This is a genomic window from Mucilaginibacter sp. UR6-11 (assembly GCF_020880695.1).
Classification (GTDB): domain Bacteria; phylum Bacteroidota; class Bacteroidia; order Sphingobacteriales; family Sphingobacteriaceae; genus Mucilaginibacter.
In genome coordinates, this window is record NZ_JAJIWO010000001.1 from 575289 (window position 1) to 632959 (window position 57671).

Here is a 57671-nt window from a genome sequence, read left to right on the forward strand (position 1 = left end):
CCCAACTCGCGGGCCAGGTTTTGTTGTGATTTATCTTTGGAGTAATGATAGATGAGCACTTTGGTGAAAAAGTTATTGAGGTTGCCCAGTACCAACACTATCGGGTTAGCTTTCGGATTGGCTTCAAAGTAGTTGATGATCTGGTTAACTTTTAAAGCATCCTTTTTACCCAAAGCGGTTTGCAGCTCAAATACATTATATTCTTTGCTTATGCCAATGTTGTCGTGGATATGCTTTAAGGTTATCTCCTGCCCTGCCGCAACATTCAGCATCAGTTTATCTACCTCGTTTACAATTTTTGATAAATCGTTCCCCAGGTACTCGGCCAGCATCAATGACGCCTGCTGATTAATTTTATAGTTTTTTTCGGTTAAGTAACCCTCTATCCAGGCAGGGATCTTACTATCATACAAAGCAGCCGATTCAAAAACCAGCCCGTTCTTCTCTATCGCTTTATAGGTTTTCTTGCGTTTATCAAACTTGCCGTATTTATAGCAAAACACCAGTATGGTACTGGGCAGCGGGTTTTCTAAATAGCTCAATAACGGGTTAATGCCTTTTTTGTCGTCGCTGTCACTGCCCCATTTCATCTCCTGGGCCTCTTTAACCAGTACTACCTGGTAGTCGGCCATCATAGGGTAACGCTTGGCTGCATTAAGCACGGTCATGATATCGGTATCCTTGCCATATAACACGGTTTGATTAAAGCCCTTTTCGGCATCAGGGAGCAGGTGATGCTCAACATGGCTGCCTACCAGGTCAATAAAATAGGGCTCGTCGCCGTGCAGCAGGTATAGCGGTTTGTATTTACGGTTCTTTAAATCCTTAATTATATCGGCGGCAGTCATTAAGTCAAAAGTAAAAATTCAAAAGGCAAAAAATGCAGTGTTAACAAATAATAATGAATAACGCTTTTGAATTTTTACTTTTGATTTTTCACTTAGAACCCATGCTGCAACCCTTAAATCTCCCGCCTTATCCATTTAAAATAACCGATGAGAACGGGCAGCTGAGTTTATTTGACGAAATAAGAAAAAGGAATATCATCATTACCCCCGAAGAGTGGGTGCGCCAGCATTTTGTACAATACCTTATCCGGCAAAAAAACTATCCCAGGAGTTTACTAAGGCTGGAGGGCGGGCATAAACTGTATGGTAAACAAAAGCGATCGGACATCATCGCGTTTAATTCGGCCGGCGATAAAATTTTACTGGTTGAGTGCAAGGCTCCCGCCGTTGCTATTGACCAAAAGGTTTTTGACCAGGTAGCCCGTTACAACCTGGTGCATAAAATAGGCCTGCTTGCTGTTACCAATGGTTTGCAACACTTTTATTGCCGGATCAACTTCGGGCAAAACAACTACCAGTTTATTGAGGAGCTACCGGCTTACCAGCAACTATAAACTTACTTATTGTTGGATTAGCAACCAGGTTCTGTATCTTCTCAAACAACTCATTAGGTATAAATGGTTTTGATACATAATCATTCATGCCTGATTCCTGCACCCGCTCGCGGATATCAAATAAGGCCGAGGCGGTGAGGGCTATAATAGGGATACTTGATTTTTTTGGATCAGGCATTTTACGGATCTCCTTTGCGGCATCAAAACCGTTCATTACCGGCATTTGCAGATCCATCAAGATAATATCAAAATTGCCATACTGTATCAACTCAACCGCGCGCTCGCCGTTTTCGGCAATAGACGGCACGATATTCCATTTAGACAGCAGCTTTTTCATCAGCATAACATTTACCGGGTTATCTTCGGCAATCAGCATGCGGATGGCGCTTAATGTCTGGCCATTTTCAGTTATCTGCGGCAGGTTACTTGTTGATGGCTCAAACGCTTCTGTCGCTACCGGGAATTCCATATTGAATGAAAACTCAGACCCCACACCGGGCTTGCTGGTTACCTTCATTTTTAAGCCCTGTAACTCCAGCAGGCGCTTAACAATGGCCAAACCCAAGCCCGTCCCGCCGTATTGACGGGTGGTGCTGGTAGACTCCTGTATAAAGGGTTCAAAAATAAGATTGAGGCGCTTTTGCTCTATACCGATACCAGTATCCTTTACTGAAAAATTAACGGTTACCCGGTTATGGCGGTCCTCAATACAGGTTGCCTTAACAGCGATATTACCATCGGCGGTAAATTTGATGGCATTGCTAACCAGGTTAAATACGATCTGTGTTATACGCGTAGGGTCGCCGAAGAGCATCTTCCTGTTCAAAGTACTATCAACATCCAGTTTAAATAAAATACCCTTTACCTGTGCCGTCATCATTTGGCCCCCGCAAATATTCTGCATCAGTTCGGGCAAATTAAATTTTGTGTTTTCAAAAACCAGCCTTCCCGATTCGATCTTGTTAAAATCAAGCACATCATTAACAATTGACAACAGGTTACCGGCCGAGAACTTAAGCACTTCCAGGTTTTCCCGCTGATCGGGCCGGGGGTTGCCGGTTATTAATAAATTGCTCATGCCGATGACCGCGTTAAGCGGCGTACGGATCTCATGCGACATCGTAGAGAGGAACTCGGATTTCGCCTCTGATGATTTTTGAGCTTTCTCTATGGCCAAAGTGAACTCGGCGGTTAGTTCGGTTTGTTTGTCGCTGGTTTCTTTAAGCTCTTTGATAGTTTTAATAAAGGCATTATAAAAATGACTGTGTATAAAAGCAATCAATGCCAGGCAGGCAAACACGGCTATAATGGTCGTGGTCTGATCAACTTTTTCGGGCTTAAACGGCAACACATAATTATTGCTGTATTGCAGCAACAGAAGGGTTAGTACAGGCACAATGTTGAGCAACGAATAGATCAACCCGGCTTCCTTTCCGAGCATGTAAAAACCAAACAACATGATCATAATGATAACCTCAACCGTAACCACATCAACATTTTGGATCGCAATAAAAATATTAATAAGGTTAGCTATAGTGGCTACAATAAGGATAAGATGCGATATGGCTATCCACCTTGGCCGGTAGGTAAGAAATTTAAACAGGGCAACTGAGCTAACCAACATCATCCCGGTGGTTATACTCAGAATGATATGATGCTGGTATATAACATCTGCCAGGATCACAGACAATGTAAAGAATGATAATGCCAAGCCATAGTACAGCAGGCGTAAACGGGCATTGTCAAGAATAGATAAATCGTTTGATAAGATTCTTCTGATAGAAAAATTAGAAAACCGTACTTTTCTGTTCATAACCAATTGTTTAGCCTAAGCGCTACACTATGGATTTTTAAACTAATCATTGTTATAATTAATTTAAAAGTTCAGCGATAGCTAACCCAGGTTAAACAATTAGTTTGCCAATCCGGATAATCCCTCTTCAATGATCTTTAGCTTTGCCTCGGCATCGGCTCGCTTTTTTTGTTCGGCTTCAATAATATCGGGTTTTGCGTTGCTCATAAAACGCTCGTTTGAGAGCTTGGCATTAACTGATTTTAAAAATCCCGTTAAATAGTCTTTTTCTTTTTGCAGCCTTTCCCTTTCGACCACCGGATCAATATTTTCGTTCAGCGGCACATAAAACTCGTCTGTTGATACTAAAAAGGCGCTTGCACCATTTAACTTGTCATTAACCAACACCAGCTCAGTTAAGTTGGCAAGCCTGGTTAAGATGGTTTTATAGGATAAGTATTCAACACCCGAATTTGATTTTACCGAAAGCGGTAAAGCCTCTTTTGGCGACAGCTGTTTGCTGTTACGAATATTTCTTACCTGGGTTACTACCTGTTTTACACTTTCCATATCAGCCAGCAAACGGGAATTTATTTCCCCATTATTTGGTAATTGGGCAACGATGCAACAATCCATCGGTGTACGTCCGCCAAACAATTCATCGTGCCATAACTCTTCGGTTATAAAAGGCATAAACGGATGTAAAATCTTCAAAATGTTTTCAAAAAAAGCAATCGTACGCCTGTAAGTTTCGACATCAATCGGCTGCAGGTAAACAGGTTTGATCATCTCCAGGTACCAGGCGCAGAAATCGTCCCATATCAGCTTATAAGTAGCCATTAATGCTTCTGATAAACGGTATTGGATAAAGTTATCTTCAATCTCTGTAAGTGCCTGGTTAAAACGGCTTTCGAACCAGTTAATAGCAACCTGGTTGGGGTTTGCCAAACTATGATCAACCTCCCAGCCCTTAACCAAACGGAAGGCGTTCCAAACCTTGTTGTAAAAATTACGGCCCTGTTCGCAATGGCTTTCGTCAAACATCAAATCATTACCGGCAGGCGAGCTTAGCAGCATCCCTACCCTGACGCCATCGGCGCCATATTTCTCAATCAGGTCCAAAGGATCGGGCGAGTTACCCAATGATTTTGACATTTTACGACCCTGTTTATCGCGGACGATACCTGTTAGATAGACATTTTTAAATGGCACTTCACCCCTAAACTCGTGTCCAGCCATGATCATTCGCGCTACCCAGAAAAACAGGATCTCGGGCGCAGTAACCAAATCGTTAGTTGGATAGTAGTAGTTAATATCGGCATTGTCCGGATCCTTAAATCCGTCAAAAACAGATATCGGCCATAACCACGATGAGAACCAGGTATCCAGTACATCTTCGTCCTGCGTTAAGTCTTGCGTGGTGAGTTGTGGGTTCTGGGTTAGTTCTCTTGCTTGTGCTAACGCTTCATCGATGGTTTTGGCAATAACATACCCCCCGTTTGGCAGATAGTAGGCAGGTATTTGCTGCCCCCACCATAACTGGCGGCTTATGCACCAGTCCTTTACGTTCTCCATCCAATGGCGGTAGGTATTGGCAAATTTTTCGGGGATCAGTTTAATATCGCCATTTAACACATAATCAAGCGCGGGCTTTGCCATCTCATCCATCTTGCAAAACCATTGCATAGATAACTTGGGCTCAATAACCGCATTGGTGCGTTCAGAAAAACCAACCTGTGATTTATATTCTTCAACCTTATCCAATACCCCTGCTTCTTCCAGCATTACCGCAATTTTTTTACGGGCTGCAAAGCGGTCCTCGCCTATCAATATTTCGGCTTTTGGGTTTAGTGTACCGTCATCATTTAAAATATCAATAACCGGCAGGTTATGTTTTATACCCAGTTCATAATCATTCAGGTCATGCGCCGGGGTTACCTTTAAACAGCCGGTACCAAAATCCATGGTTACATATTCATCCAGTATAACCGGTATTTCGCGGTTAATTAACGGGATAAAAACCTTTTTACCATGCAGGTGTAAATAACGCTCATCATTAGGGTTGATACAGATAGCCGCATCAGCCATGATGGTTTCGGGGCGCGTGGTAGCAATGGTTAAATAACGGCTGCTAAGCGGCGAATGATGGGTAGCAAGGCTTTCGCTCAGCAGGGAAAGCTCATCCATCACCACTTTATATTTTATATAATATAATTTCTGATTAACTTCTTTACGGATAACTTCTTCATCACTTACCGCGGTTTTGCCTTGCGGGTCCCAATTTACCATGCGTACGCCACGGTAGATGAGGCCCTTTTTATACAAGTGAATAAAGGTATCAATAACGGCTTCAGACATATCATCATCCATGGTGAAGCGGGTACGCTCCCAATCGCATGATGCGCCTAATTTTTTTAACTGTTCTAATATAATCCCGCCATATTTTTCTTTCCACTCCCAGGCATAATCCAAAAACTCCGGTCGTGTTAAATCCTTTTTGCTGATGCCGCGCTCTTTAAGCATGGCAACAACTTTTGCTTCGGTCGCAATACTGGCGTGGTCGGTACCCGGCACCCAGCAGGCATTTTTGCCTTTCATGCGGGCACGGCGTATCAGCACGTCCTGTATGGTATTATTTAGCATATGGCCCATGTGCAGCACCCCGGTAACGTTTGGCGGTGGTATTACAATAGTGTAGGGTTCGCGGTCATCCGGTACTGATCTGAAAAAATTATTCTCTAACCAGTAACTATACCATTTCTCTTCGGCTTCTTTGGGCAAATAGGTTTTAACAATACTCATAAGGATGCAAAAATAAGGTTTTGGATTAAAGTTTTACGGATTGATTATGAGATGCAATAATTATCAGGTTGAAATATTTAACATCTGCTTAAATTCGTTATTATTGTAGTTATAACTGATTCAATTATTCTCATGAAATTAAAACTCGCTTATTTAATTTTGGCGGGAGGCGTATGCCTTGCCGCCAGCGCTTTTGTTATTGATAACATAAAGCCCGGGCCACGCATAAAGTTTATCGACCCGGCAAATATGGACAAGTCCGTAAAGCCAGGCGATGATTTTTTCGAATATGCAAACGGAAACTGGATAAAAAGGCACCCTATTCCCGCAAAAGAAACCCGCTGGGGCGCTTTCAACATCCTGGCGCAGGAAAACACGGATCGTTTGGTAGGTATATTAAAAGAGGTTAGCACTGTACCCGGCCAGCCAAAAGGTAGCGTAAAACAACGCGTCGGCGATATGTTTGCCAGCGGCATGGATAGCCTGGCTATTGAAAGACGCGGTTATGAGCCTATAAAAGCTGACCTTGAACGCATTTCAAATATCAAAACCACGGATGATGTGGTAACCGAAATTACATATGAACGTACTCACGCCATTGCAGTACCCTTATTTACATTTGGTGTAGGGCCCGATTCAAAACATCCCAATGTTAATATAGCCAGCTTCTTCCAGGGGGGCACAACCCTGCCCGACCGGGATTATTATTTAAAGGACGATGCGCGCACCATCAAAATTCAAAATGCCTACAAGCAATATATTGTTAATTTATTCACTTTTACCGGCACTGATACCAAACAGGCGGTAAAAAATGCAGAAACCATTTTCGGCATCGAGGCAAAACTGGCTAAGGCACAATTAAGCCGTACCGACCTGCGCGATCCTAACAGAAGCTACCACAAGTTAGCGGTAATGGATTTCAGAAAACTTACGCCGCATTTTAACTGGGTTAAGTTAATGCCCGAAATGAAGGCTCCAGGCCAGGACAGCGTAATTGTTGGGCAGCCGGACTTTTTCAAGACAGAGGATGATCTTGTTGGCTCAACCACTGTTGATGACTGGAAAGTCTATTTAAGCTGGGGGATATTAAAAAATTCTGCAAACGCATTAAGCTCGCCATTTGTTAAGGCGTCGTTTGATTTTAGCAGTGTATTATCGGGCCAAAAAGTACAAACGCCCCGTAATGAGCGCATGGCATCATTAATTGATGGCAGCATGGGCGAATTATTGGGCCAGCTGTATGTTGAAAAATACTTCAAGCCTGCTGCAAAAACTTATATGATAAACCTGGTAAACAACCTTAAAGATGTTTTAGGCGACCGTATTAAACGCGTTGAGTGGATGAGCGACGAAACCAAGGCAAAAGCACTTAAAAAACTGGCGGCTTTTAGCGTTAAAATTGGTTATGCTGATAAATGGGAAGAGTACAAAGGCATTGTGATTGAGCGTAATGACTACGCCGGCAACTTAAGGCGCGTTGGTCAATGGAAATATAATTTCAATGTTAGCCAGTTAGGCAAACCCGTTGATAAAAAACGTTTCAATATGACACCTCCAACGGTAAATGCCAACTACAGCCCTACCAAAAACGAGATCACTTTCCCGGCTGGTATATTGCAGTTCCCCTTCTTTGATTTTGCTGCGGATGACGCGGTAAACTATGGTGGTATCGGCGCGGTAATCGGTCATGAAATGACCCACGGTTTTGATGACCAGGGCAGACAGTATGATGCCGACGGTTCATTACATAACTGGTGGAGCAAAGCTGACGCGGACAAATTCAAATCGCGTGCCGATAAGGTTGTTGAGCAATTTAACGGCTATACGGTAAATGATACCATCCATGTAAACGGCCGCTTAACCCTAGGCGAAAACCTGGCTGATTTGGGTGGCATAAACGTAGCCTATGAAGCATTCAAAAAAACCAAACAGGGCAAATCAACGGTAAAAATTGACGGCTTTACACCTGATCAGCGTTTCTTCCTTTCATTTGCGCAAGTATGGAGAGGATCGGCGCGGCCCGAAACAGCCGCCCAACTGGTGCTGGTTGATCCGCACTCGCCGGGACAATACCGTGCCTTTGCGGCCTTAACCAATGTTGATGCCTGGTACAAAGCATTTAATGTGCAACCCGGCGATAAGCTTTACAAAAAGCCCGGGGACAGAATAAAGGTTTGGTAAAACGCTGTTAGTGTTTCAAACCCATTTAAAGCCGGCGTATACAGCTTATGTACGCCGACTTTTTTATTAACTGCACAGCGCTTATTGATACGCGAACGTCTTCAATCAGTTTTAGGAATATCCGTCATCTGCGCTTAAATAATTATCTTTGTACCCAATGATCATTCATCAATTTTACGATAAGGGCCTGGCCCATGCGTCTTATGCAATTATACGGGATGCAAAAATGATAGTGATTGATCCTGCCCGCGATCCGCAGCATTACTATGACTTTGCAAAACTGCATGAAGCAACTATAACCGGCGTAATTGAAACACATCCGCACGCTGATTTTGTAAGCTCACATTTGGAGATCCACCAAACTACCGGCGCCGTTATTTATACCAGTAAATTGGTTGGGGCCGCTTATCCGCACGAAAGTTTTGACGACGGCGATATTATTCAATTAGCTGATATTAAGCTAAAAGCCCTGAATACCCCGGGCCATTCGCCCGATTCGATCTGCATATTGGTGCAGGATGAGGATGGATACGATAAAGCGTTATTTACGGGCGACACTTTATTTGTGGGTGATGTTGGCCGTCCGGATCTGCGGGAAAATGCCGGAAATATCACCGCCAAAAAAGAAGAGCTGGCACGACAGCTATTTCATTCGCTGCATCAAAAATTAATGTTGTTGCCCCATCATATTACGGTATACCCGGCACACGGGCCGGGATCGCTTTGCGGAAAAAACATAAGCCCGGATCTGCAGAGTACCATAGGCCGCGAGTTGCGCGAAAACTATGCCCTGCAAATCAGCGACGAAGAAGAATTTGTTGATATTATTACTACCGACCAGCCATTTGTACCGTACTATTTTACTTTTGATGTCGACCTGAATAAAAATGGCGCACCCGGATTATATGAAAGTATCAGCGCTATCGCCAAAACCGGGAACATTCAAAAAAACATACCGGTTATTGATACCCGTATCAAAGAAGAATTTAGAAAAGGGCATTTAAAAGGAGCGATTAACCTGCAGGATGGCGAGAAATTTGAAACCTGGTTAGGATCAATACTACAGCCACAGGAGCAATACTATTTAATTGCCGAAACCGATGACGACCTTAACCGTGTAATTGAAAAGGCTGCTAAAATTGGTTATGAGCAAAACATTAAAGCGGCTTTGTTACCAGGTGATAAGTTTGATGAAAAATCAGCTGCTATTAATCTGGCTGATTTTAAACAATCGCCCCAAAGCTACACTATTGTAGATGTGCGTAACCAGACTGAGATTAATGCCGGAAAGATTTTTAGCCAGGCATTATCCATTCCGCTGCCCGAGTTACGCGAACGTTTAAATGAGATCCCTTTAAATAAGCCCATTGTTGTACATTGTGCGGCTGGCTATCGCTCGGCTGCTGCTGCCAGCATTATTGCCGGCGAAATAAGTTCGGTGCCCGTGTATGACCTGAGCGACGCAATAGTTGAATTTGGAGTAAACCATTAATATGCTTGAACTTGTAAAAACCGCCGACGGCTCAAACACCCTATATAACCCGCAAGTTGGCGAGAATTATCATTCAAGACATGGGGCTTTGCAGGAAAGCCAGCACGTATTTTTACAGTCGGGCCTGCAATATTTTTTAGATACGCACCCTGCCAAAGCAGTATCTGTATTAGAAGTTGGCTTTGGCACCGGTCTCAATTTTTTGCTTACCGCCGATTATTGCACACAACAAAATATCAGTTTAACATATACCGGCATCGAGGCTTATCCGCTCAATGATGAGTTGGTAGCCGGTACCGGTTATGAGCAATATATCCCGGCCGGTTTGTGGGAAGCATTCCGGGCGAATTACCAGGCTGCACTGATAAATTCAACCCGGTTAAACCTTGCCTGCCAACTGCAAATCGCCAACAGCAAACTGCTGGATTTTAAATCAGCTATAAAATTTGATGTTATCTATTTTGATGCATTTGCCGCCATTCATCAACCCGAGATGTGGAATGAGGAAGCCATTGGCCATACTATCAGCTTTTTAAAAGAGGGGGGTGTGTTTGTTACCTATGCTATCACCGGTAATTTAAAACGCATGCTTAAAACCATGGGCCTGCAAATACAAAAAATACCGGGTGCGGCCGGCAAACGCGAAATGTTGAGAGCAACCAGGTAAATATGCAAATGGGCAGCTGCCTATCTCATAAACGACCAACCTGCCCATTAAAAAAATCCGCACATTTGCATATCCGCACATTTGCACATTTAAATAAAAACATATGCCTTTAACTGCGCCTGTTACCGCTGCCAATCCTGCTACCGCTTTTGAGCGTCTGCTTACCATTATGGACGACCTGCGTTTAAACTGCCCCTGGGACAAAAAACAGACACTTGAGAGCCTGAGACACCTTACCATTGAAGAAGTTTATGAACTGTCTGACGCTATTTTAAGCGCTGATATGCCAGAACTGAAGAAAGAATTAGGCGACGTTATGCTGCACCTGGTCTTTTACGCGAGGATCGCCTCGGAAGGCAACCATTTTAATATTACCGACGTACTGAACAGTATATGCGATAAATTAATTAACCGCCACCCGCACATCTATAGCGACGTGGAGGTTAATAATGAGGAAGACGTTAAGCGAAACTGGGAGCAGATAAAGCTGAAAGAAGGTAATAAATCTGTCCTGGGCGGCGTGCCTGCATCTTTACCGGCGTTGGTAAAAGCATCACGCATACAGGAAAAAGCACGAGGTGTAGGATTTGACTGGGAAGAGAAAACCCAGGTTTGGGCCAAGGTTGAAGAAGAACTGCAGGAGTTTAAAAATGAATTTAATGCCGAAGATGGCAGCGCGATAGACCAGGAAAAAGCCGAGAGCGAATTTGGCGACCTGCTGTTTTCTCTGATCAACTACGCAAGGTTTATCAATATTAACCCGGAGGATGCGCTGGAGAAAACGAACAGGAAGTTTATAAAACGTTTTCAATACCTGGAAAGTAAAGCGGCCGAAAATGGCCGGCAGTTGCATAATATGAGTCTCGCCGAAATGGATATCTTTTGGGAGGAGGCCAAAAAAGTAAAGTAATATTAATTTTAGGCGAGCGCGGCTCGACGCAGATCATGAAGAATAAACTGATTTATTTATCATTGCTGTCGTTGGTATTCATATCCGGCTGTATCAAAAGCTATCATGACCCCGATAGTGATCCCGTCAATAATAACTATCCCCTTGGCATTTTTACGGGCAAATTTATGCGGATCCATAAAAATACGCTAACCTCAAAATATGATACCGTAACTGCAAACTTAAAGCTGGTGCTGTCTACCAATACCGGCTACTCCGTATCCGGCGACACTACTGTATATCATGCCGGCAGCTATGGTAGTTTCAGCGAAGATTTTGTTAATATGGAATTTAATGATGTAACCTCACCGGTTAACTATACAACCAAAAAAACGCACCTTTCAGGTTACTATACCTATAAATATAACGGCTCTTATCTTGAGATTGTTAATGGCGTAAAATCTGATACGCTGATGTGTAGCTATCACCTTACTAAAATGAAATAAGACCTCCCAGTTATATCGTGATTAAATGAGGCTTATGCTAACAATGTTATTATCAGCTTTTATTTAATTTATTTAAAACGAATAGCCTTTACCGGCGATATTTTTGAAACCAGCATAGAGGGGACAATAAGCACCAGCAAACAAATAGCCATTGTGCCAATATTCAGGAATACAATATCGGCCCAGTTGGTTTGTATGGGCACAAAACTCATGTAATAAGACGATGCGTCCAATTTAAAGACATGTGTTTTATATTGGAGTATGCTCAGGCCCAGCCCCAATGCATTGCCGAATATCAGCCCCAAACCGATAATATAGGAGGCATTGTATAAAAATACTTTTTGGATGCTCCAGTTGGTAGCGCCCATTGCTTTTAATATGCCTATCATAGCGGTACGCTCCAATATCATAATTAACAATGCCGATATCATATTAATTACCGCCACCGCCAGCATCAGGATCAGCATAACCCGGGCGTTAATGTCCAACAGGGGCAGCCACTCAAATATCAGCGGAAAGTTTTCAAATACGGTAGTGAACTTAAGCCGCGGGGGTAAGTTATTATCTACAAAGTAGCCTACTTCATCTATCTTTTCAAAATCGGCTACTGTAAGCTGGTAACCGCCAATTTCGTCGGCTTTCCAGTTGTTTAACCGTTTAAGTAATGACAGGTCGCCTATAACATATATTTTATCAATATCCTCAATACTGGTGTCAAAAATGCCTACAACTTTAAAAGGTCGCCTGCGCATGGGTTGCTGCACAAAATACATCATCAGGTTATCGCCCAATTTAAGTTTTAACCTGTTAGCTGTAGTTTGCGATATCATTAACTGCCGTTTTGATTCGGTAGTGTCTTTAAAATTGATTACTGTGCCGGCAACCAGGTTGGCTCTTAAAAAATCCCAGCTATAGGTACTGTCAACCCCTTTAAGCACAACGCCTTCAATTTCATTGTGTGCCTTAATAATGCCCGGCTTGGTTGCAAAAGGCATAATGTGTAAAATAGCGCGGCTGCCTTTTACCTTGTTTACAAAAGTGTCGGCTTTAACAAACGGCGAGTTTTCATATGATCCGTTAAGGTCATATTTAACAACCTTGATATCGCCATCAAAACCACGCACTTTTTCAAGAATTTCGTTTTTAAAGCCCCGGATAATAGCCAGTGATAATATCATCACCCCCAACCCCAGTACAATGCCAACGATGGCTATACGCACAATCAGTTTTGAAAATGTGCGTTTAGATTTAAAGGATATACGGCCCGCTATAAAGGATGCAAAATTCAATGCAGTATGTTTTTTGTAACTTAGCAAATATGCAGTTTTACTGCTTAAAATGGTATTTTTAAATCAACGGATATTATAATTTATGATGAGGCCAAAATATTTTTCTTTACTAATACTGATCATATGCTTAATACCGTGTACATCAGTCACCTGCGCCAAACCGGGTAAACCTGCAAAACAAACCGGCGGCAAAATTACTAAAGACATAACACCTGGTGCCGACCAGACCAGGTTATATGTAAGCTACTTAAAAGGTAAAAACGCGGCGATGGTTGTTAACCAGACCTCGGTTATAGGCCCGCGCAAAGTTACCTGTGCCGATAGTTTGTTAAGTTTGGGCTTAAATATCAAAAAAATATTTGGTCCCGAGCACGGTTTCAGGGGCAATGCCAGTAATGGGGCAACTATTGATGATGCCGTTGACACGCGGACCGGGCTGCCGGTTATATCCCTTTACGGCAAACACTTTAAACCTACATCGGCCGACCTGCAAGGTATTGACGTGGTAATTTTTGATATACAGGATGTTGGCGTCCGCTTTTACACTTACATATCAACACTTCATTATGTAATGGAGGCCTGCGCCGAAAACAATATTGAGTTGTTGATATTGGACAGACCAAATCCAAACGGCGCTATAATTGACGGGCCGGTATTAGACACCGCCTATCGTTCGTTTGTGGGCATGCATCCTATACCTGTTTCGCATGGTATGACCATTGGCGAGTACGCACAAATGATAAACGGCGAAGGATGGCTAAAAAACGGGGTGCAATGCAAACTCAAAATCATTAAGGTTGCCAATTATAAACATTCAGCTGCGTATGTTTTGCCGGTTAATCCATCGCCCAATCTAAATACCGTTCAATCTGTTTTGCTATACCCAAGTATATGCTTATTTGAAGGCACTGCGCTTAGCCTGGGCCGGGGCACCATGCTTCCCTTTGTGCAAATTGGTCATCCATTGTTAAAAGGCAAATACAGGTATTCATTTACGCCGGTTAGCCTGGCAGGGATGAGTGAAGACCCACCGCAAAAAAACAAAATTTGTTATGGTATAGATTTAAGAAATTACGATACAAATACACTAAAAAAAAGTGGCCATATTAATTTAGCCTGGCTCATTGAGCTATACCGGGCGTTTCCGGATAAGGCCCACTTTTTTAATGCCTATTTTTTAAAATTAGCAGGCACAGAACAACTCAGGAAACAAATTGAAGCCGGTAAATCAGAAACAGAAATAAGACAAAGCTGGGCCGCCGGACTGACTAAATTTAAGGCAATGCGAAAAAAATATTTGTTATATCAATAAAATGCCCCGCTGCACATATCATTTAAACTTTTTTTGCTGATTGCACTTATTATAAGTATAACTGCCAGATAAAGTTGTTATATTATCACCTTGAAACCATACGGGTTGCCGCTAATAAATAGTAAACCCATAATGGCTTCATCACTTTTAAAATAAATTACGCTGATGAAAATTGTATTTATGGGCACGCCGCAATTTGCTGTGGCATCATTGGATGAACTGATTAAAGCCGGGTCAAATATCGTGGGCGTAGTTACCGCACCTGATAAACCGGCCGGCCGCGGGCAAAAGGTAAGTGAGTCTGCCGTAAAGCAATATGCAGCAGCTAATGGATTAAGGATACTTCAGCCCACTAACCTTAAAGACCCGGATTTTTTAGCCGAACTAAGATCATTAGACGCCGACCTGCAGGTAGTGGTAGCGTTCAGGATGTTACCTGAAGAGGTGTGGAACATGCCTGATAAAGGCACCATCAATTTACATGCCTCATTATTGCCTAATTACCGTGGGGCCGCGCCATTAAACTGGGTGCTGATAAACGGCGAAAAAGAGAGCGGTGTAACCACCTTTTTCCTGAAACATGAAATTGATACCGGCAACGTTTTGTTTACGGAAAAAGTAACGCTTACCGGCCACGAAACTGCCGGCGAACTCCATGACCGCCTGATGAACAAAGGCGCCGGTCTGTTGGTAAAAACTGTAAAGGCCGTTGAAAGCGGAAGGTATAACGAGCATCCTCAATCGTCATTGTTGGCAGAGGGTGCCGAGCCTAAAACCGCGCCCAAAATTTATAAAGACGACTGCAAAATAAACTGGAACCAGCCGGCTAAAAATATTTATAATTTTATACGTGGCCTAAGCCCTACCCCTGCTGCGTATACTGCATTAAATGGTAAGACATTTAAAATATATAAGGCAGAGCATCAGGACACCGAACCCGGCCTGCAACCCGGCGCTTTTTTAACCGACAATAAAACACATTTAAAATTTGCCGCACAGGATGGCTTTATTAGCGTTACGAACGTACAACTTGAAGGAAAGAAACGCATGGACATCGCAGAATTTTTGAGGGGCGTGAAATTATAAGCAGGATACGGCTTAGGGAGATTTTAACAGATAGACCTTAAAATTAAAATCGCCATCTTTCGATGGCGATTTTGATTCCTAATAAGCAATTTGGGGATAGTTAGGAGCTGTAATTTCATACCCCATGTAGTTAAAACCAGGGTAAGTTGAAGGCATATCTAAGCCGCATTGGCTACCTTCATTATCTCTAACAAAATACCAAATACCATCCTGGTAACCATTAGGATAGCCAAAGTCTTCGTTGTAGTATGCAGTTGTAGAAACCCAGTACCATGTACCAGCTTTCCAATAGGAACCATCACTTTCCTGTCCACAATAAACACTGCCATACATATCAGTCCAGGCTGCTTTGGCGCCTGTTTGCTGCTTATTCACCTCCGAAAAAAAAGAATACTGTAAGTTACATACCAGTGTTACTATCAAGGCAGAAACACCTATTATTTTAACTACTTTGTTCATAATTTTAATTTTAAGTTTAACTTGTATTTGTTATATAATTCACTGTTTTTAGTTTAATGTTTCCCCCAAAGGGGGTTACCATTTTTGCAGTTTAAATCCAACAGCGGTGTCATCCCACTGTGCACACTCACTTATAATTAATAAAGTTGGTGTCATGATTTGTTTATTATTTGTCATCAATTAACTACAATGTCTACGACAGATTCTTCGGTTTGAAATACATGAGTTTGTAGACTCCCTTTTTAGTCACTTTGTCATTGTTTTTTTTGGGTATCGGCGCTTCGGCAAACATCACAAAGCAGTCTTTATATTTTGCAACAACAGCGGCGTGCGAAAGCAGCTGCATACCGGTTTTAGATTTAAGCGCGGTATACTGCAAAACTTTTTTGCTTTTTTTTGAGTAAAATATATTTCGCGGATATTTTTTATTTTTAAAATCAAATCTTAACGTTATCCAGTCATCTGTTACAAAAAGTGAATTGTTTTCATAAATAATACCTGAAGCCTCCATCTTCTCGTAATAGGCATAAATATCTTTTGTAGGCCTGGCATTCATTAAGTCAGATGGCATCTGGTATTTACCCGGATAGTCAAGTTCATATTCCTGTGTGGGTTGCTCGGTTGTCAGGTTATAAATTTTGTTTTCCAGTATAGGAAAATAGTAAACCGAGTCGCGGTAAACATCCAGTTGGTGGGGCAATAAAATATTAGTGTATTTTAAATAGGGTATTGTGTAAAGTTTTTGTGCGTCAAATTTTAACCCCTTTCCGTTCTTCACATAAATACCAACGCTTCGTCTGTCAGCATTTCCATTTAAAAGCTTACTTACGTAAAAATTATTGGCCTTTACAAACTGGTATCCTAAGGACCTTGTAATGTTAAGATTTAGGGTATCTTTTATATTTCCATGATTGTCAAATCGAAAAATGCGCCCTGAGGTGCGATCCATTATTTCAATCAGTTTAGTCTTATCATCGTAGTAAGAGTCAGTAATGGTGTTAAAGTCGCCCCTTTTAAAATCTTTTAATGAATGCGATGGCTGGATCTTTTTTCTGAGTTTACCACTGCTGTCAAAAATAAAAACGGCTCCCTGCAATGCGTCTGAAATGACGATGTCGCTATCTGAAACAAAGCATGTGGCTATATCTGTAAGCGAAAAATTATTACCTCCTTTTAGCGTCACCGTTTTTATGGTATCCATCACATCTTCCACATATTTCTTCGATGTGTCTTCCAGATCTATTTTAATTTTCTCAGCCTTTTTACGGGCCGGGCCGGGCCTTGAACAATTTGTTAATGAAATAACCGCAATCAGAATTAAAATGTAATTTTTCATATCTAAACAGAATAGGTTTTACAACTGATTTGTCACTACGTCATAAGGCTTAGCAGCTATAGCATAAGCGTTGCTGAACGGTGCTACTTTTTATTTTTTTCTTCAAAATCATTTCTTTTGTTATACAGGTCATTCAGCTCTTTTTTTAAGGTATCACTGTCATGCCATACCTTACTTCGACGGTAGGTATAATTGCCCAGATAGCCCAGGTAAAACACCAGCGCTACAACGGTCAGGTTTCTGTATTTTACAGACCTTATAGCTATATCCAGGTAATAGGAAATCAAAAAAAACACTCCTATTGACGCGATGTAAGCATATCGGTCGGCCACCACGGCAAATCTGGAAATAGGCACTATGTGCAGAACAACAGCTAGGTGTATCACAAAAAAAATCATGGCGAATGCAACCCAACGCTTTTTCCAGAAGTCAAAAAGTGCGACAATTATTACTGGTAATAAAAAAGGATAAATCAAAAATCGTGAAGGAACCGGTGCCCCAACGGGGTTAGGAAATGGATAAATAAAATTCAGCCTGCTGGGTATCAAACATTTGGCAAAATATTCGGTAACAGAGTAACACGCAAAAATTAAATTTTGATGAAACGGATAGGTTTTCATTTGTGATAGCATACCTACGCCGTTAGATTTTTGTGACACCAACGTTATATAACAAAAAAACAAGGAGGTGAGGATAAAGGGTATCTTTTCTAACCAGACAGCCCGGTTTTTGAGGTTTCTTTTTAAAATATAATCAATTAACAGTAAGCAAGCCGGGAACGTTACCGCCTGTTCTTTTGCGCCAAATGATAAAGCAAACAATAAATAAACCGCTATCAGATAAATCACCTTTTTACTTTTTAAATAGCTGAAATAGGTATTTAGTCCCCATAAATAAAAAAAACTGTATAACAGAATTTTAGAAGCTGCCATCCAGGCTACCGCTTCAACCAAAAATGGATGTATCGCCATAATAAAGGCGGTAAAAAATGATATCGTCTGGATAGAACTATCCGTAAAGTTTTTACTGTACGTCAGCAGATTCCTTATAAAAAGATACGTCAGCACAACATTAAGCAAATGGACGATAAGGCTATAGGTATGAAACCAACCGGGCTCATATACTGACCCCGCAGCTGCATAGAGCAAAGTGTACGAAAGCTGAGCTATGGGAGAATACTGCCCATGATAATATTGTGTAAATATTTCACGCAGGTTATGCATTGTTAACCCATTTTCTGTATAAAAATTCACCACTACCCATTGGTCGTCCCAATGCATCTGGAACTGGTGAGAAAATACAGGATTATAGGCAAACACTATCGCAGCGGTAAATAACGATATAGATAAAAAAATCCATTGTTTGTTGGTTAGTGATAAATACGACGGTCTTCTTTTAGTTAGTGATTCTGCTATTGTATTCATAATGTGAAAATTTATTGACGTCAAATAATTATAGGCGCACAAAAATTCCTTACCAAAAGGTAAGGCATTACTGAACTAAGGCTTTACTGAACTGTGACACTTTTTCTAAATTGAAAATCAAAAGTTCCGTCTATAGGATAATAATAGGATCTGCGGCTACGGGAGTATCTGATTTCTGCACCTAACGATTTTAAAATTTCGATGTATTCGAACGCCGTGCGCTCGCTTACATTCATTTTCTTTGCTAGCTCACCAGGAGCCCCGGTTGATTTCCGCTTGATAAGCCCGTTAAGCTGCTCAAGCCTGTCAAAATAATACTTAGGCATGGCTTAGGTTTAAATGATAAAAAAATTCAGGGGCGGTCAATTAATCACTAAATTAAAAACAGTCACTGCAGTTTTTCTGCAGTGACTGTTTTTTTTTTGCAGTGACTGTTTTTCCGGGCTTGTTTACCGCCTGATAGGCTGCTATCAACAACACACATTTACTGTTGAAATGTGCCCATAAATTACATACTAATTGGTAAAATCTATTGAGAAGATGAATCGATTTTGATGTGGTTATCTGTAGCTTTTTAGGTAACCTAAAATTTTCGGGAAGGCCATAAGCGATAAAAAACGGCAATTATTTACTTTAAGTTAAGTTATGGACTATAACTTATTCAACTCGTCCATCAGCCCCTTGCTTACTTTATTAAAGTAACGTCTTATCCCATACCCCATAACGCACTGGATACCCCGGCTGGCATTGGTTAAAAAAACTTCGTCGGCTTCGTACAATATTTCAGGATTGATCTGCGCCTCGGTAACGGGGATATTATTTTTTTTGGCGAGGTTAATGATCACCTGCCGCATTACTCCTTCAACGCACCCCTCGCTTAAAGCAGGTGTATATAAATGGTTTTGGTACCATATAAATACATTGGCACTGCTGGCCTCACATAAAAATCCGTTTTGATTTAGTAAAAAAACTTCATCAAGGTTGTTTTGCGCCTTGTACAATCCCGCCATCACATAAGTAAGCGAGTTGCAGGTTTTTATATTCGACAGATAGTTTGAGGGCTTGGGCAAATCGGTAAAAATATCAACGATTAAACCTTTCTCATTTAAAAAGTACCTGGGCTCATCGGCCGGAGTAAACTCCAGGCAAAACCCGGCTTTATTTTGCGTCGGCGCATAAAAACCTCCCGAGTCACGATAAACAGTTAATCTTAAACGACCGTGTTTTGATTTATTGCGGATGGATAACTGCTCAGCTATCTCTTTCAAAAAGTAAGCGTCCATTTGCGAGTAGCCGTCAATTTTCAGGGCTTTCATACCACGCTGCAACCGATCGGCATGCATATCTGCAAACTTAAGCTGTCCTTTAAGCATCCGCATGCTTTCAAACAAACCATCGCCATATTTAAATGACCGGTTTGCTACCGGAAGCAGTTTGCTGTCTGCCGGTAGTATCTCTCCGTTAAAATTGATATAAAGAAGTGCCATGGTCAATTAATCGCTAATTTCACCATTTTGTGTTGCATTCATACCAACATATTTACGCCATTTCTGCAATACATTATCAAAATCCTGTGGCAGAGGCGCTTCAAAGTGAATATATTTTTTTGTTGACGGATGGGTAAAACCCAGTGTTTGCGCGTGCAGGGCCTGGCGCGGCATCAGCTCAAAACAATTCTCAACAAACTGTTTGTACTTGCTAAAAACGGTGCCTTTTAATACTTTATCGCCGCCATAAGTGGCGTCGCTAAATAACGGGTGCCCAATATGCTTCATATGTGCACGGATCTGGTGGGTGCGGCCGGTTTCAAGCTGGCACTCTATCAGGGTAACATAATTCATCCGCTCAAGCACCCGGTAATGCGTTACAGACCACTTACCTTTTTCTTCGTCATCATAGATTGACATTACCCGCCTGTCGTTCACGCTGCGGCCTATATAGCCCGTTACCGTTCCGTCCTGCTCCAGATCGCCCCAAACCAATGCAATGTATTTACGTGTTATGCTATGATCAAAAAATTGGCGTGCCAGGTAAGTCATTGACCGCTCGTTTTTACTGATTAATAACAATCCCGAAGTATCCTTATCAATCCGGTGCACCAACCCCGGCCGGCCGTCGTTGCCGGGCAATGTTGGCAATTGCTGAAAATGGTAAACCAGCGCGTTTACCAGGGTACCCGTATAATTATTGTACCCGGGATGCACCACCATGCCCGCTTCTTTATTTACTACCAGCACATCATCATCCTCATAAACAATGTTTATGGGAAGGTCTTCCGGATACACTTCAGTATCGCGCGGCGGATGCGGCAGCACCACTGATATCACATCAAGCGGTTTAACCCGGTAGCTGGCCTTTATTACTTTATCATTAACCAGCACATTGCCGGCATCTATGGCGTTTTGTATCCGGTTACGCGACGCGTTTTCAACACGGTACATCAAAAACTTATCAATGCGTAAAAGAGACTGGCCTTTATCAACAACTACCCGCAGGTGTTCATACAGATCCTGTTCATCCTGCTCTATTATATCCGGGTCTTGTATCATTGGCGCAAAAATAATTGTTTTTCCACTCAATTAATTATTATTAAATAATATAGCTAAATGGTTAGGATATTGATTATTACCAAATAGTTATTACTTTTATGGTCGAAACCTCATTATTAAACTTTATGAAAAAACTCTACACATTCATTACACTCGTAATTTTAACATCCGCAACCTTTAAGGCAAGCGCGCAGTCTGACAATGGCATATCCGACCTGTTTAAAGGCTCACCCGGCGATGTAAATAAGTTAATTAACGCTTACAGCAACCCGTTATTTAAAGGCTTTGGCAACAGCTTAAACGGCGGCTGGACCAATACTGCAAAAACGCAGAGCCTTTTACATTTTGTAGTCAGGGTGAGCGCTACTGCAAGTATGGTTCCTTCATCTGATAAGACCTTTGATATAAATTCATTAAATTTAGATAACATCAAACCTTCAGGTTCATCAATAGCACCAACGTTTGGCGGTGACAAAAACCTGAGCACAGGTATCGTTGTGTCTGATCCAAGTGCACCTAACGACCCTACCCGTAAGTATAACACCACTTTACCCAAAGGTGTAAGCCAGTATATCCCTGCACCACAAGTCCAGCTGACCATTGGCTTAATAAAAAGCACCGACTTTACAGTTAGGTTTATTCCTACCACCAAAATCACTAACGACGTAGGTTCTGTAGGTATGTTTGGCTTTGGCTTAAAACATAACTTTGCTAATGATTTTGGCGCTAAACACGTATTGCCATTTGACCTTGCCCTGGCCGTAGGGTACACACGCTTAAATTACACTAAACCACTAAGCGTACAACCTGATGCAGGCAGCACTGTTGGCGGGAACACCGACTTTACAAATCAAAGCCTGGAAGGTCATTTTAGCGGCTGGAATACGCAGATCATTTTGTCTAAAAAATTATTATTCTTTACGCCATTTGTTTCTGTTGGTTATTTAAGCAGCAAGACTGATGTTGGCTTAAAAGGCAACTTCCCGTTTGTTACTGGTGTAACCAATACCGGCAAACCTATTTATACTTCTTATGCTAACCCAATCTCTATCACTGGTTCGGCGGCAAGTGTAAACGGTGCCCGAGCTGATGTTGGTTTCCAGATGAGCCTCTTCTTCTTTAAATTATACGGATCATACAGCTTTGCAGCGTATCAATCAGTTAACGCTGGTATCGGTTTAGGCTTCTAATCAGCCTAATGCATCTTGACTTAGAGATATTTAGTCCCGTTCATCAAATTAAAAACAAATTATTTGATGAGCGGGGCTTATCAGTTTATATCAAACGCGATGACCTGATACATCCTGTCATATCAGGTAATAAATGGCGTAAGCTTAAATACCTGCTTAAAAAAGCGCAGTTTCAAAATAAAACTCACCTGGTAACTTTTGGCGGTGCATACTCCAACCACCTCCTGGCGACAGCCGCTGCTGCGGCCAGATTCGGTTTTAAAGCTAGCGGCATTGTCCGGGGCGAGGGGATAACTAACGATACCCTTTTTATGTGCCGCCTGCATGGCATGAATTTAATATTTACTGACAGAGACAGCTATCGGGAGAAACCAGGCCTGTTTAATAAATATTTTGGTGATGATGACCAGGCTTTTTTTATTGATGAAGGCGGAGCCTCGCCCGAGGCCGCCCGGGGGTGCAGCGAACTGGTCGACGAACTAACTGTACATTACGATCATATATTTTGCGCCAGCGGCACCGGTACCATGGCTGCCGGAATAGCTAACGGTCTTACACAGCACAAACTATCAACCCAATTAAACACCATACCTGTATTTAAAAACGGCAGCTTTATAGCCCATGAAATTGATCGTTTATTAACAGCTCCGGCAAATTACCGGCTGCACACCGATTACCATTTTGGCGGCTACGGAAAGGTGAATGACGACCTGATAGCATTTATCAAACAATTTATAGCACAAACCGGCATTTTAATAGATCCTGTCTACACCGGTAAAATGCTTTATGCTGTTTATGACCTCGCCGGTAAAGACTATTTTAAGCCCGGCAGCAAAATATTGGCCGTGCATAGCGGCGGTATCTGGGGTTTATTAGGGATGAAAGACAAGTTTATTTAACTGTACCCAAATAAATTTCAGTATAAAATACCGCTTTAAATAGTTTAAAGTTGGTTTTTACGCTGGCGGTTCAAAAACCGCTTAAATTATCATTTCAGAGGGTTTTTTAGTAAATTTGTTAAAAGCTTTTTTATTATGTATAACCTGTCTGTTGCTCCCGAAAATGTTATCGATTCCTTAAAAAAGCACGTGCTGGCTGATGGGTTCGATCTTACTTTTGACCTGGAAAAAAGTAACGGTGTACATATTTATGACTCAAAGAATAAACGTACGCTGCTTGATTTTTTCACCTGCTTTGCGTCGGTTCCGCTGGGTTACAATCATCCTAAGATGCTTAATGATGAGGGCTTTAAAAAAAACCTGATGCTGGCTGCATTAACCAATCCCTCAAACTCTGACATCTATACAACCCAATACGCTCAGTTTGTAGAGACATTTGAAAGAATCGGCATCCCTGCTTACCTTCCGCACGCATTCTTCATTTCGGGTGGTACACTGGCTATTGAGAACGCGCTTAAAACTGCAATGGACTGGAAAGTACAAAAGAATTTTGCCAGGGGCTATACCACCGAAAAAGGACAAAAAGTACTTCATTTTGAAAATGCTTTTCATGGCAGGTCTGGTTATACTTTAAGCCTTACCAATACTTTACCCGTTAAAACTAAATGGTATGCCCGGTTTGATTGGCCCCGGGTATCATTCCCGGCGATTAAATTTCCGGAAACTGAAAGCAGCCACACAGATCTTTTAAAAAGAGAAGCCCAATCCATAGCAGAAATAAAGAAAGCCTTTGCTGACAACAAAGATGAGATATGCGCCATAATTGTTGAACCCGTACAGGCCGAAGGCGGCGATAATCATGCCCGCAAAGAATTTATGGAGCAACTGAGAATACTGGCTGACGAAAATGAAGCGCTTTTGATTTATGACGAGGTGCAAACAGGTGTGGCTTTAAGCGGCAAATTTTGGTGCCATGAACATTTTGGCGAAAAGGCGCGGCCGGATATTATAGCTTTTGGTAAAAAAATGCAGGTGTGCGGTATACTGGCAGGCAGGCGCATTGATGAGGTAGAACACAACGTATTTAACGTTTCATCGCGCATCAACTCAACCTGGGGCGGCAGCCTGGTTGATATGGTACGTGCCTCAAAGATACTGGAGATCATTGAAGAGGATAGCCTGTGCGCAAAAGCAGCAGAAAACGGCCTTTATTTGCAGGAGCAGTTAGCCATTATAGCTCAAGCCACTCCGGCTATAACCAATATACGCGGCAAGGGCCTGCTTTCGGCATTTGATTTACCGGACAAAATCAAACGTGATACTTTTATACAGGAAGGCATAAAAAATAATGTCATGTTTTTGGGCTGCGGTAACAGCACTATCCGTTTCAGGCCGGCACTTATTATTGAAAAAAATAATATCGATGAAGGGTTACATATACTTCAAAAAATTGCGGGTAGGCTTTAGCCTGTAGTATTTTCGCTACAACAAACTGTTTTTTTAGCTTGAACCCTCTATTTTTTATAGGTGAAATATACTATAATTGTATGTTTGCGTTATATTTAATATATAAATACCTCTGTTAATAAAGCTAATTTCTCTATTTATTACTTTATTAAGTCCACCGAAATAATATTTACCGTAGCAATAATATGTCATGAGCAAACCGATTGAAAAACTAAAAAAACAGCTGATTGAAATATCAGAAGTTGTTAATGCATTCAGGTCAGAAGCCGTTCAGGTAAGAGTCGTGGATAAACTGTTAGATGCAATGATCGAGTTTGAAAGAGGAGATCCTGACGGACTTGAATTCTTAATGAAAAAAAACAGCAAACAAAAATTAGGTGCTGATGCAGGAGACAGTTTAAAAGGCAAGAAAAAACCCGGCGCTACCAAAATACTTAATCAGCTTTTAACAACCGACTTTTTCACGACAGCACATTCCATATCAGCCATAGCCGAATATTGCAGGGATCAATACAACTCCGATTTTAAGACCTCTGAATTATCAGGCATATTATTAAAGCTTGCCAAAGAAAACAAGCTTAAGCGCCAAAGAAATGAAGAAAGCAACAGGTTTGAATACGTTGGCGTAAATAGTCTAAGCTGATAATATATCAGCCATCTATTCTGGCTGGAAGATTTGATGGCCTTTTATCGCAGATCAAATAAATTATCTACACCTAAAATTCGGCGGGAAGTAAAGCCTTCAGCAAATCTTACGTGGATCGCTTTTCCAAACTCGCGTGCACGGGCCTCAACTACCGCTATAAACTCGGGCGATGAGATGTAGGTTTGCGGCTCTTCTTCCCACTCGGGATTATAAAATTGCGATCCGTAGGCAAAAATGCTTTGAACTTTTTTATCCCAATAGTCGGTAACATCAACTACGATATCAGGCTTAATGTAAACATCCTGTATAAAATGAAGTAATAGTTTGGCACGCCATGGTTCCTGTAAGCTGCCGCCTTCAAAAGTTTCGATCTTTCTTAAACCTGATAAAAAAGCAGAATCGGCAACCAAATTACATGCACGGCCATGGTCAGGGTGCCGGTCGTGGTAAGCATTGGTAATTATAATTTCGGGTTGATATTTGCGTATTGCTTCAATAACCTTTAACTGATATGGCTTTGTGTTCTCAAAAAAGCCATCAGGTATGCCCAGGTTCTCCCGTACGGCTAAACCCAATATTTCACCTGCGGCTGCGGCTTCTTTGTCCCGGATCTCGGCCGACCCCCGTGTACCTAACTCGCCCCGGGTCAAATCAACAATACCAACTTTTTTACCTGAGGCAATGTGCTTTAGTATGGTGCCTCCGCAGCCTAATTCGGCATCGTCGGGATGCACAGCCAGCACTAATATATCTAATTTAAGCATGTTTTTATTAATGAGCGTTAATGGCCGGCAGCCAGCAATCTGCTAATCTTCTTTTTTATTTTGGAAGAAGTAGGATTGGTAAAAGGATAATAAAAGTCTGTCACTTCCCCGTTGCGGTCTATCAGAAATTTATGAAAGTTCCAGCGTGGCACAGAGCTTAGCCTGCCGTTTTGTTTTTTATCAGCAAAGAATTTGTATAAAGGATCAGCGTATGGCCCCCTCACTCTTATTTTCTCAAATATGGGGAAATTAGCCCCATAGTTTTCGCAAAAAGCAGCTATGGCATCCCCTTCCAGCGGTTCCTGCCCACCAAAATCATTGGACGGAAAACTTAGTATTTCAAAATCCTGACCGGCAAACTCGTTTTTCAATGCGGCCAGATCTTTTAGTTGTGGCGTAAAACCACACTCGGAAGCGGTATTTACTATTAACAGAACTTTATTTTTATAATCTGACAAGCTGATTTCTTGTCCGGATATTTTTTGGACATTGAACTGGTAGATGCTGTTAGTGCTCATTACTAGTTTTTGTAGGCATCATAGCCATCTTCCTGAAGTATTGCTTCAATATCGCGTTGTTCATCCCGGTCATAAGTTTCTTTTAAATTATGCCCAAACATGCGCGCCAGCCCCTGCATCCAGAAAGCACTAAATGATCCCTTTAGCTCTTTAACCACCGCATAAGTAGTTACATCTGTTTCGCGGTTAATTAATTTAATTAAAATTTCACCCTGACTAATTGTCAGGTTCTTAACCTCGCGGTCAAACATTTCTTTAACCTGGGTATTACAGGCATCTATCAGTTGTTTTTGTTTGGTCTTATCGCCGGTCAGCGCCAGGTCGCGCTGCAATTGCCGGTACCTGCCGCCTGCAAAATGGGCGTAAGGGATAACTTTGGTAACGTTATATCTCAATAAATTGAACGCTCTTCTGTCGGCCTCTGTCTTAAATATGCGCGATGCGCGTATAATAACATCCGGAACAACGATCCACGGAACCATTTCGCCGTCAAGCAGCGTTACATAAGTTTTAATGGTATCATTTTTGCCAAGTGTAGGTAATGCAGGATGTTGCAATTGGGCCCTTACCGTACCCATTAAGCAGCAAAACACTATCGAAAGCCCAAATAATTTCATAAATTTACGTAATGCAAAATTAATGCAATTTTTTTTGGTATTTCATAATAACCTGCAATTTTAATGTTTATTGCGTGTTAATGATAAAATGCTGATACTACCTTTATAATGAAAGAATTATTAATTGACCTGGAAGTTGAGAAGACCGAGATATTAAAAAGATACCGGGCTTTGCTGCGTGCAAGTAAATCTACCTTACAAAAGGGCGATAAACGCATGATACGCAAGGCTTTTGATATGGCTTTAGAGAGTCATAAAGATATGCGCCGTAAATCTGGCGAGCCTTATATTTATCACCCCATTGCAGTTGCGCAAATTGCGGCCGAAGAGATTGGATTAGGGACCACCTCGATTGTATGCGCCTTGCTGCATGACGTTGTTGAAGACACCGATGTTACCCTTGACGATATTGAACAGGAATTTGGGAAAAAAGTAGCCAAAATCATCGATGGCCTTACCAAAATATCGGGCGTATTTGATACCAATAGTTCCTTGCAAGCCGAGAATTTCAGGAAAATGCTGCTTACCCTTGCTGATGATGTAAGGGTGATCCTGATAAAACTGGCCGACCGCCTGCATAACATGCGTACCATGGAGTTTATGCCGCGTGACAAGCAGCTTAAACTATCATCAGAAACAGTTTACCTGTATGCTCCGCTGGCCCACCGCCTGGGGTTATATGCCATAAAATCAGAACTGGAAGATCTTTCTATGAAATACATGGAGAGAGAAACCTACCAGTTTATTAAAAATAAGCTGAACGAGAAAAAAACCGAGCGCGAGAAATTTATACGTGATTTTATTGAGCCCGTAAAAAAGGTATTACAGAGCCAGGATCTGGACGCCGACCTGTTTGGCCGGCCGAAATCCATCCACTCCATCTGGAACAAGATGAAGAAAAAGTCTATTCCGTTTGAAGAAGTTTATGACCTTTTTGCCATACGGGTAATTTTGGATAGCACCCCTGAAAATGAAAAGGCTGATTGCTGGAAAGCATACTCGATAGTAACTGATCTTTACCGCCCTAACCCTGACCGGCTGCGCGACTGGATCTCGTCGCCCAAAGCAAACGGATATGAGTCGTTACACACTACAGTAATGGGCCCGCGCGGGCAGTGGGTTGAGGTACAGATCCGTACCAAACGCATGAATGAAATTGCCGAAAAAGGTTTCGCGGCGCACTGGAAATATAAAGAATCATCGACCGATAGCGGCCTTGACCAATGGGTACAAAAAGTGCGGGATATGTTAAAGAACCCCGACTCGAACGCGCTTGAGTTCCTGGATGATTTTAAGATGAACCTATTCTCCGACGAGATCTTCATTTTTACGCCTAAGGGCGCTTTGATCCAGCTGCCGTTAAATGCTACCGCGCTTGATTTTGCCTTTGAGATACATACCGACGTTGGTGCAAGCTGTATTGGCGCCAAGGTGAATCATAAGCTGGTACCGCTTAGCTATAAACTTCAAAATGGCGACCAGGTAGAAGTTATCACTTCGAGCAAGCAGGTGCCCAAAGAAGATTGGCTGAGCTTTGTAGTAACGGCTAAGGCTAAGGCCAAAATAAAATCGGCATTAAAAGAAGAAAAACGCAGGATTGCCGAGGATGGTAAGGAGATCCTGGAGCGTAAGTTAAAATCGTTAAAAATCACTTACAATTCAGAGAATATACATAAACTAAGCTATTATTTTAAACTGGGCTCAACCCAGGACCTGTTTTTCAACGTAGCCAAAGGGCTTATTGATATGAAGGATCTGAAAGATTATCAGCAATCTGAAAAAGTTGTTGAGAATAAGCCTCAGGATAAAATAGAGAATGAGCAACTACAGGGTCTGTTGCGCAACATCAAAGCCAAAGACAGCGATATACTGCTTATTGGCGAGGATATGCAGAAAATTGACTATAAATTGGCCAATTGCTGCAACCCTATCCCCGGTGATGACGTGTTTGGCTTTGTTACCGTAAGCGATGGTATCAAAATACACCGGACCAATTGCCCTAATGCCGCCAAACTGATGGCTAATTATGGTTATAGGATTGTTAAAGCCCGTTGGACAAACCAGCAGGAACTTGCATTTTTAACAGGTTTGCGTATCACCGGTATTGACGATGTTGGTTTGATTAATAAACTGACCACCGTTATATCCAATGATTTTAAAGTAAATATGCGCTCTATTACTGTTGATAGTGATAACGGAATCTTTGAAGGTTCGATCATGGTGTATGTAAACGATACCGAGCATTTGGATAACCTTATAAAACGATTAAAAACCGTAAACGGTGTTACATCGGTAAGCCGGTTTGACGCGGTTGAAAAGGCGTCGTAAGATAGAGCCGATAATTAGTTGAGTTACGCGGCATATTCACAAATTGATCTGACATTTGTCCTGACTCTTAATTCTTGTATTTTGACTCTAATTACTACCTTTGATCTTCAATAAAAAACTATGTCCCAGGAAACTATAGCAATGGTAAAAAAGATTTTTGAGGCTTACCTTGAAAATAAAAACCTGCGTAAAACCCCCGAACGTTTTGCCATACTGGAAGAGATCTATTCGCGCAGCGACCATTTTGATGTGGAATCATTATATATCCACATGAAAAATAAAAAATACCGGGTTAGCCGCGCTACGGTTTATAATACTTTGGAGTTATTGGTATCATGCGATTTGGTTACCAAACACCAGTTTGGTAAAAACATGGCCCAGTTTGAAAAATCATACGGCTATAAGCAGCATGATCATATCATTTGCCTGGATTGCGGCAAGGTAGTTGAGTTTTGCGACCCGCGTATCCAGCAGATCCAGAGCATGATGGGTGGACTGTTAAAATTTGAGATAAAACACCACTCTTTAAATCTTTATGGTAATTGTGAAAAACTTAAGGCCGGCTTTTGCGACAGAAAAGTATAACTTTACCCCCTTGTTGTTAAATATTCTAAATTCATAATGGCTGTTGACGTATTATTGGGCCTCCAGTGGGGCGATGAAGGTAAAGGAAAAATTGTTGATGTATTAAGCGCAGGTTATGACCTGATCGCCCGTTTCCAGGGAGGGCCTAATGCAGGCCACACTTTGGAGTTTGACGGCAAAAAGTTTGTACTTAACACTATACCTTCAGGTATATTTTTTGATAACACACTTAATCTTATTGGTAATGGTGTTGTTATCGACCCTATCACCCTAAAAAAAGAAATTGATAAATTAAAGGATGCCGGGCATGACCTTTTAGCGAAAAAGAATTTAATGATAGCTAAAAAGGCCCACCTGATATTACCTACCCACCAGTTGCTTGACGCCGCTTCTGAAAAGAAAATGGGCGACGGCAAAATTGGCTCCACCTTAAAAGGTATCGGCCCAACGTATATGGATAAAACCGGCCGTAATGGTTTACGTGTAGGCGATATCACTTTACCCGATTTTAAAGAACGCTACCAAAAACTGGTTGATAAACACACCTCAATGCTGCAGGCTTTATACGGCGAGGTTGCTGATTTTAGCGAACGCGAAGCTGCATTTTTTGAGGCCATTGATCTGATCAAGAAATTTCCGCTGGTTGATTCTGAACATTTTGTTAATGACTACCTTAAAAAAGGCAAGAAGATATTAGCCGAAGGTGCACAGGGTACCATGCTGGATATTGATTTTGGTTCATATCCGTTTGTAACTTCATCAAATACTACAACCGCAGGCGCTTGTACCGGTTTGGGCATTGCCCCAAATACTATTGGCGATGTTATAGGCATATTTAAAGCTTATTGCACCCGGGTTGGTGGCGGCCCCTTCCCTACCGAACTGGATGACGAAGTTGGCGAAGAACTGCGTAAAGTTGGCCATGAATTTGGTGCAACAACCGGCAGGCCACGCCGTACCGGCTGGATTGACCTTCCCGCTTTAAAATACGCTATTATGCTAAACGGCGTTACCCAAATGGTAATGACCAAAGCTGATGTTTTAAGCGGTTTTGACAAAATTTATGCCTGCACTCATTACAGCTACCTGGGCGAAAAAATTGATTATATGCCTTATGACATCTGTTCGGTTGACGCAGTGCCTGTTTTAAAAGAAATTGACGGCTGGAACGAAGATCTGACGGGTATAACCGAATTATCAGAAATACCTGCAAGGCTGCAATCGTATATTGATTACCTGGAGCAGGAACTGGGTGTACCCATCAAATGGCTGTCAGTAGGCCCGGACAGAAAGCAAACTTTGATTTTACATTAAGCTTTATATCCAATAATATTACAAAGGCCCCGGTATCCGGGGCCTTTTTTTTTAACTTTACAGTGTGATTATACAGGTAACCGATCTTGATCTTTTTAAGCAAAAAGCGCTGCAATGGGCAGCCACTTTTGATGCCTGTTGTTATCTTGATTCTAACAATTTCCATGATCCTTACTCAAAGTTTAACACGCTGATTGCTGCGGGGATTAAAGATAGCGTAACCGCGAAAATCGGATCTGCTTTTGATGAACTGGCTGCCTTTCGCGCTAAAAATCCTGGCTGGCTAACCGGCTTCTTTAGCTATGATCTTAAAAATGAGATCGAAAAGCTGTCCTCGAGCAATCCTGACCATTTACATTTTCCGGACTTGTTTTTCTTCGTTCCCAAACAGCTGATTTTAATTAATAACAACACCGTTGAGATCATCGCTGACGACGCGCAACAGATCTGGGATACAATCGACCAACAAATCGTTCCCGCTTATCACCCCAATGAAGTAAACCTGCAATCAAGATTTAGCAAGGAAGATTATATAATCACAGTAAATAAAATCAAAGACCATATTACCAGGGGCGATATCTATGTAACCAATTTTTGCCAGGAGTTTTTTGCTGATGATGCTACTATCGATCCGACTGCTATATTTTTACAGCTTAACCGGGTATCGCCAACGCCATTTGGTACTTTTTATAAGTGGCTGGATAATTATATCCTTTGCGCCTCGCCCGAGCGGTTTTTAGCCAGGCGTGGCGACAAACTCATATCCCAGCCTATTAAAGGAACTGCCAAACGCGGAAGCACCGTTCAAGAAGACAAAGCGATTAAAACCCAGTTGCGCAACCAAACCAAAGAGCTTCAGGAAAATGTAATGATTGTTGACCTGGTGCGTAATGACCTTACCCACTCTGCCAAGCCAGGCACCGTGAAAACCGAAGAACTATTTGGGGTTTACACCTTTAACCAGGTGCACCAAATGATATCAACAGTTGTTTGCAGCTTACAGGAAGGGGTTTCAAACGTGGAGGCCATCCGTAATACTTTCCCGATGGGTAGCATGACCGGCGCGCCAAAAATAAGCGCTATGCGATTAATGGAGGGTTATGAACGCAGCAGGCGCGGTGTATACTCTGGCGCCATTGGTTATTTTAGCCCTGATAATGATTTTGATTTTAATGTAGTGATCAGGACGTTACTGTATAACTCGACAGAACGATATTTATCCTTTCATGCGGGCGGAGCGATCACTTACCATGCCGACGCCGAAAAGGAATATGAGGAATGCCTGCTGAAAGTTAAGGCCATCTTGGAGGTATTGGGCCAGTCTCTATCTTAGTCTTATCAACGCAAGGCTGAACAACATTTGCCCTCACTGAAAATGATCTGATTGATTGACTGGTAGTGGAACAGAATTAAACAAAATTGCTGGCACTATCGTCAACAATCTTGTTTAATTAAAAAAAGCAGCCTGATACTATTGTGCTTTATAATATTTCATTGCTTCGGGAATAGCGCTTTGTATCGCTGCTATCCGTGTAGCGTCTGCGGGGTGGGTGCTTAAAAACTCGGGCTGCGCGCCACCTTTATTTTGCGCGGCCATGCGTTTCCAAAAAGCAACCGCCTCGTTAGGATCGTACCCGGCCATAGCCATAAAAGTTAAACCCAGCCTGTCTGCTTCCGATTCCTGATCCCTTGAGTATTTTAACAAGGCTATCTGGCCACCAATGCCATATAGTTGATTGACAATAGCCTGCGTGGTTGCCGACTGATTACCGGCAGCTGCGCCAACCAAACCACCGCCAGCCTGGGCAGCTAACTGCTGCGACATCCGCTCGGCCGAGTGCCTGGCTATGGCATGGCCAATTTCGTGTCCCATAACGGTTGCAAGGCCCGCATCATTTTTGGTCACCGGCAGGATGCCGCTATACACGGCCACTTTACCACCGGGCATGCACCAAGCGTTAATTTCGCTGCTTTGTATCAGGTTAAATTCCCATTTAAACTGATATTTGTCGGCATAGCCATTTTGCTGCAGATAACGTTCAATAGCTGCCGCCAGCCGGGCGCCGATAACTTTAACACGGTGAGCGTCAGTACCTGTAGCTATTACTTTTGTTTTAGGATCAGAGAGTAATTGAGAATAACTTGCCGCTGCCGACTGATTGATCTCTGAATCGCCGACAAGGCTTAACTGTTTGCGGCCGGTTAACGGTACGGTGGCGCATGAATAGATGATTGCGACCAACGCTAATGCAACTAAGGGTTTTAAAAATTTCATAACAATATATATCTATCTGGGGTTTAATAGTTGCAATTGATAACCATTGCGGCGCCGGAATGTTTGACCTAAGTTAAGCGGCCTTTTTTTTGAAGAGATTTACTTTTGATTCGGTACCCTTCAGCAAGCGTTCGATATTCTTTTGATGGGTAACCAATATCAGCAGGCACATGCACATGCCATAAATAACAACCGAGCGATTGCTGGGAAAGACAAAGGTAACCCCTATCAGGTAAGTAAACCCCGCCAGGATAGACCCCAGCGACACATATCTGAAAACCAGTAAAAGAATAATAAACACCACCACACACAGCAACGCCGCGTGAAAATGGATAGCTAATATCATCCCAAACAAGGTAGCTATACCCTTGCCGCCCCTGAAGCCAGCAAATACCGGGAACAAATGGCCCATTACGGCCGCAATACCAAGCGCCAGTTCATAATTGGTATAAGGGATAGAATTTACCCCTCCGGTGGTAGTTACACCAATAAAATAAGCAAGATTAGTGGCTGTCCATCCTTTTAAAATATCAAGCAGCATTACGGGTATGCCTGCTTTTTTACCAAGCACCCTAAAAGTATTGGTTGCACCAGCATTGCCGCTGCCGTACTCTCTTACATCTACCCCATAAAAGGCCATCCCTATCCAAACAGCAGTAGGGATAGAACCGCACAAATAAGCCAGTATTAGCGCTGAAATCGAATAAGGGGTGATCATATCAACGCAATATTATAAATTGATTATTGTACAAACAAGTTTAATCATATTTAAACGCAATTGTTAAAGTCTGTTAAAATTAATACAATAGCTGTTATTTTACCGCCTTCAAACTCAGGTCGAGGCAGGTAACAGAGTGTGTTATAGCGCCTATAGATACGTAATCAACCCCGCAATTAGCGTAATCGCGCACATTATCAACGGTGATACCGCCTGATGCTTCGGTGATGTACCGGCCCTCAATAATATTAACTGCTTGTTTTAGGTCAGTAAAATTGAAATTATCCAGTAATATGCGGTCTACGCCACCGGTTTGAAGTACCTCTTCTAATTCTTCTTGATTACGTACTTCAATTTCAATAGCCAGTTTTTTGTTATGAGCTGCGATATACTGATGCGCGTTCTCAATTGCCCGGGCAATCCCGCCCGAGTAGTCAACGTGATTGTCTTTGATCAGGATCATATCATATAAGCCAAAACGGTGATTAACACCTCCGCCTATCCGTACGGCCCATTTTTCCAGATAGCGCATGCCGGGGGTGGTTTTGCGGGTATCTAAAACCTGGGTGTTGGTACCTTTTAAAAGGTCTACAATATGATCGGTTGCGGTGGCTATGCCTGACATGCGCTGCATGCAATTCAATACCAATCGCTCGGCGGTAAGTATGCTGATAGCGCTACCTTCCACCTCAAATACAACATCTTTAGGTTTTACTTCGGCGCCGTCTTTTATAAAGATATTTACTTTAAGGTTTTTATCAACACATTCAAAAATATACCCGGCTAACTCAACGCCGGCTATAATGCCATGATCTTTAACTAATAGTTTTGCTTTGCCGGTTGTACCTGCCGGTATGGTAGCTAATGAGGTGTGGTCGCCGTCACCTACATCTTCTTTAAGGGCATTATCTATAAACGGGCGTACTAGTTCTTTATCCAAATCGGGTTATGTTTAGAAGCTTCAAAAGTAATAACATTTTTTGGAAGTGATAGTTTTGATGTGCAGATATGCAAATGTAGTGTAGCAAGGGTATTCATTTTTTTTTATGATCAACTCTTACAAACACTCCCGCTTCAAAATGAACGCCCGTTTTCTCGATTATGAACACTCCCGCGCTCCTTTGAACCGAAAACAGAGAGTCCACAACTACGGGAAGATGGTGATAACTATAGGCACCGTCTTGTGAAGGCCAGGGACTTAAAACCCGGCGGAACCAAGTTCAGACAACTATATTAAAATTCAAACCCTAAATGCACGCCTCCCTGCATCAGGTTGATTTTTTCAGTAGATACAGTACCGAACGGCACCCTTAAAAACGGACCGAAATTGATTTGATTACGGCCAATGGCTTTCTTTTTACCTATGGATAAAATATAAAAGCCCATGTAATTATTGATCTTCTCTTTACTCTCCTCGGTCTTCTGCTCAGACACCACACGCATTACCGGCTGTGCCAGTCCGGCTGAGTTAGGCGCAAGTGTGGTAATGGTACTTTCTGCTAAATAGTTATAATTTAAATGATTATTGGTAACAGACATGCCCACCACGCCGGCGGATACATAAAAGCCGCTATTAGTTTTATATTGCAAACCAATCGGCACTTCAAAACCCGATACGGCCAAATCAACCCCCTGCACTTTTCTTGTCGGATCAGCATCCTGATTGTTGCCCGTTGTTGTGGCGTTTAATAAGGAATACGCTACGCCACTGCTGATTGATAAATTATTATTGAGATTATAAGACACCTGTATCCCCGTACCAAAATTAACTTTTTGGTTACCTAATGCAGGCGATACCACTACGCCATAACTTAGGCTTTTAATTTTTGTCCGGGTTGTGCTAACCATCTGCTGTCCGGTTTTCTTTTTAACCAGCATATCATATACCGGCTTGTTATCCTGCCTATATTTTTCTGTTTCGTTATTATTAGCAATAACGTCATTTTGTGGAACGATCACAGGCAATTTGGCCGCGCGGGCAGTATCAGTAATTGCTGATCTTCCGGAGGGTTTATAAACCTCTACGGGTTTAACAGCTACAATAGCCGCAGCGTTAATACCGTTAATAGTTGGCCGATTTACCGGGGCATACCCGGCCAGGTGTTTTTCCGGTTTGCTAAAATCGTGTTTGGCTAAAGTTTGCCCAGGCTTTGCAACATCACGCCGGGCGGCAGTAATACTGCCATTATGATCATCATTAATAATAACCGGGCTATCTTTTGCTAGTTTTTCAGCCCCGGATTGTAAGGTCTTAGGCACCGATTGGCGCAAAATATTTTTAGTTTGGGTAAGCTGCGCAGATCCGTCCGGCTTTATTGTAAACCAAACAATGCCATAGGTAAGCAACAGTAAAACAGCAGCGGCACTGCCCGCTCTGAAAAACAACAAAGCCATCCTCCGGCGTTTTCGCTTTTGCTGAAACGCTTCCCAGGCACCAGGCACATAAGCATCTTCGTAAGCGTGCAGCGTGTCCTCTATATGGCTTATAAAATCATCTTCATTTGTCATAATACGTCATCATACTTTTTTGATAGAGGTCTGCAAGCTTTACTCTTGCCCTTGTCAAATATACCCGGCTGGTGCTGGGCGGAATTTCAAACTTCTTCCCTATTTCCTCGTGCGAAAAACCTTCAATCTGGTGCATGTTAAATATCAGCTGCTGTATGGGCGGCAGCTCATCCATAAGCGCCATAATAGCCTGAAAAGATAGGTTATCGGGCGTCTCGATAGCTATATTCATTATTTTATCGTCGGTAATATCATCAACATACAGCAAAACCTTCCTGGCGCGGATACTATCTATAGCCGTATTCGCTGCTATTCTTCCTATCCAGCCCTTAAACACTTTTGGTAATTCATCAGGCGGCCCGGTAAAAGTAAAGTCGCCTATCTTTTTAAAGATTCGTACAAAAGCATCGTTTATCAGTTCGTTTATGCTATGCCGCTGCTTAACATACCTAAAAACCACCCCCGACAGATATCCATAAAAGGTTTTATATAAAAGCTCCTCGCATTTATTGTCCCTTTTAGCACACCCGTCAATCAGATCTTTTAAAGCCAGCTCTTTTTTTAGCACCTACAATAAAATTATAAACCATTGCCACTTGCGGGCAATGGTTTAGCATTATCAATTATATAATAACTGGTTAGTAATTTCTTACAATCTCCGCCCCAAGAGCAGTAGCATCTGTAGCAGCGTATATACCCCGCGCCCAAATGGTATAACTATGCCCCGATAACAAATTTACGGAAGGTAGGGTAACTTTGTTAACCGTGGTGCCATGTTCCCGGATTACAAACGTATATTGTTTTTCACCATCAATGGGTGTATAAGCGCTGTTGGCTTTGTAGGCCCTGCCCGAAACCAGCGTAGTGCCGGTATTTAAAGCCAGATCAAGCGTAGGCGAGCCGATGCTCATGTTTACAAACCTGATGTTTGCTTTACCAGCTGCCGGGCGGATAAGGCTATCCTCAAGTAAAACAAATTCGGCGGTGCTCCAGTTGCCGGTTAAAAAAGCCGAATAGAATTTACCCTGATCAAGGGTGATGTTTTTATAAACTTTTTTTTCGTTGTTACGATAAGCGCTTACTTCCCGGTTGCCCGAGTAGGCGTTTACATATTCAATACCGCCTTTATATGAAAGTGAATCATATTGGATTTTGTTAGCGTTTAAATAAATGCTCACCGCCGGCGCATCAGGCGAGGCATTATAAAACGAAATAGCCGATATGGCAGGAGGCGGCTCGTAAGTGGTTTTTTTACAGCTTACCGCGGTTAAGATAACCAGGCCGGCGGCAGCGAGTAGTTTTAAATGTTTCATGGTTGATAAATGATAAAAGTGTTTTTAATCTATTATCAGATAAAACGAGGGGTGTAAAGCTTTCGTTACAGTTGTATTAACTTTTTTTTTAAAAACCTCTCCTTTGGCGGATAGGGTGAAACTAATTTCCCGTCAGTATTTCAACCATCGCTTTCCTGGCTTCGGCATTGCCAAAATTACCGGCAAGATGGCCTGCATCGCTGTCAATAACAACCAGTTTGGCCCCCGTCAGTTTTGCAAATTCAATTGCAGGTGCGGGGTTAACAATATGATCTTGTGCCGAAGCAATGATGAGCATTTTTGCTTTAACATGCGCCGCAGTCTCTTTTAATGAACCATTATAATCTTTTGCGATATCAAAGCCTTCTAAAGCGGCCGACTGATAATAGGTATCGTTCCAGTCGCCGTGTTGCTGGGCCTCAGTATCCGCTAACCACTTAGGGAACTGGTCACGTGGCTTTGATCTTACTTTTTCTGCTGGGGTGGTTAGTAAAAGTTCCCATAGCATATTAACCATTGTAATTTTAGGGTTGACCTTATAGTTACCGTGGTTATATTCAGGATCGTTTTCAATAATTTTACGGTATAGCGCCCCGCGCATCATATCATAACTGGTAAACTGGGGCGTACCCACAATCGGGATAAGCAGATCAGCAAAATCCGGATAAGATACTGCCCATTGAAAAGTCTGGATCCCTCCCATTGATATTCCTGTTATGGCGTGCACATGACTGATCCCAAATTTTTGCTTCAGCAAACGGTGCTGGCTCTCAATCATATTCACTACAGAAAAAGCAGGAAATTTTGTACCGTGTTGTTTAACGCTGTTTGAGGGAGATGAAGAGATCCCGTCGCCCAGCGCGTCAACTATCATTACAAAATAGCTGGTGGTGTCAATGGCCCTCCAGGTGTCAGGGCCAGCCAGGTTTTTAGATATGCCGCCAAACCAGGTAAGTATGAGTACTCCATTAGTTTTATCTTCATTTAATTTACCATAGGTACGATAGCCGATCTGGCAATTAACAATAGTACCGCCGGTTACTTTCAGATCGCCGATGGAGGCTATCTGCTGACGATCGGGCTTGCTTTGGGCGCGCGAGATGGTAGTAATTAAAAGGATTGGGATCAGGAGCGTAAGATTTTTCATGTCTGATTCAATTGGTTTGATAAAGCTATGTAAAAGCATGAAATATGGCAAGTTGGTAAGCGGTTACCCCGATATCACTGCTTTTGCCGACCGGGTGAATTAACAGCACTCCAGTATGCGAACACGCCCGCCTTTGGGATGCCGAAATAAATTCGGCATGACTTCAGGAAATAAACGAGGTTACTTTATATTTGCAATGTGGAAAACAAAAAGAAACTTGCATTAATAATATTAGACGGCTGGGGTTACGGCCGTAATGATCAGTCGAACGCCATCCTGGCCGCTAAAACGCCGTTTTTTGATTCTTTGATCGCACAGTATCCAAACTCAACCCTGGAAGCATCAGGCATGGCCGTTGGCTTGCCGGATGGACAGATGGGCAACTCGGAAGTGGGTCATATGAACCTTGGCGCCGGTCGCACCGTTTACCAGGAGCTTGGCCGTATCAATAAAGCAGTTGATGATAATGAACTGGTAACCAACCCGGTGCTTAAAAGCGCTTTTGACTACGCTAAACAAAACAATAAAGACGTACACTTCATCGGCTTAGTGTCTGATGGTGGTGTGCACTCGCACATTAAACATTTAAAAGGATTGTGTGACGCGGCGGTAACTTCAGGGCTGGGCAATATTTTTATCCATGCTTTTTTAGATGGGCGTGATACGGATCCAAAATCAGGCTTAGGTTTTATTACTGACCTGGAAAATCATATCGCCAACACGCCGGTTAAGCTGGCATCGGCAATTGGCCGTTATTATGCCATGGACCGTGACAACCGCTGGGAGCGCGTTAAACAGGCATATGATGTAATGGTACACGGCATAGGCGAACCCACCAACAGTGTTACCCAGGTTATAAAAGAGGCCTATTTAAAGGATCTGACAGATGAGTTTATGCCGCCTATTGTTAATACAGATGGCGCGGGCAAACCGCTGGCGGTGATAAAAGATGGTGACGTGGTGATCTGCTTTAACTTCCGCACCGATCGCGGCCGCGAAATTACGGTGGCGCTTACGCAAAAGGCATTTCCCGAATATAATTTGCATCCGCTTGCACTGTACTATGTTACCATGACCACCTACGACGAAACGTTTAAGGACGTCAAGGTAATATTTACCAAAGAGGATTTGACCAAAACCCTGGGCGAAATTTTACAGGATGCCGGTAAGAACCAGATCCGCATAGCAGAAACCGAGAAATATCCGCACGTAACGTTCTTCTTTTCGGGCGGGCGCGAAAAAGAATTTATTAATGAGAAACGCTTGATGGTACCCTCGCCGAAAGTGGCTACCTATGACCTGCAACCCGAGATGAGCGCCGAGGGTATCCGCGATGCCATCATTCCCGAACTAAAAAGCGGTTGGCCTGATTTTGTCGTATTAAATTTTGCCAATACAGATATGGTTGGCCATACCGGTGTTTTCAGTGCGGTTGTTAAGGCTGCCGAGACTGCCGACAGGTTCTGCCGGGATGTGGTGGAAGCCGGCATAGCCAACGGATACTCATTCATTATACTGGCCGACCACGGCAATGCCGATTACATGATTAATGAGGATGGCACGCCCAATACTGCACACACTACTAACCTGGTGCCTTGTATTATTATTGATAAAGATGTTAAACAGGTAAAAGACGGCAAGCTTGGCGACATAGCCCCTACCGTACTCCATATTTTAGGCGTTACCATCCCTGAAGAAATGAGCGGGAATGTATTGGTGTAAACACATTCATAACAAAGAAATCAGCTATTCTAATTCCTCCTTCGGAAGGGGGTTGATTTTTTTGTTTGCCATCTCCATTTCTGTATTCCTTCCATCCTGCAGGCCGGATCGTGTGCAGGATGGGGCTGCGTTAAAATTCTTTGATTTAAAAGGATATTTTAAGGCCGATACGGCGCGGCTCAGAAAACTTAATCATCTTATCACCAAGACAGTAACCCATAACGGCATTACCGAAACAAAAAAAGTTCATATCCGCAATTGGGGGCTTGAGTTGAATTTATTTAGCCAGTCGGACATTAATAAGCCCGCCTGGCGGGACAGCTATGTTATTGAAAACAGCGGCCATACCATCATATACCGTGCAAAAAACAATGATCTGAAAACCCAGCTGATCGTGATCAATAAAAAAGACGATAATACTATTAAATGGATAATGATCTACAACAATACCCAAAACCTGCTGTACCAAACCACCGAAAAATTGAGTTATTTCCCTGACTCACTTTACATTATAAAAAAATATCAGACGGTACGTTTGTTAGGGGCTAACAAATACGTTGTAAGGGGAACGCTTAATTAACGATGCCCCTGTGCCGAAGCCTGTTTCTCTTTCAACAGATCGATGATCGACGCGATGTCATCTCTTGACTTATCCGTATCCAAAACCTTTTGCAGGTCGGCAATAGAGGCTTTTATAGCGCTAATACCCCTGGTCTTATCATAGAAACGGGAATTAGGTTGCAGCCTGAAAAAACCATACTCTTTATAAGCAATGCCCCGGTTTTGATAAAATGAAGTTATTTTCGCTTCGGCTGGGTTTATAGAAATGGCCTTGGTTAGATCAATTATGGCGCCCAGCAAATATTTCTCCTTTTCGGCAGCGATTTGACTTTCGGTACCCAGGCAGATCTGGGCCTTGGCGCGGTAATAATATGCATGGGCATCCGCCGGCTCAATAGCAATCTCTTTGGTAAAAGCCAGTATTGATTTGAGATAGTTATCACTGTGGAAATAAGAGTAACCCAGCATCCATAAAGCATTGGCATTGGTTGAATCTATCAAACGGCCCTTCTCTAACTGTGTAATGGCCGCTTTAAAATTCCCCTCAATATATGCCTGCTGTCCTAACTTGATATAGGCATTTTGTGATGCCGCATGTTCAACAGAAGATATGATCAGGAAAGATACTAAGATCGGTAACCTCATTAAAAACTTTATATGTTAAACAAAATAGTATATTACTAACTCCTATAACTAAAAATTATTATAACACTGTAACAATTTTATTGAAAATATATTGGCAGCCGGTAAAAAAGGCGAAGCAAGAGTATGACTTTTTTACATCTTTACCAATTAATTTAACCACAATCAACAAAAAGCATTTAAATTTGTAATCGCCAAATAATCAAACTGATAACTAATCAAACTAATTGATATAACACTATTGTATGAACTTGGCATAAGTCTTGAATTATAATAGCTGGCAAGTAAAAGCCGCTATTGAGTGATGTTGAAGTAGCCTTATTATACTTAAGGCTGACAACATGACGTTTATTTTATAAAAAAGCTATTGATGAGTTTTGACCCGTTTGATTTTAAAAATGTTTTACCAGTGATTAATGAAGATTCGGAATTCTTTCCGCTGATGTCATCAGAGGATGAAGAGGAGATGAATAATGAGCAGGTGCCTGAGTTTTTACCTATACTGCCATTACGTAACACGGTATTATTTCCGGGTGTGGTTATACCAATTACCGTTGGCCGCGATAAATCTATCAAATTAATACGTGATGCTAATAAAGGCAGCCGCATGATAGGCGTTGTATCACAAAAAGATGTTGCCATTGAGGACCCTACCTTCAACCAGTTAAATAAAATTGGTACTGTAGCGCTTATTATAAAAATGCTGCAAATGCCCGACGGTAACACTACCGTTATATTACAGGGTAAAAAACGGTTTTATTTAAAGGAAGAGGTGCAGAGCGAGCCTTATATCAAGGCCACTATTGAACCTTTTAAAGAAGTAAAAAAAGCCAAAGAAGATAAAGAGTTCAAAGCTATGATATCCTCTATAAAGGATATGGCGATGAATATTATCCAGCTTTCGCCAAATATCCCGAGCGAAGCAGGCATTGCGATCCGCAATATTGAGAGCACCTCATTTTTGATGAACTTTATATCGTCAAATATGAATGCTGACATGTCTGCCAAGCAAAAGCTGCTGGAGGTAACCAACCGCCGCGACATGGCTAACCTGGTATTAGCGCATTTAACAACCGAACTGCAGTTGCTGGAGTTAAAGAACCAGATACAAACCCGCGTACGTGTTGACCTTGACAAACAACAGCGCGATTATTTTTTAAATCAGCAGATAAAAACCATACAGGAAGAACTGGGCGGCAACACACCCGACCTGGAAATTGAAAATCTGCGCCAGCGTGCGGCAAAAAAGAAATGGACCGTTGAGGTAAAAACACATTTCGATAAAGAAATTGAAAAACTGGCCCGCACCAATCCCGCGGCTGCCGATTACTCGGTGCAGATGAATTATCTGGAACTGTTGCTTGATTTGCCCTGGAACGAATTTACTAAAGATAATTTCGACCTTAAACGCGCTCAAAAAGTTTTAGATAAAGACCACTTTGGCCTGGATAAAGTTAAGCACCGCATTATAGAATATTTGGCTGTGCTTAAGTTAAAACATAACATGAAGGCGCCTATACTTTGTTTGGTTGGCCCCCCGGGGGTTGGTAAAACATCTTTAGGTAAATCCATAGCCAAGGCATTGGGCCGCAAGTATGTGCGTATGGCATTGGGCGGCATCCGCGACGAGGCAGAGATCCGCGGCCACCGAAAAACATACATTGGCGCCATGCCTGGCCGTATCATCCAGTCAATTAAAAAAGCGGGAGCCGCAAATCCGGTATTTATTTTGGATGAGATAGATAAAGTAGGCAACGATTTCAGGGGCGACCCGTCATCAGCCCTGCTGGAGGTGTTGGATCCCGAACAGAACAGCAGCTTCTATGATCATTATGTAGAGATGGATTTTGACCTGTCGAATGTTATGTTTATTGCGACAGCAAATTCATTAAGCAGCATACAGCCTGCGTTGCTTGACCGTATGGAGATCATTGAGGTTAACGGCTATACAATTGAAGAAAAGATCGAGATTGCAAAGCAACACCTGGTACCCAAACAACGCGAAGCCCATGGCTTGAAGCTTAAAGATATTACGCTTAAAAATGACGTGCTGGAGAAACTGATAGAGGATTACACCCGTGAATCGGGCGTGCGCGGGCTCGAAAAAAAAATCGGATCAGTGGTACGCGGCACTGCCAAAAACATTGCGATGGACGAGCCCTATAACACCGTAGTGAGTAAGCAGGATGTTGAAACCATATTGGGCGCCCCTATATTTGATAAAGATCTTTACGAAGGTAATGAGGTTGCCGGTGTGGTAACAGGTTTGGCCTGGACGTCAGTTGGTGGTGATATTTTGTTTATCGAAGCTAGTTTAAGCCCGGGTAAAGGGCGTTTAACGCTAACGGGTAGTTTGGGCGATGTAATGAAAGAATCGGCAACGATAGCATTAGCTTACTTGCGTGCCCATGCCAGCTATTTCAATATTGATCCCCAATTATTTGAACAGTGGGACATCCATGTACACGTCCCCGCCGGTGCTACACCTAAAGATGGACCATCGGCAGGGGTTACCATGCTTACTGCCTTGACATCAGCATTTACACAGCGTAAAATAAAACCTCATCTTGCTATGACCGGCGAGATCACCCTGCGTGGCCGCGTATTGCCGGTTGGTGGTATTAAAGAAAAAATACTGGCTGCCAAACGCGCCAACATTAAAGAGATCATCCTTTGCAAATCAAACCAAAAGGATATTCTTGATATCAAGGAAAACTACATCAAAGACCTTAAGTTTCATTATGTGACGGAGATGCGCGAGGTAATTAACCTGGCACTGCTGGATGAAAAAGTTAGTGACGCGCTTGATTTAACTATTAAAGAAGGGGTTAAACCAATATTAAATTAACCAAATAAAAATATATTTTTGTGGTTCCCGCGTATGCCGTGGGAACCTTTTTTTTACAACCAATTAACCCTGATGAAGAATTTTTTTTTACCCCTGTTATTCATTTTAATAACCTCATGCGCTATTGCCCAAAACCACCGCGATGAAGTTGGCATACAGTCGGATAATGACTCTTACCTGGGTCAGGGATCAGACCGTTATTATACCGATGGCCTGTTTCTTTTTTACCATCACGCGTTAGATGTTAAGGGTAATAACGTACTGGCTAATAAGGTACTTGGCTTTGAACTGGGGCAAAAGATCTTTAATCCGCGTGGCGGTAATATTCCTTCAGCGCGCTATGTCGACCGGCCATTTGCCGGTTATTTATACGCGGGTGCCAACCTGAATTTTCTGTATAAAAATGAAAGCAATATAAAATTTGGCGCACAATTAGGCGTGGTTGGCCCGGCGTCAGGCGCACAGGCGGCCCAAACCTGGGTACATAAAACGTTTGGTTTTTACACGCCTACCGGCTGGCAATATCAAATAAAGAATGATGTAGAGCTTAATCTTTCCGCAGAGTACAATACACTGCTGGCCAGGGATACCGCCGTTGATCTTTCGTTTACCTCATACGCCAACCTGGGCAACGGCTTTACCGGCGCCGGCTTTGGCGGCTTGGTAAGAATAGGTGTCTTTAATAAACTGTTTAACTCGGCCAGTACAGAAAGCAGCGTTATTGCCGATAATGGTGCTACACCTGCTATTAAACATGAGTTCTTTCTATATTACAGGCCCATGCTTAATTTTATAGGTTATGACGCTACGGTGCAGGGCAGTTTATTCAGAAAACATGACGACCCAACCAGTGATGAAATTACACTTATGCCCCAGCGCGTCATGCTTAGCAATGAAATAGGCTTAACTTATACTACCAACCGCTGGACCTTTGATGCCGCAGCTACCTTCCATACCAAAGACGTTAAAGAAATGGTAAGGACGCACCAATGGGGATCGGTAACCGTCTTATACAAATTTCACTAGATATCAAAATTGCGTTTTCTGCTTTCTTTTTTAGCAGAAAGCATTTTTTTATTATCCAGCCGTTCGGCTTTTGCTTTTTTACCGGGCCTGGTGGCCTTACGTGGTTTTTGTACCTGCAGCGAACGGGTTAACAATGCAGTTAACCGTTCCAGCGCTTTTTCTTTATTTAGGTATTGACTGCGTTCTTCGTCACAAATTACCTGCACGTAACCATCTTTATTCAGCCGGTTTTGCAATTTTTCATTGAGCAGTTGTTTCTCATCATCAGTAAATAATGCCGAATTATCGACAGAAAATAACAACTCAACCTTACTTGACACTTTATTTACATTTTGCCCTCCTTTTCCCCCACTGCGGGATGTTTTATAAAAGGTTTCTTTTTGCAGACCGGCTTTAGAAAAACTCATAGCCAAAGGTAGTTATTAGTTGGCTTAGGTGAGGAATTGGTACAGTGTTAACAATTCGCCAACTTAATCAACCACTCACAATTTTTTATAACTTTGGCACCTATATGAGCAGCAATATTGTGGTAGCCATTGATGGCTATTCTTCGTGCGGAAAAAGCACATTAGCCAAAGCGCTGGCCAAAAAGCTTCACTTTATTTATGTGGATAGCGGGGCGATGTATCGCGCGGTAGCGCTGTATTTTATACGCAATAATGTTGATCTCAGCAATCACGAACAGGTTGCCGCTGCTTTGAAAAACGTGCATCTTAATTTTCATTCGCGCGATTACCAAACCCATATTACTTTAAATGACGAGGATGTTTCAGCCGAAATTCGCCAGATGCCGGTATCAGACAAAGTAAGCGCAGTTTCTGCTATAAAAGAAGTAAGGATAGAGATGGTGCGCCAGCAGCAACGCATGGGCAAGTCTAAAAACATAGTGATGGACGGGCGCGATATCGGTACCGTGGTTTTCCCGCATGCCCAGATAAAACTGTTTATGACCGCCGACCCGAAAATACGGGCAGAGCGCCGCTATAAAGAGTTACTACCGCAAAACCCCGGCATGACGTTGGAAGAAGTATTTGAAAATCTGGCACACCGTGATTATGCCGACACTACCCGCGAGGAAAGCCCGCTTAGGCGCGCAGACGATGCTATCATATTAGACAATACGAATCTTACCCCCGAAGAGCAGTTGGATATTGCCTTAGATTTTGTTAAGCCGCTGATAGTTTAAATTAAGGTTTTTAAGATTTAAGCGCGCATGTTTGTTAAAGATTTAACTTATGGATACAGCCCATAAATAACTTTGTACTCGTAGTTAAGGAGCGCCGAAACAGGGTTGCGATCGCGTCAAAACTCAGTTAGCCTAATTTGCCTCTTCCACCAATTGTACCGTAGGCACACCAAACTTATTTAAAAAGTCAACCCCCTCATCGCTGGCTATACCTTTGTATCTGGCGTACGATTTATCAAAGTAAACCTGCTTGATACCGGCAGAGAAGATAAGCCGTGCGCAGGCTATACAGGGTGATAGCGTGGTGTAAAGCGTAGCGCCTTCTAATTTGGCGCCACTTTTTACAGCATATAATATAGCATTCTCTTCAGCATGCAAAGCAAGTGAGCAGCTGCCTTTCGAGTCGCGCGGGCAACCTGTCTCCGGCCATTCATCGTCGCAATTATGTGTGCCTGCGGGCGGGCCGTTATAGCCTATGGATATAATACGTGTATCGCGCACTAAAACAGCACCAACATGGGCCTTTACGCAATGCGAGCGCAGGGCCAGGTCGGTAGCCAGTTTCATGAATATAGTATCGAAGGATGGTTTCATTTGGATAGTCGTTGGTCATTGTGTCATTGGTCATTAGTAATAGCAAATTATAAAATCTACCAATAACTAATGACCAGTGACTAATGACTAAAATTTAATGTCCGCCGCTTTTTTCAACTGATACGTGATCGATGTTGATGCCTTGTTTGATCAGCTCCTGGCGTACTTTCCAGGCGAAGAAAACGATATAGGCAAAGCCCAGAACCGGAACGATATATGATTGGTGGATACCCATGGTATCGGCCATTAAGCCCTGTACCGGCGGGATAATAGCGCCCCCTAAGATCATCATAATTAAAAATGCTGAACCCTGGCCGGTATATTTACCTAAGCCGGTAATAGCTAACGAGAAAATAGACGGCCACATAATTGAGCAGCATAAGCCGCCGCTAATAAATGCAAATACAGCTATCATACCAGTTGAGAATAAACCGATCAGCATAAATATCATACCCAACACACCTAATGATACTAAGGTACGCACCGGTTTTTGCTGGCCTATATAAAATGCGCCAATCATTACCGCTATACTGATAGCATAGATATATAAATTGCTTACATCAACCCCGGTTGACCTGTTTACTAACAATACGATGCCAAAAGCAAGGAATGGAACAACCAATGTCAATATATTTTTAGTTGATTTTGACAGATTAAACGCCCCGATAGCGCCGGTCCACCGGCCTATCATTAAGCTACCCCAATACAGCGATATAAACGGCGACATTTGCGACTCGGTAAAATTGCCAAACAGTGGAGATTTAAGTAATGCACCTAAATTACTTTGTATGGTAACCTCTGTACCTACGTAAGTAAAAATGGCTATCATCCCCAAAATCAATTGAGGATATTGCATAGCCCCCCAACCTTCTTTGTTTTTTTTAGCCGATAATAACGAGCCTATTAAAGTTAGAATTATGATGGCCAGTGATATATAAATAATAACAGCCTTCGTCACTTCTGGTGTATGGATATTGAAAAAATGATGACCGCTGATAAATAAAGCAAGCTGGTCGGCAACCATAATTAAACAAAACGCCAGGAACATAATGATCAACGGCGTGGTAGGCTTTTTGCTGGCTTCAATTTTCTCGTCGCTGGTTACTACAGGTAACTTTGAAAAATAAAAAAATACGGCAACCGCCAAAAACAGGCCAGCCAAAATATAGTACAGATTGTCGATAGATGACAACGCAACCTGACTGGCCGCTATTGCACCCTTGGCAGTACCAAACAACACGATACTAACCACAATAGGACCTAATAAACCGCCAATGTTATTTACCGCACCGGCAAAATTTAAACGATTTGAGCCGGTTTCGGGCGGTCCCAACGCTACTACAAACGGATTTGCCGCTGTTTGTTGCAATGAGAACCCTAAAGCTATAATGAAGAATGAACCCAGTATAAACAAAAACGATCCGGTAGCTACCGCGGGGATCATAAACAATGCTCCACCGGCCGAAATAACCAGGCCAAGTACAATGCCATTTTTATAACCCAGCTTATTTAATATATCAACCCGGGTTAGTTGCGAAGCAAAGTATAATATTAATGAACCAATAAAATATCCACCATAAAAAGTAAAATCGATCAGTTGTGATTCAAATTGGGTTAAGTGAAAATGCGATTTACAAAAAGGTATAAAAATACCATTGGATGCTGCTAAAAAGCCCCAGAAGAAAAATACGGTAACCAGCGTATACAATGCCGACCCATAACTTTTGGTGTTGTTTTGTTCCATTTTATAATATGTTCTTTTGAAATTGGTTTTAAACCACTAACATAACTATTTTTTGTAATTCTATTACGTTAAATTAATAAACATACAACATTAAGTTTCGTTATATAAGAGATAAAAATCGCATCTTCGCGTACTTCAAACTGACCAAAGGTTACAGATTAATGATAGAAGCTGTTATTTCAGGAATAGGGATTGGGATAGTGCTCACGTTTTTAACAGGCCCCGTATTTTTTGCTTTAATTAAAACCAGTATCGAGCGCGGCTTTCATGCCGGTGTTTTCCTGGCGCTTGGCGTTGTAAGCAGCGACGTAGTCTTTGTGGGAACTATCCTATTTGGTTCGCAGTTGTTTGAGGTATCTGCCGAAACCAAAACCTGGGCGGGTGTTATTGGCAGTATCATATTATTTGTAGTAGGGATCCGCTATATCTTCAAAAAAGCCAAGGTAAATTACGATAATGTAGCCCCTACCGGCCTTAAACGCACCGGCTATTTTTTGAAAGGATTTTTGATGTGCATTTTTAACCCGGCCATTTTATTTCATTGGATAACCGTTATTGGTACTGCCAGTACCATTTATCATAATGGCGTACATCACCGGGCATTTAAAATTGCCATTATGTTTATAACTATATTAATTGTGCAGTTTGGGCTGGATACTACCAAAGCTTTTTATGCCGATAAGCTGCGCGATAAGATCTCCGAAAAATTTGTACATCGTTTAAATGAAGTGGCCGGTATAGCACTAATCATCGCGTCTGTTGTTTTATTGGATAAACTGGTTACACATTTTGTTTTTTCGGCTCCGTCGGCGTAGCATTTGTTGATACTTCAGCTTAACATCACGACATCACTTAAGGCTCCTTTGGAGTAAAATACTACACTATTCTGTTTTTAAACTTTTAACCGGATTTGCCAGGGCAGCTTTAAACGCCTGGAAACTTACTGTCACTAATGCTATCAATATGGCAGTTATTCCGGCTATAGCAAACATCCACCAGGTAATAGTAACCCTATAAACAAATGATTGCAACCATTTATTCATGGCCCACCATGCAATAGGCGCCGCAATTACAAACGATATAGCAACCAGTTTCAAAAAATCTTTTGATAACAGTTGCACAATACCTGATATACTTGCGCCCAGCACTTTTCGGATGCCAATCTCCTTGCTTCGTTGCTCGGCACTAAATGCGGTTAATCCAAACAAACCCAGGCATGATATTAAAATAGCTATCAGGGTAAAAGAGTTGATGATCTGCGATAAAACAATATCAGTTTCATAGGCCTTTTGTATCCGGTCGCTCATAAAAGTATAATCAAACGGAGTTTGGGGTAGATTTTTATGCCATACTGTTTCCACTTTATTTAAGAATGACCTATAATTCTTAGCCTTAATATTAACGATGAGATTATTGACCTCATTAGCGTTTGGGGCATATATTACCATAAATGGATAAATATCGTCATGTAATGATTTATAATTAAAATCTCGCATTACACCGGCAATTTCGTATTTCCGGGAATCATCTGTAAACAGTTGTGTGCCCATAGCTTTAGTTGGGTCAAGCCCTAAACGTTTTGCCAGCGCCTCATTAATCATTACTTTACCGCTATCGTTTTGCATTAAATTTCTTCCGCTAACTATTTTGATACCCATTGTTTTTACAAAATTTTCATCCGAAAATAAATTTTGCTGATCAATAGCATCGGCTGCGTTAGCACCAGATAAAAATACACCCCAATCGTAATACCCGTCGGCGCCAAAAGTATTACTTGTTCTGCTAATTGATTTTACTTCTGATAAATGTTGCAGATCAGAAGCCATAGCATCCATCCTTTTTTGAGTATCATTTGTATGAAACGTTAAAATTATCTGTTGATCTTTATTAAACCCAAGGTCCCGGCTGTTTATATAATTTAACTGGCTGTAAATAATTATTATACCTGTTATCAGCACAATAGATATAACAAACTGAAATACGACTAACGAACGCCGTAAACCAAATACCGGAATCTGGCTAGAAAAATTTCCTTTTATAACTTTAATAGCCATAAATGCCGACATATAAAATGCAGGGTAACTACCGGCAGCTAAACCGGTAACCAGCACCAGCGTAACCAACATTACCCACAACCTGGGATCACTTAAAAACGACAATTGAATATTAGCCTGCGTAATCTGATTTAAATAAGGCAACGCCAGCCATAACAAGGGTAAAGCTACCACAACACCAATAAATGCTAATAAAAAGGACTCTCCCAAAAACTGTGTTACCAGGTCATATTTTCTGGCGCCTATAACTTTTCTTACGCCAACCTCCTTAGCCCTTTTTGATGCCCTGGCGGTTGACAGGTTCATAAAATTGATGCAGGCTATAACTTGTATCAATACGGCTATTAAAATTAACACATACAGAAATGAAGAGCTTATAATTTCCCCGTTTTCAGCTCCATAACCGGGAGTTGTATGGATAGATAATACCGACTGCAGATGCAATATTTTGGTCATCCCCGAGCTTTTTAATTGATCGGCGCCGTATTTATTTATAAATGCCGGCAGTTTTTTTTCTAACGCGCTTACACTGGCATCTGCGCGGAGCTTGACAAAAGACATAGTGAAATTATTCCCCGCCCACGAGTTATTAGTAAGCATATTACCACCATACCCGTTCTTGTTGATCCGAATAAACATGTTTGCCGACAATTGCGATTTACCCGCGCTTTCATCAACAACAGCTGTTACCCTAAAATTATTTTTACCATCGGCGTCATCCATAGTAATTACCTTGCCAATGGGGTCCTCTGTACCAAAAAGTTTATCTGCAACGGGTTTTAATAATACAATTGAATTAACCTCTGTTAATGCATTTAATGGTGACCCTTTAACAAAATGATAGGTAAATACATCAAAAAAGGTTGAATCAATCATAAAGGCATTCTTTTCGTAGAATGAGTTTTCTTTATACTTTATGAGGTGTTCTGCTATACCTAAAGTAGGGATAACACGAGTATATTGTACAATCTCCGGAAAATCGTTTTTCATGGCCGATGCTATTGGCGGCGATGCTGTTGCCATATTAATTACATCGCCGGTATGGGCCAATGAAGTGGTAATACGGTAAATATTTTTTGCATCCTTATGGTGATGATCATAGCTATACTGATCCTGTACGTATAATAATATATACATACAGCATAGCGTGCCTATTGCCAAACCCACAATATTAATAACACTAAAAAAACGGTTCTTTAACAAAAAGCGCACCGATACTTTTAAATAGTTTTTAAACATCTTCGATAAGTTAAGATTTATTGTTACACCTAACTATTAAAATGCCATTATTACAAAAACCTCATAATCAGATTATTGCATAAACATAACACTCGTCTGTTGTCCGTTATTGATACAACTGATGTGCGTTAGCGTACCGTAATAAGTTTAAAAGAGAACAGTAAAGCTTACAACAATCAGTATAATAACCTAAAAGCCAGATAACATGTATTATCTGGCTTTTTTATTATTGATATTTTACTATTTGCAATCAGCTCCCCCTTTAGGGGGCCAAGGAGGCTTACATATAAGCCCTTTGGTTCTTACCTTCCATCCAGTTAACAAAGGCGCGGTTTACTACTTTATTACCACCGGGGGTTGGGAAATCACCGGAAAAATACCAGTCGCCGGTATGATCCGGGCAGGCTTTATGCAGGTTATCCAGTGTTTGATAGATAACGTGTACCTCGCATTCTATTTCTTTCGGCGTAATGATCTTCGCTATACGGTCTGATATCTCCTGATCAGTAAAGGGCTCATAGATAGCTTTTACATAGTTCACCACATCTTCTTTCGGCAGTTTGGCGCTATCTACACACTTTTGATAAACGTCTGCTATGATCTGCTCTTTGCCCTGTTCTTTGAGTAAGCTGATAGCTGCCTCAAAGGCCACAAACTCGCCCATGCGCGACATATCAATACCGTAGCAATCCGGATAACGGATCTGCGGCGCTGATGAAACCACCACTACTTTCTTAGGGCCCAGGCGGTCAAGTATTTTAAGGATACTTTGTTTTAGCGTTGTACCACGTACAATGGAATCATCCAATACAACTAAAGTATCCGTTCCATTTTTGATAAGGCCGTAGGTTGTATCGTAAACGTGTGCCACCATTTCGCTGCGGTCGGCATCCTGGGTAATAAAGGTGCGTAGCTTGACATCTTTAATAGCGATTTTTTCAACGCGTGGCGCCATGCAAAGCACTTCGGTCAGTTCTTCTTCGCTTATTTTATCCTCGCGGTTAAGCAGCCTGTCGCGCTGGTATTTTTTTATGTATTTATGCACCCCCTCTACCATGCCATAAAACGCAACCTCGGCAGTGTTGGGGATATAAGAGAATACGGTGTTTTTGATATCATTATCAACCGCACTTAAAATTTGCGGGCAAAGCAGCCGGCCCAATTGTTTACGCTCGCGATAAATAGAAGCGTCGCTACCGCGCGAAAAGTAAATCCGCTCAAAAGAGCAGGCCTTCTTTTCGGCAGGTTCGCTAAACATATCTTCGGTGATCTTGCCATTTTTCTTGACGATTAAGGCATGACCGGGTTTGATCTCGCGAATTTCGTCGATAGGGATATTGAAAGCGGTTTGGATAGCAGGGCGCTCTGAAGCAGCCACTACAATCTCGTCATTATAATAATAATAAGCGGGGCGGATGCCAACCGGGTCGCGCATTACAAACGCGTCGCCATGCCCCAGCATACCTGCTATGGTATAACCACCATCCCAGTTACGGGCAGATTTACGCAGGATCTTGGCCACATCCATATCCTTGGCAATCAACTTGCTTATCTCGGCGTTATCGTCTAATCCCTCGCGTTTATACTGGTCAAATAGGCCTTGTACTTCGGTATCAATAAAGTGACCCATTTTTTCTAAAACAGTAACAGTATCGGCTTTTTCTTTTGGATGCTGGCCCAGGTCATACAGTTGTTGCAGTAACTCGTCAACATTAGTCATGTTAAAGTTACCGGCAATAACCAGGTTACGGGTCATCCAGTTGTTTTGACGAAGGAATGGGTGGCAGCTTTCAATACTGTTTTTACCGTGGGTACCATAACGCAAATGGCCCAATAACACTTCGCCGGTAAAGCTTACGTGCTCTTTGAGCCATTCGGTATCAGCCATTTTTTCGGGCGATTCCTTTTGTATATCAGCAAATTTCTTTTGGATGTACTCAAATATATCAGCAACCGCATTTGATGCCATTGACCGGTGCCTGCTAATGTATCGCTTACCCGGGGCTATATCCAGTTTAATAGTAGCAACGCCCGCGCCATCCTGGCCCCGGTTATGTTGTTTTTCCATTAAAAGATAGAGCTTGTTTAAGCCGTACAGCGCTGTGCCGTATTTTTTCTGATAAAAAGACAGTGGCTTTAAAAGACGGATAAATGCCACACCGCATTCATGTTTAATCTGATCGCTCATGATTGATGATGAGCCGCAAAGTTATAATTTTATCCTAAAGTCTTGTCAAATTGATTGTCATTAATTCGTATTAAAATAATATAAATTTAACAATCAGTTATCCTGCTTTTTGCTAATACGTTTCTTCGTTATCGGATCCGGAATGCTCATCTATAGCCTCGCCGATTTCTTGTAATGGCATATGTTGTACAGACGTCGGGTTTTCAACATACACCCATAAGCCCGCGTCGGTTTTACCAATCTGATGATAAGCTGCTCCACACAAAACATCATAAAGCCGGGGCATAACAGACCGTAATTTAATTGTATAATCCGTATTGTTAATAGTAACGACGAAAGAGTTGTTTTCCATAATATGATATTTTGAATAGCGCAAAAAGGACGACATGACTGCTATCAAAATTACAAAAAAAGCCCCGATAAATCGGGGCTCCTAACTTTGGTTTATAGATTGTTTAGGTGTATTGAGTTAAAGCCGCTCGCCATGCTGGCTGATATCCAGGCCAATCACTTCATCCTCGGTTGATACACGCAATGGCGATATCATATCGGTTATTTTTAATAATAACAATGAACCGAAGAAAGCAAAAATTGAAACCAGTACCAGTGCAAACAGTTGGATCAGGAACAGGTGCGTTTCGCCAAAAAACAAACCGTTGCCGGTTGTATTGGCCGCATTAACATTAACATGTGCAAATACACCGGTAAGCAACATACCTACCATACCGCCTACGCCGTGGCATGGAAACACATCTAAAGTATCATCAATTGATGTACCGGTGCGCCATTCAACCACAAGGTTACTTATTACCGCAGATATGATACCGATAGCCAGCGAGTGTGGAACAGAAACATAACCGGCAGCCGGTGTAATGGCAACCAAACCTACCACAGCACCAATACAAGTACCCATTGCTGATGGCTTGCGGCCACGCAGCATATCAAAAAATATCCAGGTTAAACCGGCCGCTGCCGATGCCGTAGTACTTGTGGCCAGTGCAATAACTGCCAAATGATTTGCGCCAAATGCCGAACCAGCATTAAAGCCAAACCAACCGAACCATAATAAACCCGTACCTATTAATACATAAGTAATCCGCGCAGGCGCATGGCTTGGTTCATTTCTTTTCTTTAAGTATAAGGCCGATGCCAAAGCTGCCCATCCGGCAGACATATGGACCACGGTACCGCCCGCAAAATCAAGCACACCTAATTTAGCTAATACACCATCCGGATGCCATGTGGCATGGGCCAGCGGCGAAAATATAAATATGCTAAACAGCACCAGGAAAATAATGTAAGAATTAAAGCGGATGCGCTCTGCGAAAGCACCGGTGATCAGCGCTGGGGTTATAATAGCAAATTTTAACTGGTACATAGCAAATAACAGCAACGGGATAGTGGGCGCTGATTTCCAGGTCGAGTCGCCCAGCATGCCCTTCATCATAAAGTAGGTAGCCGGGTTGCCGATGACACCGTGAAAACTATCACCAAAAGCAAGGCTAAAACCAAATATGCCCCACATTACTGTAATTATAACCATACAGATAACGCTTTGCAGCATGGTTGAGATCACGTTTTTCTTATTCACCATTCCCCCGTAAAAAAAAGCGAGGCCCGGTGTCATAATCAGCACCAACGCTGTCGACATCAGCATCCAGGCAATATCGCCGGTATTAAAATGCGATGTCCCGGTTCTTTTAAATTCTACCGAGGGGAAAATAAAGGTTAGGATTAAAATACAAACGATAAGTAAAAACGGAAAATAGCGCTTCATAGAAATATTAAGGAATAATTATAAAAAACGGCTGAATTTATGATTAATATCATAAATAAATGAAAAAAATGTTAAGTTTTTATTAAAAAAAGTGCGAATCGGTTGCTTTTACAAAAATCTGGTAAGCCAGTCGGGAAATAGCCCGAGCAATATCAATACAACCGATATAATAATAGCAGCAATTAATATAGCTGTTGGTTGGGTAATCGGTTCGGCAGGTGATTCTGTCCGTTTGAGAAATAAATTAAGGGGTATCTTCAGGTAATAAAACAACGATACTACCGTAGTTACAGCTCCCGTAATGGTTAATAAGAGCAGTAAAACATTATGATTTGATTGATAAACACTGTAAACCGCCGAAAAAACAAATAATTTACCGGTAAATCCCGCGGATATGGGTAACCCGGTTAATGAAATCAATATAATTACAAAACAAATGGATGCAGCAGGGTACTTAAACCCCAGCCCCTTGTAGCTATTTACGTCATCCGACCCGGTAATGCGGTTAAAATAGGTAACCAACATTAACGCGCCGATATTGGCAATAACATATACGGCCAGATAATATGCTAACGCTTTAATGCCCTGCGCGCTAAAAGTCACTATGGCCATTAA

51 protein-coding genes (2 of these 51 cut by a window edge) are annotated in these 57671 nt (G+C 42.1%); 22 read left to right on the forward strand and 29 right to left on the reverse strand.

The window, feature by feature from the left end:
- Positions 1-848: the 5' portion of a DNA polymerase III subunit delta gene (holA, locus tag LJ658_RS02680; RefSeq protein ID WP_230544909.1), read on the reverse strand. 175 nt of this gene lie to the left of the window's left edge; the window shows 848 of its 1023 coding nt (coding positions 1-848); the start codon lies at positions 846-848; the stop codon falls past the left edge of the window.
- A 53-nt stretch (positions 849-901) separates the two neighbouring features.
- Here holA and LJ658_RS02685 point away from each other — a divergent pair, with 53 nt between their 5' ends.
- Positions 902-1402 carry a type I restriction enzyme HsdR N-terminal domain-containing protein gene (locus LJ658_RS02685; RefSeq protein WP_230544910.1) on the forward strand — a complete coding sequence of 167 codons (501 nt, stop codon included), beginning with the start codon at positions 902-904 and terminating at the stop codon, positions 1400-1402.
- Here LJ658_RS02685 and LJ658_RS02690 read toward each other — a convergent pair.
- The gene (locus LJ658_RS02690) at positions 1368-3215 is read right to left on the reverse strand and encodes an ATP-binding protein (protein WP_230544911.1); all 1848 of its coding nucleotides are present in this window, start codon (positions 3213-3215) and stop codon (positions 1368-1370) included. The genes LJ658_RS02685 and LJ658_RS02690 overlap by 35 nt on opposite strands.
- Positions 3216-3314: 99 nt before the next feature.
- Positions 3315-5996 carry a valine--tRNA ligase gene (locus LJ658_RS02695; protein ID WP_230544912.1) on the reverse strand — a complete coding sequence of 894 codons (2682 nt, stop codon included), beginning with the start codon at positions 5994-5996 and terminating at the stop codon, positions 3315-3317.
- Positions 5997-6128: 132 nt separating this feature from the next.
- Between LJ658_RS02695 and LJ658_RS02700 the strand changes: the two genes are divergently transcribed.
- The 5 genes from LJ658_RS02700 (at position 6129) to LJ658_RS02720 (ending at position 11731) form a co-directional block, all read left to right on the forward strand.
- Positions 6129-8177: a M13 family metallopeptidase gene (locus LJ658_RS02700; RefSeq protein WP_230544913.1), complete on the forward strand. Its 2049-nt coding sequence runs from the start codon at positions 6129-6131 to the stop codon at positions 8175-8177.
- A gap of 157 nt (positions 8178-8334) precedes the next feature.
- Positions 8335-9669 carry an MBL fold metallo-hydrolase gene (locus LJ658_RS02705; protein ID WP_230544914.1) on the forward strand — a complete coding sequence of 445 codons (1335 nt, stop codon included), beginning with the start codon at positions 8335-8337 and terminating at the stop codon, positions 9667-9669.
- A 1-nt stretch (position 9670) separates the two neighbouring features.
- Positions 9671-10336: a tRNA (5-methylaminomethyl-2-thiouridine)(34)-methyltransferase MnmD gene (gene mnmD / locus LJ658_RS02710; RefSeq protein WP_230544915.1), complete on the forward strand. Its 666-nt coding sequence runs from the start codon at positions 9671-9673 to the stop codon at positions 10334-10336.
- Positions 10337-10439: 103 nt separating this feature from the next.
- Positions 10440-11246, forward strand: coding sequence for a nucleoside triphosphate pyrophosphohydrolase (gene mazG / locus LJ658_RS02715; protein ID WP_230544916.1), 807 nt, complete (start codon positions 10440-10442; stop codon positions 11244-11246).
- A gap of 35 nt (positions 11247-11281) precedes the next feature.
- Positions 11282-11731, forward strand: coding sequence for a hypothetical protein (locus LJ658_RS02720; protein ID WP_230544917.1), 450 nt, complete (start codon positions 11282-11284; stop codon positions 11729-11731).
- Positions 11732-11799: 68 nt separating this feature from the next.
- Here the strand turns inward: LJ658_RS02720 and LJ658_RS02725 are convergent, their stop codons facing one another.
- Complete coding sequence (locus LJ658_RS02725) at positions 11800-13020, reverse strand: FtsX-like permease family protein (RefSeq protein WP_230544918.1); 1221 nt, start codon at positions 13018-13020, stop codon at positions 11800-11802.
- An 82-nt stretch (positions 13021-13102) separates the two neighbouring features.
- Here LJ658_RS02725 and LJ658_RS02730 point away from each other — a divergent pair, with 82 nt between their 5' ends.
- Positions 13103-14332, forward strand: coding sequence for an exo-beta-N-acetylmuramidase NamZ domain-containing protein (locus tag LJ658_RS02730; protein ID WP_230544919.1), 1230 nt, complete (start codon positions 13103-13105; stop codon positions 14330-14332).
- 165 nt (positions 14333-14497) lie between these two features.
- Complete coding sequence (fmt, locus tag LJ658_RS02735; protein ID WP_230544920.1) at positions 14498-15418, forward strand: methionyl-tRNA formyltransferase; 921 nt, start codon at positions 14498-14500, stop codon at positions 15416-15418.
- 78 nt (positions 15419-15496) lie between these two features.
- Here fmt and LJ658_RS02740 read toward each other — a convergent pair whose 3' ends face one another.
- The 6 genes from LJ658_RS02740 to LJ658_RS02765 all read right to left on the reverse strand — a co-directional run bounded on the left by LJ658_RS02740 (position 15497) and on the right by LJ658_RS02765 (position 21186).
- Positions 15497-15877 carry a hypothetical protein gene (locus LJ658_RS02740; RefSeq protein ID WP_230544921.1) on the reverse strand — a complete coding sequence of 127 codons (381 nt, stop codon included), beginning with the start codon at positions 15875-15877 and terminating at the stop codon, positions 15497-15499.
- 193 nt (positions 15878-16070) lie between these two features.
- Positions 16071-17213 (reverse strand): 6-bladed beta-propeller, encoded by a 1143-nt coding sequence (locus tag LJ658_RS02745; protein ID WP_230544922.1) that lies wholly within the window; start codon positions 17211-17213, stop codon positions 16071-16073.
- Between the two features lie 83 nt (positions 17214-17296).
- Positions 17297-18637 carry a hypothetical protein gene (locus LJ658_RS02750; protein ID WP_230544923.1) on the reverse strand — a complete coding sequence of 447 codons (1341 nt, stop codon included), beginning with the start codon at positions 18635-18637 and terminating at the stop codon, positions 17297-17299.
- An 83-nt stretch (positions 18638-18720) separates the two neighbouring features.
- The gene (locus tag LJ658_RS02755) at positions 18721-18963 is read right to left on the reverse strand and encodes an HTH domain-containing protein (RefSeq protein WP_230544924.1); all 243 of its coding nucleotides are present in this window, start codon (positions 18961-18963) and stop codon (positions 18721-18723) included.
- A gap of 324 nt (positions 18964-19287) precedes the next feature.
- Positions 19288-20124, reverse strand: a complete 837-nt coding sequence (locus LJ658_RS02760) for an aminotransferase class IV (protein ID WP_230544925.1) — start codon at positions 20122-20124, stop codon at positions 19288-19290.
- Positions 20125-20130: 6 nt separating this feature from the next.
- The gene (locus LJ658_RS02765) at positions 20131-21186 is read right to left on the reverse strand and encodes an RluA family pseudouridine synthase (RefSeq protein WP_230544926.1); all 1056 of its coding nucleotides are present in this window, start codon (positions 21184-21186) and stop codon (positions 20131-20133) included.
- 125 nt (positions 21187-21311) lie between these two features.
- On the opposite strand from LJ658_RS02765, the gene LJ658_RS02770 reads away from it, so the two are divergent.
- The 4 genes from LJ658_RS02770 to LJ658_RS02785 all read left to right on the forward strand — a co-directional run bounded on the left by LJ658_RS02770 (position 21312) and on the right by LJ658_RS02785 (position 25385).
- A complete protein-coding gene (locus LJ658_RS02770; RefSeq protein ID WP_230544927.1) occupies positions 21312-22376 on the forward strand; it encodes a DUF6588 family protein in 1065 nt (354 codons plus the stop codon).
- A gap of 8 nt (positions 22377-22384) precedes the next feature.
- Positions 22385-23275: a 1-aminocyclopropane-1-carboxylate deaminase/D-cysteine desulfhydrase gene (locus LJ658_RS02775; protein WP_230544928.1), complete on the forward strand. Its 891-nt coding sequence runs from the start codon at positions 22385-22387 to the stop codon at positions 23273-23275.
- 135 nt (positions 23276-23410) lie between these two features.
- On the forward strand, positions 23411-24742 hold the full coding sequence (lat, locus tag LJ658_RS02780) for an L-lysine 6-transaminase (RefSeq protein ID WP_230544929.1): 1332 nt from the start codon (positions 23411-23413) through the stop codon (positions 24740-24742).
- A gap of 190 nt (positions 24743-24932) precedes the next feature.
- Positions 24933-25385: a hypothetical protein gene (locus LJ658_RS02785; protein WP_230544930.1), complete on the forward strand. Its 453-nt coding sequence runs from the start codon at positions 24933-24935 to the stop codon at positions 25383-25385.
- Positions 25386-25429: 44 nt separating this feature from the next.
- Here LJ658_RS02785 and bshB1 read toward each other — a convergent pair whose 3' ends face one another.
- Genes bshB1 through LJ658_RS02800 form a run of 3 tightly spaced genes read right to left on the reverse strand, consistent with a single transcriptional unit; the run spans position 25430 to position 27287 of the window.
- Positions 25430-26152, reverse strand: coding sequence for a bacillithiol biosynthesis deacetylase BshB1 (gene bshB1, locus LJ658_RS02790; protein ID WP_230544931.1), 723 nt, complete (start codon positions 26150-26152; stop codon positions 25430-25432).
- Positions 26153-26169: 17 nt separating this feature from the next.
- Positions 26170-26670 carry a glutathione peroxidase gene (locus LJ658_RS02795; protein ID WP_230544932.1) on the reverse strand — a complete coding sequence of 167 codons (501 nt, stop codon included), beginning with the start codon at positions 26668-26670 and terminating at the stop codon, positions 26170-26172.
- A 2-nt stretch (positions 26671-26672) separates the two neighbouring features.
- Positions 26673-27287, reverse strand: coding sequence for a DUF4294 domain-containing protein (locus tag LJ658_RS02800; RefSeq protein WP_230544933.1), 615 nt, complete (start codon positions 27285-27287; stop codon positions 26673-26675).
- A 108-nt stretch (positions 27288-27395) separates the two neighbouring features.
- On the opposite strand from LJ658_RS02800, the gene LJ658_RS02805 reads away from it, so the two are divergent.
- The 4 genes from LJ658_RS02805 (at position 27396) to LJ658_RS02820 (ending at position 32847) form a co-directional block, all read left to right on the forward strand.
- Positions 27396-29615: a bifunctional (p)ppGpp synthetase/guanosine-3',5'-bis(diphosphate) 3'-pyrophosphohydrolase gene (locus LJ658_RS02805; protein WP_230544934.1), complete on the forward strand. Its 2220-nt coding sequence runs from the start codon at positions 27396-27398 to the stop codon at positions 29613-29615.
- A gap of 141 nt (positions 29616-29756) precedes the next feature.
- Positions 29757-30200, forward strand: a complete 444-nt coding sequence (locus LJ658_RS02810; RefSeq protein ID WP_370632932.1) for a Fur family transcriptional regulator — start codon at positions 29757-29759, stop codon at positions 30198-30200.
- Between the two features lie 36 nt (positions 30201-30236).
- Complete coding sequence (locus tag LJ658_RS02815; RefSeq protein WP_230544936.1) at positions 30237-31514, forward strand: adenylosuccinate synthase; 1278 nt, start codon at positions 30237-30239, stop codon at positions 31512-31514.
- Positions 31515-31578: 64 nt separating this feature from the next.
- Positions 31579-32847: an anthranilate synthase component I family protein gene (locus tag LJ658_RS02820; RefSeq protein ID WP_230544937.1), complete on the forward strand. Its 1269-nt coding sequence runs from the start codon at positions 31579-31581 to the stop codon at positions 32845-32847.
- Positions 32848-32985: 138 nt separating this feature from the next.
- On the opposite strand, the gene LJ658_RS02825 is transcribed toward LJ658_RS02820, so the two are convergent.
- The 7 genes from LJ658_RS02825 to LJ658_RS02855 all read right to left on the reverse strand — a co-directional run bounded on the left by LJ658_RS02825 (position 32986) and on the right by LJ658_RS02855 (position 39475).
- A complete protein-coding gene (locus LJ658_RS02825) occupies positions 32986-33789 on the reverse strand; it encodes a M48 family metallopeptidase (protein WP_230544938.1) in 804 nt (267 codons plus the stop codon).
- Positions 33790-33862: 73 nt separating this feature from the next.
- Positions 33863-34507 (reverse strand): glycerol-3-phosphate 1-O-acyltransferase PlsY, encoded by a 645-nt coding sequence (gene plsY, locus LJ658_RS02830; protein ID WP_230544939.1) that lies wholly within the window; start codon positions 34505-34507, stop codon positions 33863-33865.
- Positions 34508-34601: 94 nt separating this feature from the next.
- Positions 34602-35447: a carboxylating nicotinate-nucleotide diphosphorylase gene (gene nadC, locus LJ658_RS02835; protein WP_230544940.1), complete on the reverse strand. Its 846-nt coding sequence runs from the start codon at positions 35445-35447 to the stop codon at positions 34602-34604.
- 293 nt (positions 35448-35740) lie between these two features.
- A complete protein-coding gene (locus tag LJ658_RS02840; protein ID WP_230544941.1) occupies positions 35741-37015 on the reverse strand; it encodes an outer membrane beta-barrel protein in 1275 nt (424 codons plus the stop codon).
- Entirely contained in the window at positions 37005-37583 is a 579-nt protein-coding gene (locus tag LJ658_RS02845) for an RNA polymerase sigma factor (protein ID WP_230544942.1), read from the reverse strand. Before LJ658_RS02845 ends, LJ658_RS02840 begins: the two co-directional genes overlap by 11 nt.
- A gap of 70 nt (positions 37584-37653) precedes the next feature.
- The gene (locus LJ658_RS02850) at positions 37654-38328 is read right to left on the reverse strand and encodes a DUF4397 domain-containing protein (protein ID WP_230544943.1); all 675 of its coding nucleotides are present in this window, start codon (positions 38326-38328) and stop codon (positions 37654-37656) included.
- 121 nt (positions 38329-38449) lie between these two features.
- Complete coding sequence (locus LJ658_RS02855; RefSeq protein WP_230544944.1) at positions 38450-39475, reverse strand: alpha/beta fold hydrolase; 1026 nt, start codon at positions 39473-39475, stop codon at positions 38450-38452.
- A 198-nt stretch (positions 39476-39673) separates the two neighbouring features.
- Between LJ658_RS02855 and gpmI the strand changes: the two genes are divergently transcribed.
- Entirely contained in the window at positions 39674-41197 is a 1524-nt protein-coding gene (gene gpmI / locus LJ658_RS02860; RefSeq protein ID WP_230544945.1) for a 2,3-bisphosphoglycerate-independent phosphoglycerate mutase, read from the forward strand.
- On the forward strand, positions 41184-41777 hold the full coding sequence (locus LJ658_RS02865) for a hypothetical protein (RefSeq protein ID WP_230544946.1): 594 nt from the start codon (positions 41184-41186) through the stop codon (positions 41775-41777). The genes gpmI and LJ658_RS02865 overlap by 14 nt, the downstream gene beginning before the upstream one ends.
- Here the strand turns inward: LJ658_RS02865 and LJ658_RS02870 are convergent.
- Positions 41774-42403: a tetratricopeptide repeat protein gene (locus tag LJ658_RS02870; protein WP_230544947.1), complete on the reverse strand. Its 630-nt coding sequence runs from the start codon at positions 42401-42403 to the stop codon at positions 41774-41776. The two genes, LJ658_RS02865 and LJ658_RS02870, sit on opposite strands and share 4 nt — an antisense overlap.
- A gap of 367 nt (positions 42404-42770) precedes the next feature.
- Here LJ658_RS02870 and lon point away from each other — a divergent pair, with 367 nt between their 5' ends.
- Together lon and LJ658_RS02880 are read left to right on the forward strand one after the other, a co-directional pair.
- Positions 42771-45248, forward strand: coding sequence for an endopeptidase La (gene lon / locus LJ658_RS02875; RefSeq protein ID WP_370632933.1), 2478 nt, complete (start codon positions 42771-42773; stop codon positions 45246-45248).
- Between the two features lie 72 nt (positions 45249-45320).
- Positions 45321-46274 carry a lipid A deacylase LpxR family protein gene (locus LJ658_RS02880; protein WP_230544949.1) on the forward strand — a complete coding sequence of 318 codons (954 nt, stop codon included), beginning with the start codon at positions 45321-45323 and terminating at the stop codon, positions 46272-46274.
- Here the strand turns inward: LJ658_RS02880 and arfB are convergent.
- Positions 46271-46681: an alternative ribosome rescue aminoacyl-tRNA hydrolase ArfB gene (arfB, locus tag LJ658_RS02885; protein WP_230544950.1), complete on the reverse strand. Its 411-nt coding sequence runs from the start codon at positions 46679-46681 to the stop codon at positions 46271-46273. The genes LJ658_RS02880 and arfB overlap by 4 nt on opposite strands.
- 104 nt (positions 46682-46785) lie before the next feature.
- Here arfB and cmk point away from each other — a divergent pair, with 104 nt between their 5' ends.
- On the forward strand, positions 46786-47460 hold the full coding sequence (gene cmk, locus LJ658_RS02890; protein ID WP_230544951.1) for a (d)CMP kinase: 675 nt from the start codon (positions 46786-46788) through the stop codon (positions 47458-47460).
- Between the two features lie 132 nt (positions 47461-47592).
- On the opposite strand, the gene LJ658_RS02895 is transcribed toward cmk, so the two are convergent.
- Together LJ658_RS02895 and LJ658_RS02900 are read right to left on the reverse strand one after the other, a co-directional pair.
- Positions 47593-48054, reverse strand: coding sequence for a dCMP deaminase family protein (locus LJ658_RS02895; RefSeq protein WP_230544952.1), 462 nt, complete (start codon positions 48052-48054; stop codon positions 47593-47595).
- 94 nt (positions 48055-48148) lie between these two features.
- Complete coding sequence (locus LJ658_RS02900; protein ID WP_230544953.1) at positions 48149-49798, reverse strand: MFS transporter; 1650 nt, start codon at positions 49796-49798, stop codon at positions 48149-48151.
- A gap of 161 nt (positions 49799-49959) precedes the next feature.
- On the opposite strand from LJ658_RS02900, the gene LJ658_RS02905 reads away from it, so the two are divergent.
- A complete protein-coding gene (locus LJ658_RS02905; RefSeq protein ID WP_230544954.1) occupies positions 49960-50613 on the forward strand; it encodes a LysE family translocator in 654 nt (217 codons plus the stop codon).
- Positions 50614-50679: 66 nt separating this feature from the next.
- Here LJ658_RS02905 and LJ658_RS02910 read toward each other — a convergent pair whose 3' ends face one another.
- From LJ658_RS02910 to LJ658_RS02930, 5 genes are all read right to left on the reverse strand, one after another.
- Entirely contained in the window at positions 50680-53091 is a 2412-nt protein-coding gene (locus LJ658_RS02910; RefSeq protein ID WP_230544955.1) for an ABC transporter permease, read from the reverse strand.
- Between the two features lie 280 nt (positions 53092-53371).
- Positions 53372-55279: an amidophosphoribosyltransferase gene (locus LJ658_RS02915; RefSeq protein WP_230544956.1), complete on the reverse strand. Its 1908-nt coding sequence runs from the start codon at positions 55277-55279 to the stop codon at positions 53372-53374.
- Between the two features lie 112 nt (positions 55280-55391).
- On the reverse strand, positions 55392-55631 hold the full coding sequence (locus tag LJ658_RS02920) for a hypothetical protein (protein ID WP_230544957.1): 240 nt from the start codon (positions 55629-55631) through the stop codon (positions 55392-55394).
- A 117-nt stretch (positions 55632-55748) separates the two neighbouring features.
- A complete protein-coding gene (locus LJ658_RS02925; RefSeq protein WP_230544958.1) occupies positions 55749-57056 on the reverse strand; it encodes an ammonium transporter in 1308 nt (435 codons plus the stop codon).
- Between the two features lie 108 nt (positions 57057-57164).
- Positions 57165-57671, reverse strand: the final stretch of a protein-coding gene (locus tag LJ658_RS02930) for an NADH-quinone oxidoreductase subunit N (protein ID WP_230544959.1). Its footprint extends 993 nt past the window's final position; 507 of the gene's 1500 nt are visible here — the last part of the coding sequence; the start codon falls outside the window, past its right edge; its stop codon occupies positions 57165-57167.

Excerpts from the sequence above, each read along its gene's own strand:
- LJ658_RS02685 (WP_230544910.1), top strand. The coding sequence starts at position 902 with ATGAATAACGCTTTTGAATTTTTACTTTTGATTTTTCACTTAGAACCC.
- LJ658_RS02690 (WP_230544911.1), bottom strand. The coding sequence starts at position 3,215 with ATGAACAGAAAAGTACGGTTTTCTAATTTTTCTATCAGAAGAATCTTA.
- LJ658_RS02695 (WP_230544912.1), bottom strand. The coding sequence starts at position 5,996 with ATGAGTATTGTTAAAACCTATTTGCCCAAAGAAGCCGAAGAGAAATGG.
- LJ658_RS02700 (WP_230544913.1), top strand. The coding sequence starts at position 6,129 with ATGAAATTAAAACTCGCTTATTTAATTTTGGCGGGAGGCGTATGCCTT.
- LJ658_RS02705 (WP_230544914.1), top strand. The coding sequence starts at position 8,335 with ATGATCATTCATCAATTTTACGATAAGGGCCTGGCCCATGCGTCTTAT.
- mnmD (WP_230544915.1), top strand. The coding sequence starts at position 9,671 with ATGCTTGAACTTGTAAAAACCGCCGACGGCTCAAACACCCTATATAAC.
- mazG (WP_230544916.1), top strand. The coding sequence starts at position 10,440 with ATGCCTTTAACTGCGCCTGTTACCGCTGCCAATCCTGCTACCGCTTTT.
- LJ658_RS02720 (WP_230544917.1), top strand. The coding sequence starts at position 11,282 with ATGAAGAATAAACTGATTTATTTATCATTGCTGTCGTTGGTATTCATA.
- LJ658_RS02730 (WP_230544919.1), top strand. The coding sequence starts at position 13,103 with ATGATGAGGCCAAAATATTTTTCTTTACTAATACTGATCATATGCTTA.
- fmt (WP_230544920.1), top strand. The coding sequence starts at position 14,498 with ATGAAAATTGTATTTATGGGCACGCCGCAATTTGCTGTGGCATCATTG.
- LJ658_RS02740 (WP_230544921.1), bottom strand. The coding sequence starts at position 15,877 with ATGAACAAAGTAGTTAAAATAATAGGTGTTTCTGCCTTGATAGTAACA.
- LJ658_RS02745 (WP_230544922.1), bottom strand. The coding sequence starts at position 17,213 with ATGAAAAATTACATTTTAATTCTGATTGCGGTTATTTCATTAACAAAT.
- LJ658_RS02750 (WP_230544923.1), bottom strand. The coding sequence starts at position 18,637 with ATGAATACAATAGCAGAATCACTAACTAAAAGAAGACCGTCGTATTTA.
- LJ658_RS02755 (WP_230544924.1), bottom strand. The coding sequence starts at position 18,963 with ATGCCTAAGTATTATTTTGACAGGCTTGAGCAGCTTAACGGGCTTATC.
- LJ658_RS02760 (WP_230544925.1), bottom strand. The coding sequence starts at position 20,124 with ATGGCACTTCTTTATATCAATTTTAACGGAGAGATACTACCGGCAGAC.
- LJ658_RS02765 (WP_230544926.1), bottom strand. The coding sequence starts at position 21,186 with ATGATACAAGACCCGGATATAATAGAGCAGGATGAACAGGATCTGTAT.
- LJ658_RS02770 (WP_230544927.1), top strand. The coding sequence starts at position 21,312 with ATGAAAAAACTCTACACATTCATTACACTCGTAATTTTAACATCCGCA.
- LJ658_RS02775 (WP_230544928.1), top strand. The coding sequence starts at position 22,385 with ATGCATCTTGACTTAGAGATATTTAGTCCCGTTCATCAAATTAAAAAC.
- lat (WP_230544929.1), top strand. The coding sequence starts at position 23,411 with ATGTATAACCTGTCTGTTGCTCCCGAAAATGTTATCGATTCCTTAAAA.
- LJ658_RS02785 (WP_230544930.1), top strand. The coding sequence starts at position 24,933 with ATGAGCAAACCGATTGAAAAACTAAAAAAACAGCTGATTGAAATATCA.
- bshB1 (WP_230544931.1), bottom strand. The coding sequence starts at position 26,152 with ATGCTTAAATTAGATATATTAGTGCTGGCTGTGCATCCCGACGATGCC.
- LJ658_RS02795 (WP_230544932.1), bottom strand. The coding sequence starts at position 26,670 with ATGAGCACTAACAGCATCTACCAGTTCAATGTCCAAAAAATATCCGGA.
- LJ658_RS02800 (WP_230544933.1), bottom strand. The coding sequence starts at position 27,287 with ATGAAATTATTTGGGCTTTCGATAGTGTTTTGCTGCTTAATGGGTACG.
- LJ658_RS02805 (WP_230544934.1), top strand. The coding sequence starts at position 27,396 with ATGAAAGAATTATTAATTGACCTGGAAGTTGAGAAGACCGAGATATTA.
- LJ658_RS02810 (WP_370632932.1), top strand. The coding sequence starts at position 29,757 with ATGGTAAAAAAGATTTTTGAGGCTTACCTTGAAAATAAAAACCTGCGT.
- LJ658_RS02815 (WP_230544936.1), top strand. The coding sequence starts at position 30,237 with ATGGCTGTTGACGTATTATTGGGCCTCCAGTGGGGCGATGAAGGTAAA.
- LJ658_RS02825 (WP_230544938.1), bottom strand. The coding sequence starts at position 33,789 with ATGAAATTTTTAAAACCCTTAGTTGCATTAGCGTTGGTCGCAATCATC.
- plsY (WP_230544939.1), bottom strand. The coding sequence starts at position 34,507 with ATGATCACCCCTTATTCGATTTCAGCGCTAATACTGGCTTATTTGTGC.
- LJ658_RS02840 (WP_230544941.1), bottom strand. The coding sequence starts at position 37,015 with ATGACAAATGAAGATGATTTTATAAGCCATATAGAGGACACGCTGCAC.
- LJ658_RS02850 (WP_230544943.1), bottom strand. The coding sequence starts at position 38,328 with ATGAAACATTTAAAACTACTCGCTGCCGCCGGCCTGGTTATCTTAACC.
- LJ658_RS02855 (WP_230544944.1), bottom strand. The coding sequence starts at position 39,475 with ATGAAAAATCTTACGCTCCTGATCCCAATCCTTTTAATTACTACCATC.
- LJ658_RS02865 (WP_230544946.1), top strand. The coding sequence starts at position 41,184 with ATGTATTGGTGTAAACACATTCATAACAAAGAAATCAGCTATTCTAAT.
- LJ658_RS02870 (WP_230544947.1), bottom strand. The coding sequence starts at position 42,403 with ATGAGGTTACCGATCTTAGTATCTTTCCTGATCATATCTTCTGTTGAA.
- lon (WP_370632933.1), top strand. The coding sequence starts at position 42,771 with ATGAGTTTTGACCCGTTTGATTTTAAAAATGTTTTACCAGTGATTAAT.
- LJ658_RS02880 (WP_230544949.1), top strand. The coding sequence starts at position 45,321 with ATGAAGAATTTTTTTTTACCCCTGTTATTCATTTTAATAACCTCATGC.
- arfB (WP_230544950.1), bottom strand. The coding sequence starts at position 46,681 with ATGAGTTTTTCTAAAGCCGGTCTGCAAAAAGAAACCTTTTATAAAACA.
- cmk (WP_230544951.1), top strand. The coding sequence starts at position 46,786 with ATGAGCAGCAATATTGTGGTAGCCATTGATGGCTATTCTTCGTGCGGA.
- LJ658_RS02895 (WP_230544952.1), bottom strand. The coding sequence starts at position 48,054 with ATGAAACCATCCTTCGATACTATATTCATGAAACTGGCTACCGACCTG.
- LJ658_RS02900 (WP_230544953.1), bottom strand. The coding sequence starts at position 49,798 with ATGGAACAAAACAACACCAAAAGTTATGGGTCGGCATTGTATACGCTG.
- LJ658_RS02905 (WP_230544954.1), top strand. The coding sequence starts at position 49,960 with ATGATAGAAGCTGTTATTTCAGGAATAGGGATTGGGATAGTGCTCACG.
- LJ658_RS02910 (WP_230544955.1), bottom strand. The coding sequence starts at position 53,091 with ATGTTTAAAAACTATTTAAAAGTATCGGTGCGCTTTTTGTTAAAGAAC.
- LJ658_RS02915 (WP_230544956.1), bottom strand. The coding sequence starts at position 55,279 with ATGAGCGATCAGATTAAACATGAATGCGGTGTGGCATTTATCCGTCTT.
- LJ658_RS02920 (WP_230544957.1), bottom strand. The coding sequence starts at position 55,631 with ATGGAAAACAACTCTTTCGTCGTTACTATTAACAATACGGATTATACA.
- LJ658_RS02925 (WP_230544958.1), bottom strand. The coding sequence starts at position 57,056 with ATGAAGCGCTATTTTCCGTTTTTACTTATCGTTTGTATTTTAATCCTA.